At 71.7% G+C, this 57,671-nt stretch carries 42 protein-coding genes and 1 riboswitch (1 of these 43 cut by a window edge); of the genes, 16 read left to right on the forward strand and 26 right to left on the reverse strand.

What is annotated here, in order from left to right; genetic code table 11:
• The first annotated feature begins 188 nt into the window (after positions 1–188).
• On the forward strand, positions 189–701 hold the full coding sequence (locus tag ACZ6W9_RS14195; protein ID WP_389962995.1) for a GNAT family N-acetyltransferase: 513 nt from the start codon (positions 189–191) through the stop codon (positions 699–701).
• 20 nt (positions 702–721) lie between these two features.
• Here ACZ6W9_RS14195 and ACZ6W9_RS14200 read toward each other — a convergent pair whose 3' ends face one another.
• From ACZ6W9_RS14200 to ACZ6W9_RS14210, 3 genes are all read right to left on the reverse strand, one after another.
• Entirely contained in the window at positions 722–1,732 is a 1,011-nt protein-coding gene (locus tag ACZ6W9_RS14200) for a phosphotransferase family protein (protein WP_389962998.1), read from the reverse strand.
• A gap of 9 nt (positions 1,733–1,741) precedes the next feature.
• Complete coding sequence (locus ACZ6W9_RS14205) at positions 1,742–2,638, reverse strand: aldose 1-epimerase family protein (protein WP_470118033.1); 897 nt, start codon at positions 2,636–2,638, stop codon at positions 1,742–1,744.
• A gap of 281 nt (positions 2,639–2,919) precedes the next feature.
• Positions 2,920–3,423, reverse strand: a complete 504-nt coding sequence (locus ACZ6W9_RS14210) for an RNA-guided endonuclease InsQ/TnpB family protein (protein ID WP_389963004.1) — start codon at positions 3,421–3,423, stop codon at positions 2,920–2,922.
• Positions 3,424–3,445: 22 nt separating this feature from the next.
• On the opposite strand from ACZ6W9_RS14210, the gene ACZ6W9_RS14215 reads away from it, so the two are divergent.
• Positions 3,446–4,138, forward strand: coding sequence for a hypothetical protein (locus ACZ6W9_RS14215; protein WP_470118036.1), 693 nt, complete (start codon positions 3,446–3,448; stop codon positions 4,136–4,138).
• Positions 4,139–4,314: 176 nt separating this feature from the next.
• Here ACZ6W9_RS14215 and ACZ6W9_RS14220 read toward each other — a convergent pair whose 3' ends face one another.
• From ACZ6W9_RS14220 to ACZ6W9_RS14245, 6 genes are all read right to left on the reverse strand, one after another.
• Entirely contained in the window at positions 4,315–5,322 is a 1,008-nt protein-coding gene (locus ACZ6W9_RS14220; protein ID WP_389963565.1) for a LacI family DNA-binding transcriptional regulator, read from the reverse strand.
• 33 nt (positions 5,323–5,355) lie between these two features.
• Positions 5,356–6,780: a GH1 family beta-glucosidase gene (locus ACZ6W9_RS14225; protein ID WP_362944278.1), complete on the reverse strand. Its 1,425-nt coding sequence runs from the start codon at positions 6,778–6,780 to the stop codon at positions 5,356–5,358.
• Positions 6,777–7,658 (reverse strand): carbohydrate ABC transporter permease, encoded by an 882-nt coding sequence (locus tag ACZ6W9_RS14230; RefSeq protein ID WP_389963010.1) that lies wholly within the window; start codon positions 7,656–7,658, stop codon positions 6,777–6,779. Before ACZ6W9_RS14230 ends, ACZ6W9_RS14225 begins: the two co-directional genes overlap by 4 nt.
• On the reverse strand, positions 7,655–8,632 hold the full coding sequence (locus tag ACZ6W9_RS14235; RefSeq protein ID WP_389963013.1) for a carbohydrate ABC transporter permease: 978 nt from the start codon (positions 8,630–8,632) through the stop codon (positions 7,655–7,657). Before ACZ6W9_RS14235 ends, ACZ6W9_RS14230 begins: the two co-directional genes overlap by 4 nt.
• An 80-nt stretch (positions 8,633–8,712) precedes the next feature.
• Positions 8,713–10,059 carry an ABC transporter substrate-binding protein gene (locus ACZ6W9_RS14240; RefSeq protein WP_389963016.1) on the reverse strand — a complete coding sequence of 449 codons (1,347 nt, stop codon included), beginning with the start codon at positions 10,057–10,059 and terminating at the stop codon, positions 8,713–8,715.
• 480 nt (positions 10,060–10,539) lie between these two features.
• Positions 10,540–11,226 (reverse strand): CHAP domain-containing protein, encoded by a 687-nt coding sequence (locus ACZ6W9_RS14245; RefSeq protein WP_389963019.1) that lies wholly within the window; start codon positions 11,224–11,226, stop codon positions 10,540–10,542.
• Between the two features lie 18 nt (positions 11,227–11,244).
• A riboswitch (cyclic di-AMP (ydaO/yuaA leader) is annotated at positions 11,245–11,382 on the reverse strand.
• 450 nt (positions 11,383–11,832) lie between these two features.
• Between ACZ6W9_RS14245 and ACZ6W9_RS14250 the strand changes: the two genes are divergently transcribed.
• Together ACZ6W9_RS14250 and ACZ6W9_RS14255 are read left to right on the forward strand one after the other, a co-directional pair.
• The gene (locus ACZ6W9_RS14250) at positions 11,833–12,870 is read left to right on the forward strand and encodes a hypothetical protein (protein ID WP_470118039.1); all 1,038 of its coding nucleotides are present in this window, start codon (positions 11,833–11,835) and stop codon (positions 12,868–12,870) included.
• A gap of 11 nt (positions 12,871–12,881) precedes the next feature.
• On the forward strand, positions 12,882–14,066 hold the full coding sequence (locus ACZ6W9_RS14255) for a DUF6716 putative glycosyltransferase (RefSeq protein ID WP_470118041.1): 1,185 nt from the start codon (positions 12,882–12,884) through the stop codon (positions 14,064–14,066).
• A gap of 207 nt (positions 14,067–14,273) precedes the next feature.
• On the opposite strand, the gene ACZ6W9_RS14260 is transcribed toward ACZ6W9_RS14255, so the two are convergent.
• From ACZ6W9_RS14260 to pulA, 10 genes are all read right to left on the reverse strand, one after another.
• Positions 14,274–15,632 (reverse strand): sensor histidine kinase, encoded by a 1,359-nt coding sequence (locus ACZ6W9_RS14260; RefSeq protein ID WP_470118043.1) that lies wholly within the window; start codon positions 15,630–15,632, stop codon positions 14,274–14,276.
• A 107-nt stretch (positions 15,633–15,739) separates the two neighbouring features.
• Positions 15,740–17,053, reverse strand: coding sequence for a polysialyltransferase family glycosyltransferase (locus ACZ6W9_RS14265; protein WP_389963032.1), 1,314 nt, complete (start codon positions 17,051–17,053; stop codon positions 15,740–15,742).
• Positions 17,050–17,976 carry a glycosyltransferase family 2 protein gene (locus tag ACZ6W9_RS14270; RefSeq protein ID WP_389963571.1) on the reverse strand — a complete coding sequence of 309 codons (927 nt, stop codon included), beginning with the start codon at positions 17,974–17,976 and terminating at the stop codon, positions 17,050–17,052. The genes ACZ6W9_RS14265 and ACZ6W9_RS14270 overlap by 4 nt, the downstream gene beginning before the upstream one ends.
• A gap of 303 nt (positions 17,977–18,279) precedes the next feature.
• Positions 18,280–20,379: an N-acetylneuraminate synthase family protein gene (locus tag ACZ6W9_RS14275; protein ID WP_389963574.1), complete on the reverse strand. Its 2,100-nt coding sequence runs from the start codon at positions 20,377–20,379 to the stop codon at positions 18,280–18,282.
• A 228-nt stretch (positions 20,380–20,607) separates the two neighbouring features.
• On the reverse strand, positions 20,608–20,793 hold the full coding sequence (locus ACZ6W9_RS14280; protein ID WP_389963035.1) for a CsbD family protein: 186 nt from the start codon (positions 20,791–20,793) through the stop codon (positions 20,608–20,610).
• Positions 20,794–20,956: 163 nt separating this feature from the next.
• The gene (locus ACZ6W9_RS14285; RefSeq protein ID WP_389963037.1) at positions 20,957–21,631 is read right to left on the reverse strand and encodes a dienelactone hydrolase family protein; all 675 of its coding nucleotides are present in this window, start codon (positions 21,629–21,631) and stop codon (positions 20,957–20,959) included.
• Positions 21,632–21,707: 76 nt separating this feature from the next.
• Positions 21,708–22,406, reverse strand: coding sequence for a phosphoribosyltransferase (locus ACZ6W9_RS14290; protein WP_389963039.1), 699 nt, complete (start codon positions 22,404–22,406; stop codon positions 21,708–21,710).
• Between the two features lie 372 nt (positions 22,407–22,778).
• Complete coding sequence (locus tag ACZ6W9_RS14295; RefSeq protein WP_470118046.1) at positions 22,779–25,760, reverse strand: carbohydrate binding domain-containing protein; 2,982 nt, start codon at positions 25,758–25,760, stop codon at positions 22,779–22,781.
• A 92-nt stretch (positions 25,761–25,852) separates the two neighbouring features.
• On the reverse strand, positions 25,853–27,586 hold the full coding sequence (locus ACZ6W9_RS14300) for a carbohydrate-binding module family 20 domain-containing protein (RefSeq protein WP_470118048.1): 1,734 nt from the start codon (positions 27,584–27,586) through the stop codon (positions 25,853–25,855).
• Between the two features lie 203 nt (positions 27,587–27,789).
• Positions 27,790–33,660 (reverse strand): pullulanase-type alpha-1,6-glucosidase, encoded by a 5,871-nt coding sequence (gene pulA, locus ACZ6W9_RS14305; protein WP_470118050.1) that lies wholly within the window; start codon positions 33,658–33,660, stop codon positions 27,790–27,792.
• A gap of 361 nt (positions 33,661–34,021) precedes the next feature.
• Here pulA and ACZ6W9_RS14310 point away from each other — a divergent pair, with 361 nt between their 5' ends.
• The 8 genes from ACZ6W9_RS14310 to ACZ6W9_RS14345 all read left to right on the forward strand — a co-directional run bounded on the left by ACZ6W9_RS14310 (position 34,022) and on the right by ACZ6W9_RS14345 (position 42,448).
• On the forward strand, positions 34,022–35,317 hold the full coding sequence (locus ACZ6W9_RS14310; protein ID WP_470118052.1) for an extracellular solute-binding protein: 1,296 nt from the start codon (positions 34,022–34,024) through the stop codon (positions 35,315–35,317).
• A gap of 25 nt (positions 35,318–35,342) precedes the next feature.
• Complete coding sequence (locus ACZ6W9_RS14315) at positions 35,343–36,338, forward strand: carbohydrate ABC transporter permease (RefSeq protein ID WP_389963055.1); 996 nt, start codon at positions 35,343–35,345, stop codon at positions 36,336–36,338.
• Positions 36,335–37,213, forward strand: a complete 879-nt coding sequence (locus ACZ6W9_RS14320; RefSeq protein WP_362944313.1) for a sugar ABC transporter permease — start codon at positions 36,335–36,337, stop codon at positions 37,211–37,213. Before ACZ6W9_RS14315 ends, ACZ6W9_RS14320 begins: the two co-directional genes overlap by 4 nt.
• A 127-nt stretch (positions 37,214–37,340) precedes the next feature.
• Positions 37,341–38,960, forward strand: a complete 1,620-nt coding sequence (locus ACZ6W9_RS14325; RefSeq protein ID WP_389963059.1) for a glycoside hydrolase family 13 protein — start codon at positions 37,341–37,343, stop codon at positions 38,958–38,960.
• Complete coding sequence (locus ACZ6W9_RS14330) at positions 38,950–40,002, forward strand: LacI family DNA-binding transcriptional regulator (RefSeq protein ID WP_389963062.1); 1,053 nt, start codon at positions 38,950–38,952, stop codon at positions 40,000–40,002. The genes ACZ6W9_RS14325 and ACZ6W9_RS14330 overlap by 11 nt, the downstream gene beginning before the upstream one ends.
• Before the next feature lie 79 nt (positions 40,003–40,081).
• Positions 40,082–40,990, forward strand: a complete 909-nt coding sequence (locus tag ACZ6W9_RS14335; RefSeq protein ID WP_389963065.1) for an alpha/beta fold hydrolase — start codon at positions 40,082–40,084, stop codon at positions 40,988–40,990.
• Positions 40,991–40,999: 9 nt separating this feature from the next.
• Entirely contained in the window at positions 41,000–41,623 is a 624-nt protein-coding gene (locus ACZ6W9_RS14340; protein WP_389963068.1) for a TetR/AcrR family transcriptional regulator, read from the forward strand.
• A 174-nt stretch (positions 41,624–41,797) separates the two neighbouring features.
• Positions 41,798–42,448, forward strand: a complete 651-nt coding sequence (locus ACZ6W9_RS14345) for an ACT domain-containing protein (RefSeq protein ID WP_389963071.1) — start codon at positions 41,798–41,800, stop codon at positions 42,446–42,448.
• Positions 42,449–42,544: 96 nt separating this feature from the next.
• Here ACZ6W9_RS14345 and ACZ6W9_RS14350 read toward each other — a convergent pair whose 3' ends face one another.
• Entirely contained in the window at positions 42,545–43,831 is a 1,287-nt protein-coding gene (locus ACZ6W9_RS14350; protein WP_389963074.1) for an ABC transporter ATP-binding protein, read from the reverse strand.
• Positions 43,832–44,107: 276 nt separating this feature from the next.
• Between ACZ6W9_RS14350 and ACZ6W9_RS14355 the strand changes: the two genes are divergently transcribed.
• Both ACZ6W9_RS14355 and ACZ6W9_RS14360 read left to right on the forward strand, forming a co-directional pair.
• Entirely contained in the window at positions 44,108–45,169 is a 1,062-nt protein-coding gene (locus ACZ6W9_RS14355; RefSeq protein WP_389963077.1) for a LacI family DNA-binding transcriptional regulator, read from the forward strand.
• A gap of 106 nt (positions 45,170–45,275) precedes the next feature.
• Positions 45,276–46,166 (forward strand): carbohydrate kinase family protein, encoded by an 891-nt coding sequence (locus tag ACZ6W9_RS14360; RefSeq protein ID WP_389963080.1) that lies wholly within the window; start codon positions 45,276–45,278, stop codon positions 46,164–46,166.
• Between the two features lie 17 nt (positions 46,167–46,183).
• Here ACZ6W9_RS14360 and ACZ6W9_RS14365 read toward each other — a convergent pair whose 3' ends face one another.
• The gene (locus ACZ6W9_RS14365) at positions 46,184–49,726 is read right to left on the reverse strand and encodes an indolepyruvate ferredoxin oxidoreductase family protein (RefSeq protein WP_470118058.1); all 3,543 of its coding nucleotides are present in this window, start codon (positions 49,724–49,726) and stop codon (positions 46,184–46,186) included.
• 110 nt (positions 49,727–49,836) lie between these two features.
• On the opposite strand from ACZ6W9_RS14365, the gene ACZ6W9_RS14370 reads away from it, so the two are divergent.
• Positions 49,837–50,289, forward strand: a complete 453-nt coding sequence (locus ACZ6W9_RS14370; protein WP_362945844.1) for an Lrp/AsnC family transcriptional regulator — start codon at positions 49,837–49,839, stop codon at positions 50,287–50,289.
• On the opposite strand, the gene ACZ6W9_RS14375 is transcribed toward ACZ6W9_RS14370, so the two are convergent.
• The 5 genes from ACZ6W9_RS14375 to ACZ6W9_RS14395 all read right to left on the reverse strand — a co-directional run bounded on the left by ACZ6W9_RS14375 (position 50,261) and on the right by ACZ6W9_RS14395 (position 57,223).
• Entirely contained in the window at positions 50,261–52,333 is a 2,073-nt protein-coding gene (locus ACZ6W9_RS14375) for a SpoIIE family protein phosphatase (RefSeq protein WP_389963086.1), read from the reverse strand. The genes ACZ6W9_RS14370 and ACZ6W9_RS14375 overlap by 29 nt on opposite strands.
• Positions 52,334–52,524: 191 nt before the next feature.
• Entirely contained in the window at positions 52,525–53,361 is an 837-nt protein-coding gene (locus ACZ6W9_RS14380) for a carbohydrate ABC transporter permease (protein ID WP_362945849.1), read from the reverse strand.
• 86 nt (positions 53,362–53,447) lie between these two features.
• Positions 53,448–54,554 carry a carbohydrate ABC transporter permease gene (locus ACZ6W9_RS14385; protein ID WP_362945851.1) on the reverse strand — a complete coding sequence of 369 codons (1,107 nt, stop codon included), beginning with the start codon at positions 54,552–54,554 and terminating at the stop codon, positions 53,448–53,450.
• 88 nt (positions 54,555–54,642) lie between these two features.
• Complete coding sequence (locus ACZ6W9_RS14390; RefSeq protein WP_470118062.1) at positions 54,643–55,896, reverse strand: sugar ABC transporter substrate-binding protein; 1,254 nt, start codon at positions 55,894–55,896, stop codon at positions 54,643–54,645.
• Positions 55,897–56,029: 133 nt separating this feature from the next.
• Entirely contained in the window at positions 56,030–57,223 is a 1,194-nt protein-coding gene (locus tag ACZ6W9_RS14395; protein ID WP_470118064.1) for a LacI family DNA-binding transcriptional regulator, read from the reverse strand.
• A 146-nt stretch (positions 57,224–57,369) separates the two neighbouring features.
• Between ACZ6W9_RS14395 and ACZ6W9_RS14400 the strand changes: the two genes are divergently transcribed.
• Positions 57,370–57,671 carry the start of a glycogen debranching N-terminal domain-containing protein gene (locus tag ACZ6W9_RS14400; protein ID WP_470118066.1) on the forward strand. Its footprint extends 1,861 nt past the window's final position, so the window shows 302 of its 2,163 coding nt (coding positions 1–302); the start codon lies at positions 57,370–57,372; its stop codon lies off the right edge, out of view.

Here is a 57,671-nt window from a genome sequence, read left to right on the forward strand (position 1 = left end):
CCGCCGACCCGCCGACCCGCCGACCCGCCGACCCGCCGACCCGCCGACCCGCCGACCCGCCGACCCGCCGACCCGCCGACCCGCCGACCCGCCGACCCGCCGACCCGCCGACTCCGTGCGGCCGTGCGGCTGTGCGGTCGTCCTCCCGGGGGACGTACCCGGCGTCCCGGCCGCGATAGAAATCCGGAATGACTGTTTACGCGACCGAGCGGCTCATCGTCCGCGAGTGGACTCACGACCCGGCCGACCTCGACCGGATGACCGACATCTACACCCGGCCGGAGGTCCTCCGCTGGCTGCCGCCCTTCACCTTCGAGGCGGCCCCCGCGGTGGACGGCTGGCACGCCTTCCACGAGCGGGACCGCAGGTTCGGCTCCTGGGCGGTCGAGGTCCGTGACACCGGGGTGGCCGCCGGGACCGTGCTGTTCCGGCCGATCCCCGGCGGCGACGGGGAGGTCGAGGTGGGCTGGCACCTCCACCCCGACTCCTGGGGCAACGGCTACGCCACCGAGGCGGCCCGGGGCGCGGTCGAGCGCGGGTTCGCCTCCGGGCTGGAAGAGGTGTACGCGCTGGTCAAGCCGGACAACGACGCCTCCATGGCCGTCTGCCGGCGGCTCGGGATGACCCCGCAGGGCCGTACCACGCGCTTCTTCGGCATGGAGTCGGAGATGTTCCGCCTCGCCCGCGACCGCCGCTCCTAGGCGCTCAGGCGCTCAGGCGGTCAGGCGGTCACGGCGGACGGGGACCGGCCGGAGAGCGCGTCCAGGGCCCCGGTCAGCTCAGCGGCCGCCTGGGCGCGGAGCGGGGCGTACTCCTCCTCGGGATACTGCCGGGGCCCCTCCTCCACGAGCAGGATCAGGGCGAGGTAGAGGCGGTAGAGGGTGATCCGGGTGCGCGCGGCGTCGGTGAACGCGACCGTTCCGCCTGCATCCCGGTAACCCGCCACGATCTCGTCCGACTCCTCCAGCTCCCCGAAGATGGTCGGGGTGACGAACTCGGCCAGCGGATCGCCCCAGAACGCCCGCTCGTGGTCGATGAGCGCCTGGATGCGGGGACGGCCTCCGGCGGTCGTCAGGAAGACGTTGCCCGGCCAGACGTCGAAGTGGACCAGGCGGGGCTCGGTCACCTCGTCCAGCGCGCCGGCGTTCGCCGCGATCACCCCGGAGATCTCCCCGGCGGGCCTGGGCAGCGACGTCGCGTAGCGGTGCGCGTCCGCGAGGACGGCGCCGGTCATCGTCAGGAACGCCTCCCGCCAGGTGGCGCCGGTCAGGCCGGCGTACGGGTAGCCGTAGACGTCACCGGTGACCGCGTTCAGCCGGGCCAGCAGGCCGCCGAGCTCCCGGCGCACCGCCCGCTCGTCCGTCTCCCCGAGGCCGGCATGGTTCCACGGCACCCCGTCGAGGGCCGAGAGGAACAGGTGGTCGCCGCCCAGCACCGGATCGTCCAGGTCGGCCGCCAGCAGCTCGGCGCACGGCACCCCGGCCGGTCCGGCCAGACGGTAGACCATGGCCTCGGTGCGCAGCAGGCGGCGTTCGTAGCCGAGCTGCTCCATCTCGGGGGGAGGCGCCGTCTTCAGGATCACCTCGCGTCCGTCGCGCAGAGTCAGCCGCCACACGGCGTTGGCGTAGCCGTCGGTCAGCTCCGTGGAGGCGGTGACCCCGGAGCCCAGCGTCCGCCGGGCCAGCGCGTCGAGGTCGGCTCCGGTGAGCCGCCGCTTGGTTCTGCTTTCCATGACGCCGCCTCAGCAGGGGGAGATGGTCCAGGAGGTCTCGGCCTTCTCGCCGGGCCGCAGCACGATCAGGTCGGTGCCGGAGTTGAAGGCGTCGGGCGGGCAGGTCATCGGCTCGACCGCCAGCCCGCGGTGGCCGAGGCCGGTGCCGGTGCACACCTGCACCCAGGGCAGCACGGAGGCGTCCCAGCGCACCTCGACCCCGCCCTCGGGGCCGCGCAGCCGTACCGTGGCCTGACCGGAGTCATCGGCGGTGAGGCCGGTGAAGGCGTGGTCCACGGCGGTGTCGCCCACCACGCGCGGGACCGTGAAGTCGTACGGCGTGCCGGAGACGTCCTCCAGCGCGCGCGGCAGCAGCCGGTCGTCCACCAGCAGCACCCTGCCGGCGGGTACGTGCAGCTCGTACCGCTCGACGTCGTCGCCCGCCAGCAGCCACGGGTGCGGGCCGCAGCCGTAGGGGGCGGCGGCGTCGCCGGTGTTCTCGGCGGTCAGCGTGGTGGTCAGCCCGCCGGGGGCCAGCGAGTAACGCACCTCCAGGGCGACGGTGAACGGGTAGCCGGGGGTGGGGGTGATCGTGTGGGCGAGCCGGACGAACCCGTGCTCGTCCTCCACCGACAGCCACTCCACCGCCTTCCAGTCGGCCTCGGCGACCAGCCCGTGCAGGGCGTTGCCGCGGTCCTCCTCGTTCACCGGCAGCCGGTGCTCCTCGCCTTCGAAGGTGTAGCGGGCGCCTCCGACGCGGTTGGGCCAGGGGGCGAGGAGGGTGCCGCTGTAGTAGGGGATCGGCCCGTCCGCGGGCCAGGAGACCACGAGGTCGCGCTCGCCGTCGCGGAGGACGCGCAGGGCGGCGGACCGCTCGGTGATCTCGGCGTGCAGGGTGCCGCTGCGGAGGGTGAACTGCCGGGACAAGGGGAGATCCTTTCGGTCGGGCGGGCGGTGCGGACGCCCTGCCCCATTTTCGCAGCCCGGCCACCGCCGGGACCGTCGCAACATGGATGGGAGCGCTCCCATGACGGTCCAACGTTAGGGACAGCCGCGGCGGCGGTCAACGGCCGGTGATCACCGGACGGATACACGCCCGCGTGTATCCGATCGGTCCTGGCCGCCGGGGCGGCCGGAGTGGCGTATGTCAGCTTCTCGGCCCTGAAGGACCGAGCTTGCAGCTCCTCACCGTCGATGGGTTCGACGGTTCAGGCCGCGTGCGGCCGGCTGACGGCGGCCCAGCCCGCAACGCCGCGCGAGGCGATGTTGCGGGCCGCGTTGACGTCGGCGTGCTCAGCGAAGCCGCACGACGTGCAGGAGAAGGTTTCCTGGTCCGGCCGGTTGCGCCGGTCGGTGTGCCCGCAGACCGAACACCCTTGGGAGGTGTAAACGGGGTCGACGTGCATCACGGCGACCCCGCTCCGGGCGGCTTTGTAGGCGATGAAGCCTCCCAGCTGGTGGAAGCTCCAGGAGTGCAGCGTGACCCGCTGGGGCCTGCGGAGCCGTACCCGGTCGCGGATGCCCTGGAGGTCTTCCAGGGCGATCCCTTGCCCGGTGCGTTGCGCCTCGGTCACGATGGTCTTGGAGATGACGTGGTTGACGTCGCGGGCGAAGCGGGCCTCCTTGCGGCGGCGCCGCTTGAGCAGCCGCTTGGCGGACTTGGTCTGCCTGGCCTGCAGGCGGCGGCGCAGCTCCCGGTTGCGGTGTCGCACGGCGTTCAGGTGCTTTCCCGCAGTGGCGGGTGCCGTCGCTGGTGGTGGCGATGTTGGCGATGCCGAGGTCGACGCCGAGGAAGGCGTCGGGTTCGGTGACGTCGACGTCGGGGACGTCGCAGGTGGCCGTCAGCAGCCACAGGCCGTCGCGGTGGATGAGGTCGGATTCGCCTCTGCGGTAGGCGATCAGCGCGCGGGCCTGTTCGTCGGAGCAGCCGAACGCCACGCCCTTCATCCGGCCGCCGGTGGTCCAGATGCTCACGGTGCGATCTTCGGCCTGCCAGGACAGGCACCGGTCGTCGAACGGCTGCGCCGCGTCGGGGCGGAAGGCGACCGGCGTGGCCAGGGGCTTGCGCAGCTTCGCTTTCACCTGGGCCTTCACCGTCGCATAAGCGTCGGCGACCTTCTTGATGACGTGCTGGGCGGGCTGGGCCGACAGGCCCATGTCCTTGAGGCGGCCGTAGGTGTGCTTGCGCAGGTCGTAGTTGCCGAACACCTCGGTCTGCCATGCGGTGCGGGAGACGAGGTTGGCCGCTTCGTTGCACAGGCGCAGCGTGTCCGCCAGCGCCGCCTCCTGGGCGGGCGTGGGGAACAGCCGGACCTGCACGACGAACTTCACGCTGTGAAGCGTGCCCGCTCGGTCCGGCCCGTGCGGCGACGTATGCGATTCCTCCCGGCCCTGAAGGACCGGAGCTCCTCACAAATGGTTTGCTGAAGCGGGCCCAGCAGGTTGAATCGCAGAGTCATCAGACCTCCACGCGTTGACGCCGGGCCCGGGGGCCCGGCGGACGTGTCCGGTGGAAAACCTTCTGCGCGTGGGACGCCGCCCACGATGACGCGTCGTCGAAAGGAGACGAGAGGAGACGAGAGGAGGAAGGCCCGCCGGGACGCTCAGGCCGAGTCGCGCTCGACCAGGTGGGTGTCCAGTATCACGACGGGCTGTTCCAGGCGTTCGCCGTTGATGCGGGCGACGAGGAGGTGGGCCATCTGCCGGCCCATCGCCTCCGTCGGCTGGTGGACGCTGGTGAGCGTGGGGGAGGAGTGCGCGCCGGCGGCGGAGTCGTCGAATCCGATCACCGCCACGTCCGACGGGACCGCCCTGCCCTCCTCACGCAGCACCCGCATGGCCCCCAGGGCCATCGGGTCGGAGGCGGTGAACACGGCGTCCAGATCGGGGTGGTCGGCCAGCAGGCGGATCGTCGCCTCCATGCCGCTCTCCTCACTGAAGTCGCCGTAGGCCACGATCTCCGGCAGGCCGGTGGCCAGCAGGGCGTCGCGGTAGCCGGCGAGCCGGTCGACGCCCACACCCATGTCCTGCGGACCGGCGATGGTGGCGATCCTGGAACGGCCCTTGCCCAGCAGGTACTTGACCGCCTGCCGGGCTCCGGCCCGGTTGTCGACGTCGACGTAGCTGTACGGGGTCAGGCCGACGGGGCGGCCGCCGATGACGGTCGGCACGCCCATCGCCTCCAGGCGTTCGGGCAGCGGGTCGGCGCCGTGCAGCGAGATCAGCAACACCCCGTCGACGTGCTGGCCGGTGAGGTAGTGCTCCAGCCGCTCGTGCTCCTGCTTCGACTGCGCCATCGCGAGGATAAGTTGCAGACCGGTCTCGGATAGCGCCGAGCCGATGCCGCGGATGGTCCCGGCGAAGTAGGGTTCGTCGAAGACGCGGAACTCCGACTCCGAGACCACCAGCGCGACCGTGTCGGTGCGCCGGGTGACCAGTGCGCGAGCCGCCCGGTTGGGGACGTACCCCAGTTCCTCGATGGCCTGCTGCACCGCCTCACGAGCCTTCTCGCTCACCTTGGGTGAGCCGTTGATGACCCGTGACACGGTGCCGCGGCCGACACCGGCCAGTGCCGCGACCGCCTCAAGCGTCGGACGACGGTCGCCGTTCATGTTGCCTGCCCCCATGAATGATTCGCCGGCCCCTTATTCTGCCGGACCGTTCAGGCCTCCGCGCCTGATGGTCCCGGCATACCAGAGAGCACTCTCCTTGGGAATACGCTCCTGGGTCGCATAGTCGACGCGGACCAGGCCGAATCGCTTGTCGTATCCCCACGCCCACTCGAAGTTGTCCATCAGGGACCAGGCGAAGTAGCCCTTCAACGGCACCCCCGCCTCGATCGCCTCGTGGCAGGTGCGCAGGTGCGACTCGATGTAGTCCACCCGCTCGCGGTCGTGGACCACGCCGTCGTCGCCCACGACGTCCTCGAAGGCGGCGCCGTTCTCGGAGATGACCAGCGGCACGCTCGGGTACTCCCGGGCCAGCCGCAGCAGGATCTCCTGCAGACCGGTGTGGTCGATCTCCCAGCCCATGGCGGTGACCGGCCGGCCCGCCTGGACGAACGACACGGCCTCGCTGCCGACCCAGGGCGAGCCGCTGTCGGTCGGCGCCGCCGCCGCCGACGCCGCGCCGCCGGGGACGCCGGAGACGGTGAAGCGGCTGTAGTAGTTGACCAGCAGCATGTCGATCGGGGTGGAGACGATCTCCATGTCCCCGTCCTCGGTGAAGTCCGCCATCCCGTCGAGGTCGATCAGCACGTCCTCGGGGTAGGCGCCCTTGAGCAGCGCGTCCAGGAAGAAGCGGTTCTGCAGGCCGTCGATGCGGCGGGCGGCGTCCCGGTCGGCCTCGGACTCGGTCTGCGGGGAGATCGCGTAGAGGTTGACGCAGCCGCCGATCCTGCTGTCGGACCGCTGGGCCCGCATGGCCTGGGTGGCCAGGCCGTGCGCGAGCAGCAGGTGGTGGGCGGCCCGCACCGCCTGGGCCGGTTCGCGCCGTCCCGGGGCGTGCTCGCCGGAGGCGTAGCCGAGGAAGGCCGCGCACCAGGGCTCGTTGACCGTGCTCCAGTTGCGCACCCGGTCACCGAGGGCGTCGTGCACGGCCGCCGCGTAGTCGGCGAAGCGCTTCGACGTCTCCCGCGACGGCCAGCCGCCCGCGTCCTCCAGAGCCTGGGGCAGGTCCCAGTGGTAGAGCGTCACCCACGGGTCCACGCCCCGCTCCAGCAGCTCGTCGACCAGGCGGCTGTAGAAGTCGAGGCCCCTGGGGTTGATCGGGCCGGAGCCGTCGGGCTGGATCCGCGGCCAGGAGATGGAGAAGCGGTAGGCGCCGAGGCCGAGGTCGGCCATCAGCCGCACGTCGTCGCGGTAGCGGTGGTAGTGGTCGATCGCCACGTCGGCGTTCTCGCCGTTGACGATCCGGCCGGGCTGGCGGATGAAGGTGTCCCAGATGGACCGGCCGCGCCCGTCCTCTTCGAGGGCCCCCTCGATCTGGTAGGCGGAGGTGGCCGCCCCCCAGACGAAGTCCGTCGGGAACAGCAGTTCCGCGGCCTGTAGCCGTGTCTCTTGCGTGGTCACGCCTTGACCGCACCTTCCATGAGGCCGCCGACGATCTGACGACCGAACGCGACGAAGACGATGAACAGGGGGAGGACCGAGACCGCCGTGCCGGTGAAGAGCATGACGTAGTCGGTGCCGTGGGCCTGGTTGAGCGCGGCGATCGAGGTCTGCACCACCGGGTTGTCGGGGGTCAGCACGATCAGCGGCCACATGAACTCGTTCCAGGTCTGCATGAAGACCAGGAGGGCGAGCACCGCCATGCCGGGCCGCAGCGCGGGCAGGATGACGTTGGCGTAGATCCGCATGGTGGAGGCGCCGTCGACCCGGGCCGCCTCGACGAGCTCGTCGGGCACCGCCTGCTGGGTGTACTGGGTCATCATGAAGACGCCGAAGCCGTTGACGAGGAACGGCAGGATCACCGCCTTGATCTGGCCGGTCCAGCCGAGGTCGACCATGAGCTGGTACAGCGGCACCACACCCATCTGCTGGAGCGGCACCATCATCGTCACCAGGATCAGGCCGAGCAGGATCTTGCCGCCCTTGAAGCGGAGCTTGGCGAAGGCGAAACCGGCCAGGGTGGAGATGAGCACGACCGAGACGGTCACGGTGACCGCGATGATCGCCGAGTTGGTCAGACCGAGGAGGAAGTGGGCGTCCTCGGTGTTCAGCAGCCGCTCGACGTTCTCACCGAGGCGGCCGCTGGGCAGCAGCGGCGGGGGCACCTCGCTGGCGTCGTCGTTCGTCCGCGTCGCCATGATGAACATGTAGTAGATCGGGAAGGCCGACACCACGAGCGCGAGGGCCAGGACGACCTTCGTCAGCGGGGTCGCGTCCCAGATGCTGTTCGGCGCGGACCCGGTTCTCGCCGGGCGGCTCCGGGCGTGGATCGCCGTCATTTGTTACCCCCGATGCGGCGGGTGAAGGAGTAGTTGATGAGGGTGCCGATGAGGATCAGCGCGAACAGCAGCCACGCCGCGGCGGCCGCGTAGCCGAAGTCGAAGTCGCGGAACGCCTCCTTGACGATGAACATCGCCACCGTCTGGTACTGGCCGGTGGCGCCGCCCGCCATGGTGGGGTTGCCGTCGAACAGGACGGGCTCGGTGAAGAGCGTTAGTCCGCCGATGGTGGAGATGAAGACGATGAAGATGATCGTCGGGCGCAGCATCGGGATGGTGATCTGCCAGAACTGCCGGCGGGCCGACGCGCCGTCGAGGGCGGCGGCCTCGTAGAGGTCCTTGGGGATGGTCTGCATCGCGGCGAGCAGGATGATCGCGTTGTAGCCGGTCCAGCGCCAGTCGACCATCGTGGAGATCGCGATCCACGCCGTCCAGCTCTCGTTCTGCCAGTTGATCGCGTCGACCCCGAACAGGCCGAGGAACCAGTTGATCATTCCGTAGTCGCGCCCGTAGAGCTGGGTGAAGACGACGGCGACGGCGACGACGGAGGTGATCATCGGCAGCAGCACGCCGAGGCGGAAGAAGAGCCGGCCCCGGATGCGCTTGTTGAGCGCGTTGGCGAGGATGAGCGCGAGGACGAGCTGGGGAACCGTCGAGATGACGAACATCGCGAGGGTGTTGACCACCGCGTTCCAGAAGGCCGCGTCGGTGATCAGGGAGATGTAGTTCTCGAACCCGACGAACGACTTGTCACCGGCGAGTTCCCAGTCGTAGAGGGAGACCCAGAGGGTGTAGCCGAGCGGGAAGACGCCGAAGACGGCGAAGAGCAGGAAGTACGGGGAGACGAGGAAGTACGGGGTCGCCCGGAGGTCGAACCTGGCGAGCCCTCCGCCGCGTCCCGAGCCGCGGTGTCCGGGGGATCGGCGCGGGGACCGTGGCCGGGCCGGCGCCGGGGTGTCGACGTGCAGGGTCATCGGTAGCCTTTCAGCGGTGGGCAGGCGACCGGCCCGGCGGCGGGATCACCGCCGCCGGGCCGTGCCGATCGGGACGGGGGTCAGCCCGCGGCCTTGACGCCGGCCTCGACGAACTTCTGCCACGCCTGGTCGTAGGGCACCGAGCCCTGGTCCATGCCCTCCAGCACCTTCTCCACCGAGGTCTTCACCTGGGCGTGCTTCTCACCCAGGAAGACCGGCTGCAGGTCCTTGACCGAGTCGCCGAAGATCTGGCCGGTGGGAGCGTTGTTGAAGTAGTCGCTCTTCAGGTCCTTGACCGCCGGGTCCTCCTGGGCGGTGATGGAGCTGGGGAAGGCATTGGCCTCCTGGAAGGCCATGACGTGGCCCTCCTTGCCGGTGAGGTAGTTCACGACCTCGGCGGCCTCCTTGGGGTGCTTGCTCTGCTTGGTGATCGCCAGGTAGGAGCCGCCCCAGTTGCCGGCGCCGCCGGGAACACCGGCCACGTCCCACTTGCCCGAGTTGCCCTCGCCGGAGTTGTCCTTGATCACACCGACCATCCAGGCCGGGCAGCCCATGACGGCGAAGCCGCCCTTCTTCAGCGCGGCGTTCCACGGCGGGGTGAAGGAGGCGAGCTTGGCGGTCATGCCCGCCTGGCTGAAGCTCTTCACCGTCTCGAACGCGGTCTTGATGGCCGGGTTCGACTCCAGGATGAGCTGGTTGTTCTTGTCGAAGTAGGCGACGTTGCCGTTCTTCGGCGCCTCCTGCGACAGGACCACGTTGTAGAGGGTGTTGGGACCGTCGAGGAACTTCGGGTCGCCCTTGGCGGTGTTGGCGGCCTGGAACTTCTTGCCGACCTCCATGAAGGCGTTCCAGTCCGGCCAGAGCTTGCTGACCTCGTCGCGCTCACCGGGGAGGCCGGCCTTCTCGAACAGGTCCTTGCGGTAGCACATCGCCATGCCGCCGATGTCGGTGCCGAGGGCGAAGAGCTTGCCGTCCTTGTTGATGCCGTTCTCCCACTTGGCGGCGGGGAAGTCGCTCTTGCGCTTGTCCAGGCCGTATTCGGCGAGGTCGACGAAGAACTGCGGGCGGGCCTTCATGAGGCCCATCGCGCCCTCGTCGATGCCGACCACGTCGGCCGCGCCGCTGCCGGCCTGCAGACGCTGCAGGAGCTGGGGCAGGAAGACGTCCTCGAACCGGTCGGTCGGGTTCTCGTGCTTGATCTGGATGTTCGGGTGTGACGCGTTCCAGGTCTCGACGGCCTTCTTGTAGCCGAAGTTCGCGCCGCCGCCGAAGGTCTGCACGGTGATGGTCACCGGCTCGGAGGCCGAGCCGCCCGAGGCGGCCGTGTTCTTGGCGGGCTCACTCGAACTACAGGAGGTGACCGCCAGTGCTGCGGCGGTCATCACCACGACGGCGGCGAGCTTGCCGTGCCGCTTGGTGTTCAACATTCCGGACCCCTCTCAGGTGGTCGCCCGAATCGATTGGGAGGTGACATCGCGAACCGGCCCCCGACGAACGCGATCGGCGATGGGTTGCGCGCGGGCAGCTTTTGGGAGCGCTCCCACGAAGACTGGACGATGGGCAACCGGCGCGTCAATATGCCGAAACGTAACCGTTACATCGCGGGTGTTTCAGCTCGGCGAACAGTCGTTAAGGTGACAAACTGTGCGATCGGGCGCTTGGGAGCGCTCCCACCCCAACATGACACGACGCGGCGAACGCTCACCAACCGGGATCATCCAGTGCATCAGGGATCGTCCGGACCTTCCTCGCGGCGATAAGGTCCCGGCCGGAAAGCCGAAACGGCGACCCGGTCGTGCCGGGTCGCCGTCCGTCGGCCGTAGTCCGCCGCCGGTCCTCGCCGCTCCCGGAGGGACGGGAGCGGACGAGGGGAAGGGGAGAGGGGAACGGAAGACCGGAGTCGTCCGTCAGCCGTTGTAGACCGGGTATCCGTAGCCGTCGACCTGGGCGACCGGCCGGACACGCTCCTCGACCTTGCCGTTGCCGGTGTTGCCCTCGATCGTGGTGATCGTGCCGTCGCCGTTGTCCTTCTTGACGAGACCCACGTGGTCGATGGCGTCGATGTCCTTGCTGCCGCCCCAGTCGAAGAAGACCACGGCGCCGGGCTTCGGGGTCTGACCCCAGCGTCCGTTGTCGGCGAACCACTTGGCGTAGCTGACGGTGTAGGCGTCCCAGCCCATGGTGGGCCGGATGCCGGCCTGCTCGCCGACCCAGGAGACGAACATCGCGCACCAGGGGGCGTTGGCGTAGTCCTGGATCCTGCCGCCGTCGCGGGCGACGGTCTCCTTCGCGCGCTCGCTGGCGAGGTACCAGGCATGGAACTTGGTGCCGCCGCCGTAGGCGTTCTCCGAGACGCCGATCTGCTGGGCGGCGATGTCGAGGACCTGCTGGGCGCTGACCTTGGGCAGGTTCTGGGCCTGGGTCTCGGACGAGGCCGCGGCGTTCTCGGTGACCGACCCGGCCTGCGGGCCGGAGGCGTGGTTGTCGGCGAGGGCGGGAACGGTGGTCACGGCACCGCCGGCGAGGACGATGGACGCGCCCACGAGGGCGCGGACCAGGCTGTGCTTCCCGGGGGTGAGGCGGTTCTTGGCCATGGGAGAGTTCGGCTCCTTGCGTCGCTTCCATGCCGCCTACCGGGTTAGCTGACGGGTTCGGGCTGGGAAGTGCCCTACGGCGCGCGAACGCGCTGATTCACCCCATGAAGTGGTTCCCCGGTTCCGCGAGAGCCGCGGATTCGGCGGCCGCGCCCATCGACGGAGTGATCCGTCGTGATGATGCGCGGTCGGGCAATGTGTCGACGAGAGATGGGTCTGTGGACCTCGGTCCTCATCGCGAACGAGTAGAACGTACGTGCTGCTCCAGGCCGATTGCAAGCTCCCGCATTGCCTTGACTTGGGAAAACGCCGAATATCGGTGATCGTCGACTTCCCGGTCCGAAGATCGGCGACTTCGGGCCAAAGGCTTTCGCAAAAGCCGCAAACCCTTGCGGCACAGGGATTTCCGCACCGCGGGACCGGCGACGCCCCGGTGCGACGGACGATTCTTCCCGGCTGAAGCGCCCCCTAACGTAGATCTTTTTAAAGGGGGATCGTTTTACCTGTTCAGTGCCTTTCCGGGCGGCACGTCGCCGGGCGCGCGTGCTCGGATGTTCATCCGCGGTTCCCGGCCGCGTAAGGCGTCACGGTTACGGTGAGGCGATCGTGAACGGGTCATCGCCCGGCGTGGAGGAGGGGCGGGACCACGCGCGGGAACAGCCTTCGGCCATCGCCTGGGCGGAGTCCCCCCTGCAACTGCTCTGCGTGGTCGAGGCCTGCCACGCCGGGCTGCTCGGCGCCCCCGTCCGGGTGGTGCCCCGTGCCGGCTCGCGCCCGCTGACCGCCACCCGCCGGGAACTGTCCCGCCTCGTCCTTCCCCCGGGGCTGGAACAGGCCGGCCCGGCCCCCGGGCCGCCCAGGCCCCGGCGGGGCATGACCTGGGTGATCGGCGACGCCTTCTCCGGCCGGGTCCAGGCCCGCTGGCTCACCGCACTCCCCGGACGGATCGTGGTCGTCGACGACGGGCTGGCCACGATCAGGCTCCTGGAACTGCTCGCCGGGCCCCTTGGCAGGCCGCTGCTACGGGCCCGGGCCACCGCGGGCCCGTCGCGCTCCGTCCTCGGCGTGGCGGCCGGTCTGCGACTGCGCTCGGCCGCCCGGTCGGGCCGGCTGACGGTCTTCACCGCGATGCCCATCCCGGACGACCTGGCGCGCGCCGTACGCGGCAGGGGAGCCGAACTGGTCGTCCACGACTTCACCTGGCTGCGCGCGCAGCCACTGCGCCGGCCCCGGCCGCAGGAGCCCACGGTCGTCCTCGGCACCTCACTGGTGCGCAACGGCCTGATCCACCGCGACCGCTACCTCACCTGGCTCGCCGGGGTGGGCGCGGCCGGGCCGATGGCCTATTTCCCGCACCGCCGGGAGGACCCCGGCGACCTCGAACGGATCGGCGCGCAGCCCGGCGTCACCGTCTACGACGCCGGGGCCCCCGCCGAGATGACCCTGCGGGGACTGGACGCCGGGCAGCGGGTGCTCAGCCTGCCGTCCACCGCCGTCACCTCGCTACGTGTCCTGCTGGCACCCCGGGGCGTCACCGTGGAGGCGGTGGACGTCCCCGACGACTGGTGGACCGCCCTGGCGGCGCCCTCCCTCCGCTCACACCTGTCGATGTCCGCTCCTCACGACACCGGAGTCAAAAAGTGAAGGTCCTGGCCGTGGCCGACTCGGATTCCTATCTGAAGTGGGCCGCCCACCTGCTCGCGGGCCTTCCCGGCGGCTGTACGGCGGAGCTCGCGGTGATCCGTACCCCCATCGCACCCTCGCCGGCGCAGATCCGCGCGGCCGTCACCGGGGTGGCCGCCGACCCTCCCGTGCTGTCGGCGCGGGCGCTGCGCCGGGCGGCCGAACGGCTGCGGCCCGACGCGGTGCTGGCCGCCTGCACCGGCCCGGTGGTCGACGTGCTGGTCGGCGAGGTGCTCGCCGGCCTCTCGCCCAGGCCGGTGTTCGTCTCCGGGCTGCCCGGCATCTCCGTCCCCGCCACCGAGAAGGCATGGCTGTTCCGCAGCGGCTGCGACCTGTTCGTCCTGCACAGCGGCCGGGAGGTGGCGGAGTTCACCGAACTCGGCCGGAGACTGGGCGGCGGCGGCGCGGTCGGCCTGGCCCGGCTGCCGTTCCTGCCCGCGGGGCAGGCCCCGCCCCCCGCCGGGCCGCGCGACCGCGTGGTGTTCGCCGCCCAGGCCAAGGTGCCCAGGCGCAGAGAGGACCGGGAACGGATCCTGCTGTCCCTGGCGGAGCTGGCCGGGCGGCGGCCGGACCTGGACGTCGTGGTCAAGCTCCGCGCCCTCGACGACGAGCGGCAGACCCACGCCGAGCGGCACCCCTACCGGCGGCTGTGGGAGGAACTGGCCGGGCGGGACGCGGTCCCCGCCGGCGCGGTGCGGTTCGAGGCCGGCCCGATGCGCGACCACCTCGCCCGCGCGGCGGGGTTCGTCACGGTCAGCTCGACCGCCGCGCTGGAGGCGATCGCCTGCTCCGTCCCCCTGCTGGTGCTGTCGGACTTCGGGGTCGGCGCCGAGACGATCAACCTCGTCTTCGAGGGAAGCGGACTGCTCGGCACCCTCGAAGACCTGGCCGCGGGGCGCTTCCTCACCCCGGACGGGGAGTGGTGCCACGCCAACTACTTCCACCCCGGCGGGCTGGACGACTGGACCTCCCACCTGGTCACCCTGGTCGGCATGGCCCGCTCGGGACGCCTGGTCCCGGCCCGCTCCCTGCTCGACGGGCCGGCGTACGCCGCCGCCCGCCGCCGCGCCCGGTTGCGCGTCGAGGTCCCGCCCAGGGTGCTGCGCGCCGGGCGCCGTTTTATGGCGACGCTGCGCGTCGCGGCTCGGGGCTCTTGATCCGGTGTCTTGCGGTTCTCATGGCGACGCTGCGCGTCGCGGCTCGGGGGCTGGTAACCGGTGTCTTCCCTCGTCGTTCACTCGCTGCGCTCGCTCTCTCCTCAGTCCAGACACCGGCGCCCCCGAGCGGGTCCGGGCACCGGCGTTCCTAGGCGGGGGACATCAAGGTCTCTGGGCGGGCCCGGACACCGGCGTTCCCGAGCGGGCTTATTGCGACACTTCGTGTTGGGGCTTTGGGGACTCGGAGGAGTTGAGGGCGGGGTCTTCTCCCAGGGCCAGGAGGGGGAGGCGTAGGACGAAGCGGGCGCCGTGGTCGCAGTCGGCGACGCTCAGGGTGCCGCCGTGGCCCTCGGCGATCTCCCGGGCGATCGGCAGGCCCAGCCCGCTGCCGCTCACGTCGCGTTCGCGGCCCTCCTTCAGCCGGACGAACCGCTGGAACACCCGTTCCCGGTCGGCCTCCGGGATGCCGCCGCCGTCGTCGATGACCTCAAGCACCGCGTGTCCCGACCCGGAGTCGGGGCGGACCTTCACCTGCACCTCGTGTTCGGCGTGCCGTAGCGCGTTGTCCACCAGGTTGGTCAGCACCCTGGCCAGTTGCAGCGGATCGCCTTCGACCAGCGCGCCCGCCGTCAGGTCACGACTGATCTCGTCGGGGCGGCGGTCCAGCTCGGCGCGGACCAGCTCGCCCAGGTCGATCCGCTCACGGTTGTGCGGGGCGGCGGCGTCCAGCCGGATCACCGCCAGCAGGTCGTCCACCAGCAGCTGGAGCCGGTCGATCGAATGGTCCAGCCCCTCGAACGTCGCGTCGGTGTCCGGTTCGGGATCGGACAGCGCCAGGTCGAGCTGGGTCCGCAGGGCCGTGACCGGGCTGCGAAGCTCGTGGGAGGCGTCGGCGGCGAACCGCTGTTGCCGGCCGACGGCTTCCTCCAGCCGTGCCAGCGTGTCGTTGATGGCCCGCGCCAGCCTCCGGATCTCCTCCGGGCCCCGCGGTTCCGGCACCCGCCGGCTCAGGTCGGTGGCGGTGATGTCGCACAGCTCCGCGCAGATGCGCTGTACCGGGGTGAGCGCCTGGGACGTGGTCACCCAGGTGGCGAGGGCGACCAGACCCACGCAGGCCAGCCCGGCGACGCCGAGCAGCGCCACCCGCGGAGGGTCGAAGAACAGGCCGGGTTCCGGCTGCGCGACGTAGACCGCCCCGCCGGGGACCGAGGAACCCACGATGATCATCCGGTGCTTGTTCCAGGTGACGGTCCCGTCCCAGCGCGGATCACCCGGGTCCGGACGGGTCGTGGTGAGAGGCCGACCGGCGGCCGACTCCGGTGCGGAGGAGATCACCCGCCCGCCTCTCACCAGCTGGATGACCGTCCCGTCGTCGGCGATCGCCAGGCTGGGCGCCCTACCCTCCCGAATGGCCATCGCGTTCTGTCGGGCCAGCGACGCGGCGTGGCCGCGCACCTCAACGGTCTCCATCTGCCGGAGAACGATGAGCAGGCCGACCAAGCCCAGCACGACGATCACGGTGGTCAACAGCGCCGTGATCGCAGTGCTGCGTGCCCGCAGCGTCATGCTCTTACCTCTCGTCGCCCTTTCCGTCGCAGACCCTGCACCGCATTCAAGACGATTGGAGGGGATAATCCCAGCTCAGAAGGCATATATGTGCAAATTTTGGGGTTTTACAAGGGTGTTCGTGACAGGCGCCGCCGGAGCCGGGCGAGCGTCCCCGGCCCCGTACGATCCGGAGTGGTGAGCAGTTCCAGGGCGGCCAGCCGCTGACGCTTGAAGTAACGATCGGGGCCGTGGGCGTCCAGGTAGGCGGACGCGGCCTCACGCAGACCGGGATGGGCCTCGGCCCGCATGCAGTAGCCGACCGCGCGGACCAGGGCGGGCAGGTCCACCGGCGGCGGCTCGCTCACCGACCCGTCGGCCGCCAGCCGGGGCAGCAGGGCGTCGGTGATCGTCACCGGGATCCGGTTGCTGTTCTCATAGGGCGAGAGCCGTTCCAGGACCCGCTCGCCCCCCATCGCGGCCACCGGCAGCCCATGATGGTTCCTTGCCGTGATCAGCGCGGTGGAGAAGCAGCCGACGACCAGCCCGGGCCGCAGAGCCGCGAAGTACGACTCGGCGGGGACGCTCTCCGCGGCGATCTCCAGCCTGACGCCCAGCTCCGCCGCCGTCTCCCGCAGCCGGAGGGCGTGCCGCCGCCCGGCGGCCGGATGGGGCTTGAACAGGACGGTTTCGAACCCCCGGGCGGCCACGCCGCGCAGCATGTCCGCGTGCAGCTCCGCCTCCTCGGCGGCCGTGAGGATGTCGAGCGCCGACAGGTACTGTCCCAGGATCATCGCCCGGTCCTCGGGGGCCCCGGGTGTCTCCCGCGCCCCCATGGGCGCCGCCGGGTCCACCGCCGAGGTCACCGACTCCGCCACGTCCAGGAACGCCCGGTCCGGGAGGGCGTCGGCGGGCACGCCGTACTCCGACAGCAGCAGCGGGGTCAGGCCCGGCACCAGGTCGAGGTGGAGCAGCCGGGTGATCCGCCCGGAGATCTCCAGCGGCAGGGGGTCGCGGGTGGGGCCGTAGCTCATCAGGCCGTCGGAGTAGACGGTGATCGGGCAGTCCCTGACCAGCGCGGCGACGGTCCGGGCGGGCGGCACCGCGACGGACTCCAGGACCAGCTCGCGCAGGTCGTCGCCGAGGGAGAGCCGCGCGGCCAGCAGACGGCTCAGCATCGGCACCTCGATGACGCGCGCCTTCCAGTCCGACGGGTGCATCGGGGCCACGATCTCGTTCCACGAGTGGATCTCGTCGAAGTACGGGCGCAGCGGGGCGAACCCGGAAGCCTCGTCCAGCGGCGGGATGACCTCCGGGACGGCGGCGTTGCCGGAGACCAGCAGGATCCGCCGGTCCTCGCGCGGCCCGAAACGGCCGTCGTCGATCGCGGCCGCCAGCGTCATCGCCCCGAACAGCGTCGAAGCGTAGAACAGCCGCGTCATCGTTCCTCCAGCAGCTTCCGCAGTACCGCGTCGCGCTCGGGACCCAGGCTTCCCGCCTCGGCCAGCAGACCGGCGGGCAGCCGTCGCAGGGCCTGGACGCCGCGCGCCTCGAAGCGGGCGCGCAGCTCGGGGGAGAAGCGGTCACCCAGCTCCAGGTGGTGGACCAGCAGCGCGCAGAAGGTACGGGCGGCCTTGGCGGCGAACTCCTCCTCCGCGTCCCTCTCCAGATCGGCGAAGACCAGGTCGAAGGCGTCGAAGAAGTGCAGCTGCCGGGCGTCGCCGACCTGGGTCAGCGAGCCCGCCACCATCCGGCGGTAGAAGATCCCGGCCAGCGACACCACCGCGAAGGACGCCGCCCGCCGGTGCAACCGCCAGATCCACGGCCGGTCCTCGGCGGTGTGCAGACGGCCGGGGAAGGTCAGCAGCTCACCCAGGTCACGGCGGTAGATCCCCGCCCAGGCGTAGGGGTAGTCCACCATGGTCCGCGACGCCAGGGGCAGGATGTGCTCGCGCGGCTTCAGCACCACCCCGCGGACGGCCAGCGGGGCCCGGTGGACCACCCTCCTGCGCCCCTCGGCCTGGACGTGGTCCACCCGGACGAAGTCGCAGCCGAGCCCCTCGATCGCCGCCACCAGATCGGCCAGGTAGCCGGGGGCGAGCCAGTCGTCACCGTCCATGAACGTCAGGTAACGGCCGGAGGCCAGCGACACCCCCTGGTTGCGGGCGTCGGCCAGCCCCACGGGCGTCTCGTTGCGCAGCACGACCAGACCGGGCAGGTCATCGCGGAAGTCCTCGATGATCTGCCCGGTCCGGTCCGCCGAACCGTCGTCCACCACGATGAACTCGAAGTCCCGCCGCGCGTTCCGGGCGAGGGAGGCCAGCGCGTCGGCCACGTACGGCTCGACATCCCGCACCGGCACCACAACCGACAACCTGATCAAGGTTCTCTTTCCTGTTCACACACGGTGACGCGCCACAAGGAGCACCGGAATCCGGACCCGCCCAGGGCCCCGCCGTCCGGATCCGCCCACGGACCCCGGTCTCCGGACCCGCTCAGGGGCGCCGGTGTCGGGACCCGCGAGGGGGTGCCGGTGTCGGGACCCGCGAGGGGGCGCCGGTGTCTGGACTGAGGAGAGAGCGAGCGCAGCGAGTGAACGACGAGGGAAGACACCGGTTACCAGCCCCCGAGCCGCGACGCGCAGCGTCGCCATGAGAACTGCCGCCATCTAAACAGTGACACGCCGCAGGCGGGACTTCGGGGCTTCTTCGCCGGGGAAGACGCGCTTCACGCCGTCGCCCAGTGCGCTCTCGATGACGCGGATGTCGCGGACCAGGTGCTCCAGCCCGGCGGGTTCCAGTGAGGCGGCGTGGTCGGAGCCCCACATCGTGCGGTCGAGCGTGATGTGCCGCTCCACGGCCACCGCGCCCAGCGTCACCGCGGCGAGTGAGATCTGCAGGCCGCGCTCGTGGCCGGAGTAGCCGACCGGCACGCCGTACCGCTCCCGGAGGGTCTGGATCGTGCGGAGGTTGGCCTCCTCCGGGGGGAGGGGGTAGGTGGACGTGGCGTGCATCAGCACGAGCCTGGAGGTGCCGAGGACCTCCACCGCCCGGTCGATCTCCTCCAGCGTGGACATCCCCGTGGACAGGATGACCGGCTTGCCGGTGGCGGCGAGGGCGCGCAGCAGCTCCAGGTCGGTCAGGCTCGCCGAGGCGACCTTGTGCGTGACCACGTCCATGGACTCCAGGAACTCCACCGACGGCACGTCCCACGGCGAGGCGAACCAGTGGACGCCCCGCTCGCGGCAGTGCTCGGCGATCGCGGTGTACTCCTTCAGGCCGAACTCGGTCCTGATCTTGTACTCGAGGTAGGTCATCTCGCCCCACGGCGTCTGCCGGATCTGGTCCCGCTGCTCCGGCGGCACACAGATCTCCGGTGTGCGCTTCTGGAACTTGACGGCCTGGCAACCCGCGTCGGCCGCCACGTCGATGAGCCTGCGCGCGATGTCGAGGTCGCCGTTGTGGTTGATCCCGATCTCACCGATCACGTAGACCGGCAGGCCCGCGCCGACCAGCGTGTCGCCGATCCGCACCGGACCGGCGGCCGGCGCCGTCCTCGGCTCGGCGCGGGGGACGGGCACGGACGCGGAGGCCGGTGCGGAGGCGGGCATGGACGCGGGCGCGGGGGCGGGCGCGGGGGCGGGCGCCGTCCCGGTTCCGGGGCGCGCGGCGAGGATCCGGTCGCACAGTTCCCGTACGGCCCCCGCACCGCCGGGCCTGGTGAGCATCACCCGGGCGGCGGCGCGGACCCGGGGGTGGGCGTCGGGCACGGTGACGGGCCAGCCGACCTCGCTCATCGGGCCCAGGTCGTTGACGTCGTTGCCGACGTAGGCGACGCGGGCCGGGTCGAGCCCCTCGATGGCCAGCCAGTCGCGCAGCACGGTCCGCTTGTCGGTCAGCCCCTGGAGGACGGGCACGTCGAGCTTGCGGGCGCGGGCGGCGACCACCGGGTTCCGCTCGGTGGACATGATCAGCAGTTTGACGCCCGATCCGCGCAGCAGCGCCACCCCCATGCCGTCGGAGCGGCTGACCGCGACCATCTCACGGCCGTCCTGGTCGACGTAGGCGCGGTCGTCGGTGTGCACGCCGTCGAAGTCGGTGACCACGGCGTCCACGTCGATGGGCTCGGGCCGGTCCACGAACGGCGCCAGCGCCCGGACGATCTCCAGGTCCTCGGGGGAGTCGACCTCGACGGCGTGCCGCGGCGGTACGGGCTGCACGGCGACCCTGCCGAAGAAGCGGTGCCCGTGCTCGCGCAGGCCGTCGGCGCGCATCGCGTAGAACGCGCCGGTCTCGCGGAAGTGCGGTTCGCGGTCCTGGCGGCGCGGGCGGAAGGACGGGTCGTGGTTGACGCCCGCGCCGGCGGCGTCCCACAGGAACTCGTGCGTCTCCAGGCCGGAGAAGACCACGTCCGCGCCGCCGTCCAGGATCCTGGTGACGGCGGCGTCGAGGTCGGCCGGGTCGACGAACGCGCTGGTGCACTGGACCAGCACGACCACCTCCGGGTCCTCGCCGAGCCGGTCGAGCGCGTGCAGCACCGCCGACTCGCTGGAGGCGGTGGCCCCGCTCAGCTCCTGCGGCCGCTCGACCACCTGAGCTCCGGCCTCGCGGGCCACCCGGGCGATCTCGGCGTGGTCGGTGCTGACCACGACCTCGTCGACCAGCTCGGCCCGCACGCAGGCCCGCACCGCGCGGGCGACCAGCGGGGTGCCGCCCACCGCGGCCAGGTTCTTCAGCGGCACGCCCACGGAACCGCCACGGGCGGGCACAACGGCCAAGACTCGCAAGGTGACTCCTCGTGACACGGACGAACTCCCCCGAACCGGGGTACTCGCCGAACCTAGCCACGAGGGTGACCGTTCAGGGGTGCCCGAGCTGAACGCCCAGGGTCACCCGCCTTAACTTTCCGGGGGCCCGGTGACGTGCGAGCGCCGCGGGCGGCGTCCATCGCCGCCCGCGGCGCCATGACCGGAAAGCCGCGGTCGCCGGAGGGCCGACTACTCGGCGAACCTGCCGCGCGTGTCGTCCGCGGCCTTCTTGGCCTTGTCCTTGGCCTTGCCGGCGGCCTCCTTGCCCTTGCCCTTGGCGCGCTCCATGCGGCCCCGGGCGGCCATCTCGTCGTCGTTCACCGCCTCACCGGCGTTCTCCTTGGCCTTGCCCTTGATCTGGTCGAAGTTCGTCATCGTGGGTCCCCCCGTAGTCAACGACCAATTCGTCACCTCCTCTCATAGCCCGGGAGCGACGAACCAACCGTCATTTCGATCACTTTAAGTGACTAATCACTTACTTAGAGTGATGAATTACGGCAGGCTGTCAGATCTTGGTATCGATGCCGGCCCGGTGCTCTCAGTCGCCGTCCCCGCCCTCCGGGTGCCGCTCGCGCGTCAGGTGGCCCAGGAACCACTCCTGGGCCAGGCGGGCCACCTGCTCCAGCGCGCCGGGCTCCTCGAACAGGTGCGTGGCCCCCGGCACGATCTCCAGGGCCGTCTCTCCCGGCAGCAGCTCCATCGCCTCCTGGTTGAGCCTGATGACGATCGGGTCGCGCTCCCCGACGATGAGCAGGGTGGGCTGGTGGACCGACCGGAGCGCGTCACCGGCAAGATCCGGCCGCCCGCCGCGGGAGACGATCGCCTTCACCGCGGGCCGCGCCGCGGCGGCGACGAGCGCGGCGGCCGCGCCCGTGCTGGCGCCGAAGAGGCCGACGTCGAGTCCGGCGGTCGGCTTGTGCCGGGCCAGCCAGTCGGTCAGCCCGGCCAGCCGTACGGCGAGCCGCCCGATGTCGAAGCGGAACTCACCGGTTACCAGGTCGATCCGCTCCTCCTGCGGTGTGAGGAGGTCGGCGAGGACCGTCGCCAGCCCGGCTCTCTGCAGCTCGCCCGCCACGTGGCGGTTGCGCGGGCTGTGGCGGCTGCTGCCGCTGCCGTGCGCGAACAGCACCATTCCGTACGCCGGATGCGGCACCGCGACGTCGGCCTCCAGGACGACGTCGGCGGCCGGGATCTCCAGGCGTTCAAGGTTCATCCGGACGGCGTTCACATGTACCCCCTCCCGTGAGGCGCCCGCCGGCTTCCACCGGCTGCCGGTCCCGTGGCGGGACCTAGCCGGTCGTCGCCGGCCGGGACCGCGTCGCCGAGCGCAGGAGGCTCCGCACCTCCCCGTCCGTCGTCTGGGTGAAGTCCCGGTACGACTGCCCGACGGCGGTGAAGTAGGGGGGCGTGACGGCGCACACCAGCTCGTCGGCCAGGTGGGCGAAGTCACGGTGGACGGAGTCGGGCGCGGTCGGCACGGCGACGACGGTCCGGGCCGGCCGGTGGCGGCGGAGCGCCTGGAGGGCGGCGCGCATGCTCGCCCCCGTGGCCAGGCCGTCGTCCACGACGATGACGGTTCTGCCGTCGAGGTCCAGCGCGGGCCGCCCCTGCCGGTAGGCGTCCTCCCGCCGGACCAGTTCCTGGCCCTCCCGGGCGGCCGCCGCGCGGATGGCCCACTGCGAGATCCCGAGCCGTCCGACGATGTCCTCGTTGAGCACGATGACGCCGCCGCTGGCGATGGCGCCCATGGCGAGCTCCTCGCGGCCCGGGACGCCCAGCTTGCGCACCAGGAAGACGTCCAGCGGGGCTCCGAGGGCCGTGGCGACCTCGTACGCCACCGGGACGCCGCCGCGCGGCAGTCCCAGCACGACGACGTCGGGTCTGCCGCGGTAGCGCTCCAGGAGGCGCGCGAGGACCCGCCCTGCGTCCCGCCGGTCCTCGAACGTGCCGTCCATGTCGTCCGGCATGGTGAACAGGTCATCCGACACGGCTCCCACCCCCGCTCGCCGTAGGTGCGCCCTGCCCTCCAGTGAATATCCCCAAAACGGGGCAATCGACTTTCCAGGCGCGGTGAATGTGGCACGGGTTTTACCTGTCCGGGTCACGGTCTTTGCGGGACGCCCGCGGCCGGGCCCGCGCATCCCGTGCCCGCCCGGTCCGACTCCCGCTCGCCGCCCGCTCGGCCGTTCCCGTGTACGGAGGGGCCGAGCCGCTCTCCGGGACGACGCCGTCGTCACCCTGCCCGCCGACGGCCCGGCCTTCCACGTCTGGCACCTGACCTGACGCGGGCTCCCGGGGAGACACCGGGAGACGGACACCGCCCGGCGGGCCGTACGGCCCGCCGGGCGGCTGAACCGGCCCTACTTCAGGTACGGCCCGGCGTCACCGACCTTGCCCGGGGCCGGGTTGCCCGGCAGGTCGAGCACGTAGACGCGGGCGTTGCCCTTGCCGGGGGCGGCGACGGTGAGGGTGCCGCCGGTGACGGTCCTGCGGTCGCCGGTGACCGCGTCCACGTACGTGCCGTTCAGGACACCGGTGAAGGTGGCGCCCCCGGTCACGGTGATCAGCGCGTAGCTGTCCACCGCGCCGGAGGTGTAGCGGCGCTTGTAGGCCATCTGACCGCTGACGCCCTCGGTGGAGTACTGGCCCTTCTGCAGCGCCGGGATCGCCCGGCGGATCCGGTTGAGCCGCTGCAGATGCTTGACCAGCGGCTTGTCCAGGGTCTGCGCGACCGCGCCGGTCGCCGAGGAGACGACGCCGAAGTCCGCGGCGGTGACCGACCCGGCCAGGTGGTCGCCGTAGTAGGCGCGGCCGGTGGTGGACAGCGGGCAGGTCGGCCCGCAGTCGATCTTCTTCCCCTTCTGGAACTCGATCTCCGAGCCGTAGTAGAGCGTCGGGATGCCGCGGAAGGTCCACATCAGCGACATGTTCTCCGCCCACGCGTCGGTCCCGCCGGCGTAGCGCTCGTTCGACTTGTTGGGACCGTAGTCGTGGGAGTCGACGTAGACGGTGTTGTAGGTGGCGTCGTTGTAGCTGTCGTCGGAGTCCTTGCCGGCGGTGAAGGCGTTGGACGCCTCGCCGAAGTTCATGTGCATGCGCATGTCGATGACGTTCATGCCGGAGAACTTCGAGTGGTCGGGGGCGTGGTAGTCGTTGCCGCGCAGGAATGCGTTGTCACTGGTGGGCTGGTTGGCGGTGCCCATGAGGTTCTCGTAGTCGTACTGCTCGACGACCGCCTTGGCGTCGTCGGGGTCGAACTCCTTACGTTCCTTCCAGGTGTAGAACTGCGCGGAGTGGTTGACTGAGCCGCGGTTCCACTTGTCGTGGACGAACGCGCCGACCTCGCCGAAGACGTAGAAGTCCTTGCCCTTCTCGCCGTGCACGGCGGTGGCGTGCTGCCGGATGGCGGGCAGGAAGCGCCGGTTCCACGTCAGCCGGGAGACGTGCACGGCGGTGTCGACGCGGAAACCGTCCACGCCCATGTCGATGTAGGAGTTGTAGGCGCCGATCAGGTAGTCCTGGACGGCCTTGTTCTCGGTGTTGAGGTCGGCCAGGTCGTCGTGCAGCCAGCAGCTCTTGGAGTCGGCGCCCTCCCAGTTGCCGAGCCAGCACTGGTGGTAGTACTGCGCGGGGAACATGCCGGAGGTCGGGCTGGGCCACTGGCAGTTGCGGATGGTGAAGCCCTCGGGGCTCCGGTAGGAGGTGGGTGTGCCGTAGTCCCGGCAGGTTTTCCCGGCCGGGGCCGTGGCCGACCACAGATCGCCGTTGTAGGGGCGGCCCTTGGCCATCTCGTTCTGCGCGGTGGTCAGCTCGGGGTCGTCGCCCCGCTGCTCCTCCATCGGGTCGTACTCCCTGCCGGGTTCCTTCCTGCTGTACAGCCACTTCCACTCGCCGTCGCGCGAGCCCCACACCGCGGGCACGTACAGGCCCTTGGCGCCCCAGCGGGAGCTGTGGTTGTAGACGACGTCCTGGAAGATCTTGATGCCCTTGGCGTGCGCCCTGTCGATCAGATCCCGGTAGGTCGCGCCGGGGGTCTCCAGCCGGGTGTCGACCCGGTAGAAGTCCCAGCCGTGGTAGCCGTGGAAGTCGTAGTCGGAGCGGTTCAGCACGACCGGGGTGATCCAGATCGCGGAGAAGCCCAGGCCCTTGATGTAGTCCAGCTTGTCGATCAGGCCCTTGAAGTCGCCGCGGAACATCGGGTCGCCGGCGGCGGCGTTGCCCGACTTCACGTGCTGGCTGCCGCCGCGGTTGTTGGCGGGTTCGCCGTCGTTGAACCGGGCGGTCATCACGAAGTAGATGCTGTCCTCACGCGGGTCGCCGCCCAGCGGGGAGCCCTTGACGGGGGTGGCCGGCTCGTCGCCGGTCTTCGCCGAGGCCGCGGGGCTCGCCTCCGATCTGTTGCCGGCCGCGTCCAGGGCCCTGACCGTGTAGGTGTAGGTGGTCCGCGGGTCCAGGCGGGCGTCGGTGTAGACGGTGTTGGTGGCGGTGGTCAGGGTCACCGGGGCGCCGGAGTCCTTGACGCGGGTGATCTCATAGCCGGTGACGCCCACGTTGTCGGTGGCCTCGTTCCAGCTCAGCTTGATGGTGGTGTCCTGCGCGGTGGCGGTCAGGCCGGTGGGCGCGCCGGGCGGGGTCTCGTCCTCGGGCGCGGGCGTGCACGGATCGGCGGCGTTCGCGGTCACCACGCCGTCTTTGACGGTGGTGCGGCCCGAACCGAGGGCGTAGTCGGCGCCGCCGTTGTTGTCCCAGGCGCCGGAGCCGTTGTTGAAGGCGGCCTTGAGGCTGGTGGCCGAGCCGAGGTCGATGGTCCTCTTCGCCCAGTCGGCGCAGGCGGTCTCGTTCATGGCGACGCCGGGGACGGACGTCCAGGAGCCGCCGGTGGGCTGGTAGTGGACGTTGACCGTCGGCCACCCCTTGGTCTTCTTGTGGTAGAAGACCTCGGCCTTGCCGCCGGGGCCGGTCCCGCCGGAGCACGGGTCGCCGGAGGTGACATCGCCGCCGGAGACCTTCACCGTGCCGGCGCCGATGGTGTAGTCGGCGCCGCCGTTGTTGTCCCAGGCGCCGGAGCCGTTGTTGAAGGCGGCCTTGAGGCCGGTGGCCGAGCCGAGGTCGATGGTCCTCTTCTTCCAGCCGGCGCAGGCGGTCTCGTTCATGGCGACGCCGGGGACGGACGTCCAGGAGCCGCCGTTGGGGGCGTAGTGGATGTTGGCCGCCGGCCAGCCGGTGGCGTAGTAGACGGTGACGCTGTTCGCGGCCGCCGCCGTCGACGGGACGGCGGCGCCGGCCAGGGCGAGGGCCGTGGCGGTGAGCAGCAGGAGGGCGGGTGAGGGGGATGAGCGCATGGTCGTTCGTCCTCCGCGCGGGTCGCTGATGAGGGCCCCGGGCGCGGTGGGCGCCCGGGGCGGTGGATCGTCGAGCTGTTACCCGGGGGTGGTCAGCGCCAGGTGTCGTTGCGCGTCGCGGTGCCGCCGGAGGGCGTGGTGAACGAGCGGTTGGGGTCGCTCTCCCAGGTCACCGAGCCGTCGGGGTTCTTCTTGATGTACTTGTAGGAGATCGTCCGCCCGGCGGGCAGGCCGGCCGTGCCCCGCCAGACGGGGTAGGCCGCCGACGACAGCGCCACCGCGTTCGCCGGGTTCCAGCTGCCGAGCTCGGGCACGTCGCCCACGACGAAGACGTTCTGCCCCCAGTAGGTCGTGGCGTTCACCGCGAAGGTGGTGGCGACCGTGTCCTGGGTGGGGGTGGAGGTGGGTGTGGGAGAGGAGGTGGGCCGGGGGCCGCCGACGTGGACGGCGACCGCGCCCTTCGCCGGGACGGTCACCGACGCGGTGCCGCCCGCGCCGACCGTCACCGTGCCGCTCCCGGCGTCGTTGGCGTAGGTGCCGGCGGGCAGGCCGGTGGTGAAGGTCCGGGTGACGGAGCCGCCCTCGTTGTTGATCGCGACCCAGCCCCGGTCGCCCCGGCTGAAGGCGATCACGTTGTTACCGTTGTCGTACCAGTTGGCGACCGCGGTGCCCGCGACGGCCCGGTTGAAGGCGGCCATGCCGCTCATCTGCCGGTGGAAGCAGGTCCACCGGCCGTTCCCGCAGTCGGTGTCGGTGACGAACCCGCCGTTCGCCGACGGGGGACCGGCCTCCTTGTCGCCCCAGGTGAAGCCGGAGTAGACGGCGGGCGTGCCGTACGGCCAGGCCAGCATGAAGACGTTCGCCAGCCGGTAGGCGTCGCCGTACTTGTAGTTGAGGGTGGAGCCGTTGCGCTCGGTGTCGTGGTTGTCGACGAAGACCACGGCCTTGTCGCTCGGCACCGACAGGCCCCAGCTCTGCCCGAAGGTCGAAAGCCACTTGATCTGGCCGGTGAACTGCTCCTTGAGCTTGCGGCCGTAGACGAACTCGTGCACGTCGCCGACGCCGGTGTACTGGCTCGGCCTGACGGCCTCGTTCGGGCCCTCGATGACCTCCTGGTGCAGGTACGGCGAGCCGCTCAGCCGCCCCTTGATCGCCGACAGGTCGGAGGGGGAGATGTGCTTGGCGGCGTCCACCCGGAAGCCGTCCACGCCGAGGGAGGTGAGCCGGTTGAGGTAGCCGGCGATCTGGCCGCGGACGTAGTCGGAGCCGGTGTTGAGGTCGGCCAGGCCGACCAGCTCGCAGTTCTGCACCCGCCAGGCGTCGTTCGCGTAGTCGGAGTCGTTGATCGTGCAGGCGGGGGAGTGGAAGTCGGCGGAGGAGTACAGCCCGGGATAGCCGTACTTGCCGAAGGAGTAGCCGCCGTAGCTGCCGCTGCCCTGCCCGGTCATGTGGTTGATCACCACGTCGGCGTGCACCTTGACGCCCGCGGAGTGGCAGGCGCCGACCATGTTCCGGAACGCGTTCTCGTCGCCGAACTTGCTGGTGAGGGTGTAGCGGGCGGGCTGGTAGACGTCCCACCAGACCGAGCCGCCCTTGCTCATCGAGTCGTTCGGCGGGGAGACCTGGACGGCGGCGTACCCGGCGGGGCCGAGGACGCCGGTGCACTCCCTGGCGACCGAGTTCCAGTTCCAGTTCCACAGGTTGGCGATCGGGCCGGGGGTGGGCGGCGCGGCGGCGGCGGGGGTGGCGGTCGTGACGGGGAGCGCGACGGCGGCGCTCGCCAGGACGGTCGCCGCCACGGTCAGGACGGCTTTGTAGGATCTCACGGGGGCCTCCAGACGGATGGACGGATTCCCTTCGCCGGGCCGGGTGTTGCAGCACCCGGCCCGGGTCTTCCCTCCCCGGGGCCATGGGGCCCCGGGGCCTTACGGTGGTCCTCCCGCGGACCTCGTCCGCGGGAGGACCGGGTGGGGCGGCGCGGGGTCGTGCGGACGCCCCACGCGGGCTCTGAGCCGCGCGGCCGGACGAATCAGCCGTGCGGCCGGACGAAGACGGCGACCGTGCGGGCCGGCACCGTCAGCGTGCCGGTGGCGGGGTCGAAGGCCGACGTCTTCACGACGGCGTCGGTCCCGTCCGCCTGGACGGGGTGGAGGGTCACCGCCGCGCCCTTGAGGGCGGCCACGGTCTGCGACCGCTTCTCGGGCGTGGCGTTGAACACGACGGTCAGCGAGTCCCACTTCGGGTCGATCCCCGAGGCGTCCAGGTGCATGGTCAGCACGCCCGGCGTCTCGGCGTCGCCGCTCAGCGGGAAGGTCAGCCGCCTGCCCACCTCGGCGGCGGAGCCGAGGGTGAAGGCGGGGGAGGAGGAGCGGATCCTCAGCAGCTCGCCGTACAGGTTCCGCGCCGCGGTGATCGCCGCGCAGTCCGGCTTCAGCGCCGGGTCGGCGAGCAGCGGCCGGGCGTAGGACCACTTGTCCTCGTTGTCCGCCTTAGGCGGCAGGCCCGCGCCGAAGCCGTTGCCCTGCGCGCAGTCCCACAGCAGCCGGTTGAACCAGTCGCCGGAGTCGAAGGAGTTGCGGTCCAGCGACTTCGAGCGCAGCCGCTCGGTCCCGGCGTGGACGAACGAGGTGCCCTGCCCGAGGACGGCGGTGGCCAGCGACAGCGACTGCATGCGCACCCGGTCGGCCATCGGGGTGGCCTGCGGCAGCTTGTAGGCCAGCGCGTCGAACAGCGTCTCGTTGTCGTGGGCGTCGACGTAGGTGACGGCCTCGCCCGGCTCGGCGGTGTAACCGGCGGGTGAGCCGTTGTAGTCCACCTCCGAGCCCTTGACCCGCCTGCCGCGCGAGTCGGTGAAGGCGTAGTCGCGCAGGTTGCCGGTCAGTCCCACCTTGATCAGGTCCTGGTAGCCCAGCAGGCGGGCGCGCTGCTGCTCGGCGGTGCCGTTGGCGGGTGAGCCGTTGGGCGCGCCGGCCAGGCCCGAGCCGAAGCCCTGGATGCGGGGGTCGGCGTCGAACGGCGTGCCGCCGCGCACCGCGTCGCGCAGCCGGTCGTTGAAGGTGCCGATCCCGGTGCCGGCCATGTTGGCCTGGGTGGCCTGCTCGAAGCGGGCGTCGTCGGCGACCTCGCCGAAGTTCCAGCCCTCGCCGTACAGGATGATCGACTTGCCGTCCACCCCGTCCTTCCGCGGGGTGAGCGCGTCGAGGGCCTTGCGGACCGCGACGATGTTCGCCTTCGGGTGGTGGCCCATCAGGTCGAAGCGGAAGCCGTCCACCTTGTACTGCTTCGCCCAGGTGACGATGGAGTCGACGACGAGCTTGCCCATCATCGCGTGCTCGGGGGCGGTGTTGGCGCAGCAGGTGGAGGTGGCCACCGCGCCGTCGTCGAGCAGCCGGTGGTAGTAGCCGGGCACGACGCGGTCGAGCACCGAGGTCGGGTCCTGGCCGGCGGCGTGGGTGTGGTTGTAGACGACGTCCATGACCACCCGCAGCCCGGCCCTGTTCAGGCCCTGCACCATGCCGCGGAACTCCTTGATCCGGGCGGTGCCGTCCGGGTCGGAGGCGTAGGAGCCCTCGGGCACGGTGTAGTGCTGCGGGTCGTATCCCCAGTTGAAGGCGTCCTTGGCGGCGGTCTCGCCGACGCACTCCTGTTGCCGCCCGGAGTCGGCGGGCAGCGCGGCCAGGTCGCAGTCCGGCTCGGCGCGGTCGGCCTTCTTCTCGGGGACGGTCGCGATGTCGAAGACCGGCAGCAGGTGGACGTGGGTCAGGCCGTCCTCCGCCAGCCTGCGCAGCTCCCGCATGCCGGCGTGGTCGCCGGTGAACGCCGCGTAGGTGCCGCGCAGGCCGACGGGGACGGTGGCGTCGGAGGCGGAGAAGTCGCGCACGTGCAGTTCGTGGATCGACGCCCTGGCCTGGGGGACGGCCTCCGGCTTGGCGAGCGACGACCAGCCGTCGGGCCGCAGCGACCGGTCGCCCAGGTCGGCGAGCTGGCTGCGGACGGAGTCGGCGGCCAGCGACACGCTGTAGGGGTCGGTCACCTCGTTGGTGACGACCTTGCCCGCGGCGGGGGAGTAGACCGTGACCAGGAAGGTGTAGTAGCGGCCCTTCCAGGCGGGCGTGCCCCGCACCGACCAGACGCCGGTGGCGTCGTCGCGGCGCATCGGCTGTACGGCGCGCTCGCCGCCGGACGGGCCGCGGTAGAGCGCGAGCTCGACCTTGCGCGCGGTCGGCGCCCAGACCGACAGCCGGGGCGCGCCGTCCCAGACCGGGCCCAGCTCGGCTCCGGCCGCCTTGGCGTAGACGTCGTCGAGCACGCCGGGCAGCTGCACGCCGGTGGCGGTCAGCAGCGCGCCGGAGGCGTCCCGCTCGACGGCCACGACCTGCCCGCGCAGCGCCTCGGCGACCAGGCCGGTGTCGCGCGGGTCCACGGTGAGGGCGGCGTGCCCGGAAAGGTGCGGCCACCTGGCCTTCTGCGCGTCGGTGAGGGCGCCGGGGACCAGCCGGATGATTCGGAGGTCGCCGGTCAGGTCGCCGTCGGCGTAGGCGATGTCGCCCTTGGCGGAGAAGGCCAGCGAGTGGTGGAGGGCGTCGGACGTCCGTACCTTCCAGGCGACCGTGCCGCGGTCGATCCACTGGGCGGCGGCCTTGCTCAGGTCGGCGTCCGCGCCGTGGGCGGCGGGCTGCGGCAGCAGGTTCCCCTCGACGCCGGCGATCCGCCAGACCTCGCCGCCGGTGGCGGCCACGTCGAGCGACTGGTCGCCGGGCAGGTCCTTGTCGTCGCCGTTGTGGACGATGTAGCTCACGGTCTTCGCCCCCTCTTTCAGGGGGATCCGGAAACGGAGCCCGAACGCGTCGCGCCCCTCGGGCCGGAGCGGGGCGGCCCACTCGGTGGGCGCGGCCACGTCACCCCACAGGTGCAGCCCCCAGCCGTCGTATTTCCCGTCCGGCCGGTGGTGATGCACGATCGCGACGTTCTCGGCCGCGGCCCTGGTCGGGTGGACCTCCGCCTTCCCCGAGACGACGTACGCCTCCGGCCGCGCGGCCGGGGTGAACGTCTGGTCGGACCCGGGATCCTTGACGTCGCCCTTGTGAATGATGAAGTTGAGCGGGGCGGCGGCGTTCTTCAGCGGGACCTTCCAGAACGCGCCGTAGGAGTCGGCGCCGTCCGGCGGGCGCGGGGACGCCCAGTCGGTGCCCGCGCCGTCGGCCAGGCCGTCGCCCCACAGGTGCAGCCCCCAGCCGTCGTATCTCCCGTCCGGCCGCGCGTAGTGGACGGTGGCGTAGCCCTGGGCCTCGGCGCGGGAGGCGTAGGTCTCCGCCCTGCCGGAGGCCACCCAGACCTCGCCGGTCCTGGCGGGATCGACGACGCGGTCGCCGCCGTCCTTCTCGTCGCCCCTGTGGACGATGATCCCGACGTTCGCCGCGCCCGGCTTGAGCCTGACCCAGGCGAACCTGCCGTAGGAGTCCTCGCCGGTCAGCGGGAGCGGGGAAGCCCACTCGGTGGGCTGCTCCACGTCCCCCCAGACGTGCAGGCCCCAGCCGTCGTAGTCCCCGGCGTCCTTCGCGTCCGGGCGCTGGTAGTGCACGACCAGCCAGTCCCGGGTGACCGCGCCCGGGTCCTGCGGGGCGGGCTCGGCGCCGACGGTGGCCGACGCGGTGGCCGAGGCGAGACGGCCCGCGGAGTCCTTCACCACCGCCCTGTAAGTGATCTTCGTGCCGGCCGGGATCCCGCGCAGGTCGTGGAAGACCCGGAAGGTACGGCCGGCCGCCGTGGCGTTGGGCGCGTCGTCGGTGCCGAGCACCCTCCATCCGCCGTCGCCGACCCTGGCGGCGAACGTCACCTGGTCGAAGCCGCTTCCGGGCACGGTGGCGGTGACCGGGATCCGGCCGTCCTCGGCGGTGCCCCTGATCTCGGCGCCGGGCAGGGCGATCGAGACGGCCGGGCCGGCGGCCGGGGCGGCGAGCGCCCCGCGGGCCCTGTAGACGACGGCCGACAGCGCCGGCACGGTCAGCGCCAGCTTCGCGTCGGCGCCCGAGGTCAGGTCTGCGGGGCCCTCGCCGTACACCTTGGTGAAGGCCATGCCGGGGGAGAACGTCGGCACGGCGGCGGCCTGGGCCTGCTCGGCGTTGTTGACCGCCACGACGTACTCGACCTTCTCGCGGGCGCCGATCCGGGAGAAGGCGTAGACGCCGCCGGACGCCAGGCGCTCGATCTGGGCGCCGTCGGCGAGGGCGGGGTGGTCCTGGCGCAGCTTCGCCAGGGCGGAGATGCCCTGGTACAGCGGGTGGCCGGGGACGAAGTTGTCGCGGGCGTGGGTGGCCGTGGTGCCGATCAGGTCGTCGTCCAGGTAGTCGCCGACCTTGGAGGCGAACATCGTCTGGCGGGCGTCCTTGTCGCCGCCGCTTCCGGTGAAGCCCTGCTCGTCTCCGTAGTAGACGACCGGCTGGCCCCGGGTGAGGTACATCAGCCGGTGGGCCAGCAGGTCGCGGCGGAGCAGCTCGGCGTCGTCCGCGCCGGGGTTGTCCTGGGCGATGAAGCGGCCGATGCGGCCCATGTCGTGGTTGCCGAGGAAGGTCGGCAGCGAGGAGGCGTCGGCGTCGGCGTCGGTGTGGTGGTCGTCGTCGGCGTACAGCCTCGCCAGCCGGGCGGCGTCCGCGGTGCCGCCGCTGAAGGAGCGGGCGGCCTCCTGGAACGGGAAGTCCAGGGTGGCGTCCAGCCCGCCGCGGGTGGAGTAGCGGCTGGTGAAGGCGGGGTCGCCGGAGTAGACCTCGCCGAACATGAAGAACCGCTTGTTCCCCTGCTTCGTCGCGTAGTCGTGCAGGGCTGGGGAGAACCGCTCCCAGAACTCCATGTTGACGTGCTTGGCGGTGTCGATGCGGAACCCGTCGATGCCGGTCTCGCGGACCCACGTCTTGTAGATGTCGGCCATGCCCCTGACGACCTCGGGCCGTTCGGTCCACAGGTCGTCGAGGCCGGAGAAGTCGCCGTACTCGGAGCTCTCGCCGCTGAAGGTGGAGTCGCCCCGGTTGTGGTACATCGTCGGGTCGTTCAGCCAGGCGGGGGTCTTGGCGTTCTTCGGCGCGACCGGCGTGTAGGGGAACGAGTCGGCGGTCACCTCGGGGAAGGTGTCCTTGCCCGCGTGGGCGCGGTCGTCGAACGGCACGCCGCGGGCGTCGACGTAGGGGTAGGCGCCCTTGGAGCGGTAGGAGTGGGTCTTCTCCGCATAGTCGATGACGTCGGCGGTGTGGTTGGTGATGATGTCGAAGAAGACCTTCATCCCGCGCCGGTGCGCCTCGCGCACGAGCTTCTTCATCTCGGCGTTCGTCCCCAGGTGGGGGTCGATCCGGGTGAAGTCGGTGATCCAGTAGCCGTGGTAGCCGGCCGAGGCGTCCGCGCCGGAGCCCTGGACGGGCCGGTTGCGGAAGGCCGGGGTGATCCAGATCGCGGTGCTGCCGAGGTTCTCGACGTAGTCGAGCCTGTCGATGAGGCCCTTGAGGTCGCCGCCCTGGTAGAACCCCTTGTCGGCGGGGTCGTAGCCGGTGGTGAGCCGGTCGCCGGACAGGCCGCCGCGGTTGTTGCCGGGGTCGCCGTCGGCGAACCGGTCGGTCATCGCGAAGTAGAACCGCTCGCGGGTCAGCGCGGTGCGCGCGGCGTCCCGGGCGAGGTCCCTGTCGGCGGGCTCGGCCGTGCGGCTCAGCGCGGAGACGACGGGCGCAGTGGTCGCCGCGGGGGCTGCGGGGGGCGCTGGGGCCGAGAGGGCCGCGGTCGGGGCGCCGGATGGCGCGGAGGCGGGGGACGACGCGTGGGCGGGGGCGGCGAGGGGCGGCACGAGCAGCGCCGCCGCGGTGAGGGCCGCGGTGAGCGGTCCCGTCCTCGCGCGCCGTGGGGGGAGCGGCCGGACCACCGGTGGCCTCCACGGTTGTTTCGGGGGTGTTGCCCGGAAGTTACTCATTAGGCATGATCTATGCAATCCCTTGCGGAAACTTTCTGCACGAAACCGCCCGGGGTGCCGTCCGGGGTCTCGCGAGCCCGCCGTCGCCGGGCCTCCCGCCTCCTGCCGGCGGGGGGACGGCCCGGCTTCCACCCAGGTCAGGGCGGGGAGAAGGTAACGGATCGGTGGACTCCTCCGGGTTTGTAACAAGTTTGCAGACTCTTGCAGCAAGTTCTTCCAAAGGAGTTCACGGCGGCGTAACGTCCGGCGTACTCCAACCCCGGTCCGGAGTCTCCCCACCCCGGTCCGGTCCCCTGAACCATGAGGAGAAATGATGCGGCGAGCCTTCTCGGCCGCGACGATCGTCGCGGCCCTCGCCCTTGCGGTCTCGGCCTGCGGCGGTGGCGACGGCGGCTCGGCGGCGGCGCCGGCCGACTCGGCCCCGTCGGACCCCACGAAGATCAAGGGTGAGATCACCTGGTGGGACACGGTCCGGCCGGACAGTGAGGGCCCGACGTTCCAGGCGCTCATCAAGGAGTTCGAGGCCAAGTACCCGAACATCAAGGTCAAGTACGAGAACGTCCCCTCGGACCAGGCGCAGAACAAGTTCCAGACCGCCGCGCAGGCCGGTTCCGGCGCGCCGGACGTGATCCGTTCCGAGGTGGCCTGGACCTCCCAGTTCGCCTCGCTCGGCTACCTGCAGCCGCTGGACGGCACCCGCGCCCTGGAGAACGAGTCCGACTTCCTGCCCAGCCCGCTGAGCAGCACCAAGTACAACGGCAAGGCCTACGCCGTGCCGCAGGTCACCGACACCCTGGCGCTGCTGTACAACAAGAGGCTGCTGAAGGAGGCCGGGCACGAGGAGGCCCCGAAGACGGTCGAGGAGCTCAAGCAGGCCGCCCTCGACGTCAAGAAGAAGACCGGCGCCGACGGCATCGCCCTCAACGTGGACGCCTACTTCCTGCTGCCGTTCATGTACGGCGAGGGCGGCGACACCCTCGACGTCAAGAGCAAGAAGATCGTCGTGAACTCCCCGGCCAACGTCAAGGCGATGGCCACGATCGACGACCTGGTCAAGTCGGGCGCCGCGCCCAAGCCGGCCATCCAGGACAGCTACGTCAACGCGATGACCGCCCTCAAGGACGGCAAGGCCGCGATGATCTACAACGGCCCGTGGTCGCTGGCCGAGGTCTACCAGGGCAAGGAGTTCAAGGACAAGGAGAACCTGGGCATCGCCCCGGTCCCCGCGGGCTCGGTCAAGGCCGGCGCCCCCACCGGCGGCTGGAACTACGCCATCTACGCCGGTTCCAAGAACCTGGACGCCTCGTATGAGTTCGTCCGCTTCATGAGCACCCCCGAGGCCCAGGCGAAGATCGCCAAGGAGATCAGCCTCCTGCCGACCCGCGCCTCCGCCTACAACAACCCCGACGTCACGGGCAACAAGGACGTCGCCACCTTCAAGCCGATCCTCGACACCGCGGTCCCGCGGCCGTGGATCCCCGAGGGCGGCCAGCTCTTCCAGCCGCTGCTGGAGGGCTACCAGGCCCTGGTGGGCGGCAAGACCACGCCCGAGGACATGCTCAAGTCCGTCGACCAGAAGTACCGCGGCATCTTCAAGGACTGGAGCTGACACCGTGGCGACCTCCACTGGACGTGTGACCGGCACGACCAGGGACCGGGCCGCGGGCGCCGACGACGGCGCCCGCGGCCGGGGCGGGCCCAGGAGGCCCGGCCCGTTCCGGCGCGCCACGTCGCAGTACTGGTACGCCTGGGCCATGGTGGCCCCGGTCATCGCGGTCACCGCCCTGCTGATCGGCTGGCCGCTGGCCCGGGGCGTCTACCTCTCCCTGACCGACGCCACCGAGGCCACGATGGGCCGGACCATCGGCGTCAACGTGATCCCCTCGACCTACGAGTTCGTCGGCCTCGGCAACTACGTCGAGATCCTCACCGGCGGGGTCTTCTGGGAGAAGCTGACCTGGACGGTCATCTGGACCGTCGCCTGCGTCGCCCTGCACTACGGCATCGGCCTCGGCCTGGCGATGATGCTCAACCGCAGGCTGCGCTTCCGCTCGTTCTACCGGCTGCTGCTGATCCTGCCGTGGGCGATCCCCGGCTTCGTCGCCGCCTTCATCTGGCGCTACCTCTACAACAGCGACTTCGGCGTCATCAACGCGATGCTGCGCGCGGCCGGGCTGGGCGGCGTCGGCTGGCTCGACGACCCCACCACCGCGAAGATCGCGGTCATCGCGGTCAACGTCTGGGTGGGCGTGCCGTTCATGATGGTGGCCCTGCTCGGGGGGCTCCAGTCGATCCCCGCCGAGCTCTACGAGGCGGCCGAGGTGGACGGCGCCACGCCGATGCAGCGCTTCCGGCACATCACGATCCCCGGGCTCCGCACCGTCTCCAGCACCGTCGTGCTGCTCGGCACGATCTGGACGTTCAACATGTTCCCGCTGATCTTCCTGATCACCGGGGGAGGGCCCGGCAGCGCCACGGAGATCCTGGTGACCTACGCCTACCGCGAGGCCTTCACCGGCATCCGCAACTACTCGGGCTCGGCGGCCTGGGGCGTGATCATCCTGCTGCTCCTCGTCGTGATGGCCCTGGTCTACCGCCGCGCGCTGCGCAGGCAGGGGGAGGTCTGGTGAGCACCGCCACCGCAGAGCGGGCACGGCCCCGCCGCGTCCGCGGCCGTGAGGACCGGAGCGTCGGCAGCTCGATCCTGCTGCACGCGACGCTCATCGTCGCCTCGCTCATCTCGATCTTCCCCATCGTCTGGCTCGTGCTGACCTCGCTCAAGCCGCGCGACGGCTGGCTATCCACCGAGCTGAAGATCTTCGACCAGCCGTCGCTGGACAACTACACCCGCGTCCTGACCGAGACGGGCTTCCCGAACTGGCTGCTCAACTCGGTGATCGTCGCCGGCCTGACCACGATCATCGGCGTCTTCCTGGCCTCGACGACCGGCTACGCGATCAGCCGCTTCCGCTTCCCGGGCTACCGCGGCGTGATGTGGATGCTGCTGGTCACCCAGATGTTCCCGGTGGCCATCCTGATCGTGCCGCTGTACAACCTCATGGCCGGTCTCGGGCTGCTCAACCAGATCCCGGGCCTGGTGATCGCGTACATGACGGTCGCGGTGCCGTTCTGCGCCTGGATGATGAAGGGCTACTTCGACTCCATCCCGCGCGAGATCGACCAGGCCGGAATGATCGACGGGCTGACGCCGTTCGGCACCTTCTGGCGGGTCATCCTGCCGCTGGCCCGGCCCAGCATCGCGGTCACCGCCTTCTACTCCTTCATGACCGCCTGGGGCGAGGTCGCCTACGCCTCGGTCTTCATGACGGGGGAGGGCACCCGCACCCTCGCCGTCGGCCTGCAGCAGTTCGTCGGCCAGCACTGGTCGGACTGGGGCCTGCTGACGGCCTCGGCGGTGCTGATCGCGCTGCCCGCGGCGGTCGTCTTCCTGCTGGTCCAGCGCCACCTGGTCGCCGGGCTCACCGCGGGGGCGACCAAGTCGTGAGCCGGCGCCGCCCGTGGGGCGGCGCCGCGGCGCACCGGGCGGTGCCGTCGCGTACCAACCGGTAACCGGGTACCACCGCGTACCAAGCACACCACGTCCTGATATGTCATTTGATCGGGGGACTGATATGACAGAGCTCGTCCAGGTCGGCCACACCGGCGAGACCACCGCCACCCGCTGGTGGCGCGACGCCGTGATCTACCAGGTCTACGTGCGGAGCTTCGCCGACGGCAACGGCGACGGCATCGGCGACCTGCTGGGCGTGCGGAGCCGGCTGCGGTATCTCGCCGACCTCGGAGTGGACGCCCTCTGGCTGACCCCGTTCTACACCTCGCCGATGGCCGACTTCGGCTACGACGTGGCCGACTACCGGGACGTGGATCCCATCTTCGGGTCGCTGGCCGACGCCCGCGCCCTGATCGACGACGCCCACCGGCACGGCCTGCGGGTGATCGTCGACGTGGTGCCCAACCACACCTCCGACCAGCACGTGTGGTTCCAGCAGGCACTGGCCGCCGGGCCCGGCAGCCCCGAACGGGAGCGCTACGTCTTCCGGCCGGGCAGGGGCGAGGACGGGGAGCTGCCCCCCAACGACTGGGAGTCGGTCTTCGGCGGCCCCGCCTGGACGAGGCTCCCCGATGGGGAGTGGTACCTGCGGCTGTTCGCCTCCGAGCAGCCCGACCTCAACTGGGAGCACCCCGAGGTCCACGCCGAGTTCGAGTCGATCCTGCGGTTCTGGCTCGACATGGGGGTGGACGGCTTCCGCATCGACGTCGCCCACGGCATGGTCAAGGCCGAGGGGCTGCCCGACGTCGGCCACCCCGACCAGGTGCGGATGATCGGCGCCGACGTCGTGCCGTTCTTCGACCAGGACGGCGTCCACGAGATCCACCGCGCCTGGCGCCGCCTCCTGGACTCCTACCCGGGCGAGCGGATCGGCGTCGCCGAGGCGTGGGCGCCGAACCCCGAGCGGCTGGCCAACTACGTCCGCCCGGACGAGCTGCACCAGGCGTTCAACTTCCACTTCCTCAACGCGCCGTGGGAGGCCCCGGTCTTCCGCAAGGTGATCACCGAGTCGCTGGCCACGGCCGGCATGGTCGGCGCGCCCACGACCTGGGTGCTGTCCAACCACGACGTCAAACGCCACGCCACCCGCTACGGCGGCGGCGAGACCGGCCTGCGCAGATCCCGTGCCGCGGCCCTGCTGACGCTCTCCCTGCCCGGCTCGACCTACCTCTACCAGGGCGAGGAGCTGGGCCTGCCGGAGGTCCTCGACCTGCCCGAGGAGTTCCTGCGCGACCCGCAGCGGCTGCGCAACCCCGACGACGGCCGCGACGGCTGCCGGGTGCCGATCCCGTGGGCCGACGTCGAGCCGCACTTCGGCTTCAGCCTGCCGGGCATCGAGGAGTCCTGGCTGCCGATGCCGGCCTCCTGGGGCCCGCTCAGCGTCCAGTCCCAGCTGCGCGACCCCGCCTCCATCCTCCGGCTGTACCGGGAGGCGCTGCGCGTCCGCCGGGAGCGGCGGGCCTTCGACGACGCCCCGCTGACCTGGCTCCGCTCCCCGGAGGGCACGCTCGCCTACGCCCGGGGCGACGGGTTCGCCTGCACGGTCAACCTGACCGGCGAGCCGGTGGAGATCCCCGTCCCCGGACGGGTGCTGCTGGCCAGCGCCGAGCCCGCCGTCGCGGACGGCGTGGCCCGCCTGGCGCCCGACTCCGCCGTCTGGTGGGACCGCGATGCCGCCTAACGGCGCCGCCCCCCTGTCGAGCGGTACGGCCAGGCTGACCGACATCGCCGCGCAGGCGGGGGTCAGCGAGGCGACGGTCAGCAGGGTGCTCAACGGCAAGCCGGGTGTCTCCTCCGCCACCCGGCAGGCCGTGCTCGTCGCCCTGGACCTGATGGGCTACGAGCGTCCGCAGCGGTTGCGCCAGCGCAGCAACGGCCTGGTCGGCCTGGTGATCCCGGAGCTGGACAACCCGATCTTCCCGACGTTCGCCCAGGCCTTCGAGAAGGCGCTGTCCCAGCACGGCTACACCCCGGTGCTGTGCACGCAGGTGCCGGGCGGGGTGGTGGAGGACGACTTCACCGAGCTGCTCGTCGAGCGCGGCGTCAGCGGCATCATCTTCGTCTCCGGCCTGCACGCCGACACCACCGCCCGCTCCGACCGCTACACCCAGCTCATCGGGCAGGGCGTGCCGATCGTCCTGCTCAACGGCCACGCCGACGACGTGCCGGCGCCGTTCATCTCGCCGGATGATCGGGCGGCGGCGCGGTTGGCGGTGCAGCATCTGGTGGATCTGGGGCATGAGCGGATCGGGTTGGCGGTGGGGCCGGGGCGGTTCGTGCCAGTGATCCGGAAGATCGAGGGTTTCCGGCAGGCGATGGCGCAGTTGCTGGGGGTGTCGGATGTCGATGAGCTGGTGTCGCATTCGTTGTTCTCGGTGGAGGGGGGTCAGGCGGCGGCGGCGCAGTTGCTGGAGCGGGGGTGTACGGGGATCGTGTGCGCGTCGGATCTGATGGCGTTGGGGGCGATCCGGGCGTGCCGGGATCGGGGGTTGTCGGTGCCGGGGGAGGTGTCGGTGGTGGGGTATGACGACTCGCCGTTGATCGCGTTCACCGATCCGCCGCTGACCACCGTGCGCCAGCCCGTCCACTCGATGGTCACCGCCGCGGTGCACACCCTGCTGGAGGCGGTCGCGGGCGCCCCCATGCACAACTCCGAGCTCGTCTTCCAGCCGGAGTTCATCGTCCGCGGCTCGACCGGCTCCGGCCCGAAGATCATCCGTTAGGCGCGCCGGCCGCCGTTGTGGACGGCTCTACTCCGTTGTTAGGATACATCTGTATCCATTCCGGCGAGATGGGGCCACCATGCGCATGCCCGACCGGCCGTCGGCCTTCACCGGCGACTCCGCCCGTGACAGGTACTACGCCGCCTATGACCGAGTGCTCGGCGAGCTCTGGCCGGTGCCGGTGGACGTCGTCGACGTGGAGACCCGCGCCGGCAGCGTGCGGATCCACCGGGCCGGGCCCGCCGAGGGGGATCCGGTGATCCTCCTGGCCGGTGCCGGCGGGAACGCGCTGGCCTGGCACCGCTACATCGAGCCACTGGCACGTGTCCGCCCGGTCCTCGCCGTCGATCCGCTCGGCGAGCCCGGCCGCTCTGTTCAGACGCGGCCGCTCGCCACCGGCGCCGAGGTCGGCGGCTGGCTCACCGAGGTCCTGGCCGCGGCCGGCGCCGAGCGCGCACATGTGGTGGGTTCCTCCTACGGCGGCTGGACCGCGGTGGAACAGCAGCTCGGCGGGGGCGGCCGGGTCGCGGCGCTGACGTTGCTGGACCCCGCCGGCTTCGCGCCGCTGACCGGACGGTTCTACCGGTGGCTCATCGTCGGAGGCATGGCCGCTCTGCTCCCGCGAGCACTGCGACGCCGTGTCGCGGGAGCCGTCGGCAACGGCACACTGCGTGAGGACGCGCTGATGAGGCTGATGACGGCCGGCCGGTCCTTCCGCCGGCGGCTGCCCGTCCCGCCCGTCTACACCGACGAGCAGGTGCGTGAGCTGTCGGTGCCCGTGCAGGTGCTGCTGGGCGCCCGCAGCACGCTGCACGACGCGCAGGCGGTGGCCGCGCGGCTGGCCGGGATCGCACCGTCGTGGCGGGTGGAGATCGTGCCCGGCACCGGGCACGCGCTGCCCGTCGAGGCTCCGGACCTGGTCACGGAGCGGATCCTCACCTTCCCCGGCCGGGCCCGGGGCGAGGCCGCGACGCCGGACCACCGCTAGGAGACCCGCATGCCCAAACAGGTCGACCACGACGAGCGGCGACGCCGGTTGACCGAGGCGCTGTTGCGCATCGCCGGCACCCGCGGCCTGCAGGCCGTGTCGATGCGTGAGATCGCCGCCGAAGCGGGGGTCTCGCTGCGCGTCGTCCAGTACTACTTCACCGACAAGCAGGCCCTGCTCGACTCCGGCCTCGCCGAGCTGACCGCCCGCCTGGACCGCAGGGTCCGGCAGCGGGCCGCCGTCACCGGCGGACCGTCCACGCGGAGCGTCTTCGAAGCCGTCCTCGGCGCGATCCTGCCCTCCGACGAACAGAGCCGGATGGACTCGCTGGCCTGGACCGCCTACTACACCGCCGCCCTCACCGACCCCGCGCTCGCCGCGGCCGCGCTCACCCGGCCCGACGCGCTGGAGGACTTCCTCACCGCCCGGCTCGCCACCGCCCAGCAGGCTGGGGAGATCGGACCCGATCGTGACCCGCGCACCGAAGTCGCCGCCCTTCTGGCTCTCGCCAACGGCCTGACCTCCAGCGTCCTCAGCCGGCAGCGCGGCCACGAGGCCGCCGCCGAGATCATCGACTACCACCTGGCCCACCTGTTCGGGACGGCGCCCACGCCACGGCGGCCTCCGGCCTGAGTCCTTGGCCCGGCGTCGTCACGGGGCCGTCGACACCCGCTCGGCGTCGATGTGAGGCACAAAGCCGGGCGGGTCGGATATTTCAGTACCTGGGGTTTTATGCTGGACATCTCCCCGGAACACTCGCGAAACCTGTCTAGGACACCCTGATGCCCAGAGAGAGGTGATCGACAAATGATGTTCCGGCTACGGGTGTCCCTTCCCGACCGGCCCGGAGCCCTGGGCCAGGTCGCCCGGGTGCTCGGCACGTTGGGGGCGGACATCCTGCAGGTCACGGTCCTGGAGCGCGGGGGCGGCCGGGCGGTCGACGACTTCACCGTCTCCTGGCCCGGCGTCACCGGGATCGGGGACATCGGGGACCGCCTCTCCGCCGTCCCCGGCCTGAACGTCGAGGCCGCCTGGCCCACCCGCGAGATCCCCGGCTGCACGCCCGACTACGACCTGCTGCGGCACGTGGCCACGGAACCCGGGCGCGCCTTCGCCACGCTCGTGGACGCCGTCCCCGGCCTGGTCGGCGCCGGGTGGGCGGTCACCGTACGCTCCGGCACCGGGGAGGTCGTGCACCGCAGCTGGCAGGCCCCGGAGGCGCTGGAGGAGCACGTGGGCGCCGTGGCGGCGGGAGGGCCCGGGGAGGGCGCCGAGGGGGCGGCCTGGGCCGCTCCGCCGCGTCCCGCGGTCCTCGGCTCCGGCGGCGGCCACCTGATGAGCCTGCCGATCCCCGGAGCGGACCTGCACCTGGTCCTCGCGCGCGACGCCGCCTTCCACCGCGCCGAGCTGGACCGCGTCGTCCGCGTCGTCGAGATCGTCGCCATCATCGGCCGCTGAATCTGCCGCCGAATCTGCCACTGGACCGGCCGCCGACGGGGAGCCGCCGGGCGGGACCGGCGGCCGTCCGCGTACGGCGCGGGGACCCCCCTCCGGTCAGCGCTGCGGCGGGTCGATGCGGGCGCCGTCCACCGTGAAGAACATCAGCCGCGTGGCGTCCACGCCCACCCGGGCGGGGTCACCGCCGCGCCAGACGGGGCGCGCGCCCAGCCGGACGATCAGGTCGGTCCGGCGGTGGCTGCCCCCGCCGGCCTCCTCCTCCACCTCGTCGGGCTCCGGCTCGCCGGCCAGGCCGGGCAGCAGCCGCCGGAAGACCGCGCGGGCCCGTCCGCCCGGCGTGGCCGCCGCGAGGTCGCGGGCCTTGTGCCTGGGGTCCGGGGGCTCGGGGACCACCACGGAGGGGATGCCGCTCTCGACGTAGGCCAGCCACTCGTGACCGTGGTACTCCAAAGCCCGGACCCGGCCGAGGAACGTGGGGCCCTCGAAGCTCTCGGAGACCGGCGCCAGGCAGTCGGGGCGCAGCCCGACGATGATCTGGCGGCCGACATGCTGCGAGATGGCGTAGGACCGGGGATCGTTCCAGGGGATCATGATCTGGTGCACCCCGAAGTCCAGCAGGACGTACTGGTTCTGCGGGGCCCGCACGGTCGCCGAGAGGAGGTTGAGCTGCTGGGAGCTGAGGAAGGCCGCGGTGAAGGCGGTCGCGGGGTCGTTGTAGACCTGGGCGGGGGTGCCGACGTCCTGCAGCACGCCGCGGTTCATGATGGCGATCCGGTCGGCGAGGGTCAGCGCCTCCACCTGGTCGTGCGTCACGTAGATCGTGGTCACGCCCAGCGAGCGGACCAGCGAGGAGATCTCCATCCGCAGCTCGGTCCGCATGCCCGCGTCGAGGTTGGACAGGGGCTCGTCCATGAGGAACAGCGACGGCTGGCGCACGATCGCCCGGCCCATGGCGACGCGCTGGCGCTGGCCGCCGGAGAGCGTCCCCGGACGGCGTTCGAGCGTCTCGGAGATGTGCAGCGCCTTGGACAGCTCGGTCACCCGATCCCTGACCAGCGCCGGGTCGGCCTTGGCGATCTCCAGGGGGAACGCCATGTTGCCGCGCACCGTGCGGTGCGGGTAGAGGGCGCCGTTCTGGAACACCATGGCGACGTCGCGGTCGCGCGGCGCCAGGTCGTTGGCGTGATCCCCGCCCAGCCACAGATCGCCGGAGGTGATCTCCTCCAGGCCCGCGATCATCCGCAGCAGGGTGGACTTCCCGCACCCGGAAGGACCGAGCAGGACGAGGAATTCCCCGTTCTCCGCCCGCAGGTTCATTCGGTCGACCGCGAGATACCCGCCAGGGTAGATCTTGCTCACATTGTCGAGGACGACGGTACTCATGCGCGCTCGTTCCTCCCGGACGACGTCGCCCGGATCCAGCCACTGTGATCGATGAGGTAGTACATCGTGCGGCTCACCCATGTGTCCATAGACATGGTGAGAAGAGGCACATCTGTTAGTTACTTCAAATTTCCCTGACGGGAAGTTGCGTTACGAGTGGGTTACCAGAGAAAGGAGAAACCGTTGGGGCCTCCGGAGTACCCGGTGGACGGCGAGGAGGCGGGCGGCGCGGCGCTCGGGTTGCGCCCGCTCCGGCGGCATGGTGGGGTACCTCCAATGGAGGGTGAACTCAGCCGGACCCGGTCCCGCTCCGACGGCGCGGGCGTCCGGCTGGCCGACGTCGCCGCGCAGGCGGGGGTCAGCGAGGCGACGGTCAGCAGGGTGCTCAACGGCAAACCCGGGGTGTCGCAGACCACCCGGCAGGCCGTGCTGACCGCGCTCGACCTGATGGGCTACGAGCGTCCGCAGCGGTTGCGCCAGCGCAGCAACGGCCTGGTCGGCCTGGTCACCCCGGAGCTGGACAACCCGATCTTCCCCGTGTTCGCCCAGGCGATCGAGAAGGCCCTGACCCAGCACGGCTACACCCCGGTGCTGTGCACCCAGCTCCCCGGCGGCGTGCCCGAGGACGAGTTCACCGAGCTGCTCGTCGACAGGGGCGTGGACGGCATCATCTTCGTCTCCGGGCTGCACGCCGACACCACCGCCCGGATGGACCGCTACAGCCGCCTGCGGGAGCGCGGCCTGCCGATCGTCCTGCTGGACGGCTACAGCGACCGGATCGACGCGCCGTTCATCTCGCCGGATGATCGGGCGGCGGCGCGGTTGGCGGTGCAGCATCTGGTGGATCTGGGGCATGAGCGGATCGGGTTGGCGGTGGGGCCGGGGCGGTTCGTGCCGGTGATCCGGAAGATCGAGGGTTTCCGGCAGGCGATGGCGCAGTTGCTGGGGGTGTCGGATGTCGATGAGCTGGTGTCGCATTCGTTGTTCTCGGTGGAGGGGGGTCAGGCGGCGGCGGCGCAGTTGCTGGAGCGGGGGTGTACGGGGATCGTGTGCGCGTCGGATCTGATGGCGTTGGGGGCGATCCGGGCGTGCCGGGATCGGGGGTTGTCGGTGCCGGGGGAGGTGTCGGTGGTGGGGTATGACGACTCGCCGTTGATCGCGTTCACCGATCCGCCGCTGACCACCGTGCGCAAGCCCATCGGCGCCATGGCCTCGGCCGCCGTGGCGACCCTGCTGGAGGAGATCAACGGCGCCGGCGGCAGGCACACCGAGCTGATGTTCCAGGCCGAGCTGGTCGTGCGCGGCTCGACCGGCTCCGGCCCCCTGGTCAACCGCTGACCACGGCGTACGGCGGGGCCGTACGGTGCGGGCGTCCGCGGGTGAGGGGCCGTACGGCGCGGACACCCCCGACGGGGAGCCGGGCGGCGGGTGGGATCATTGAGCGGTGAACCATGACGTCGTCGTGATCGGCGGTACCGGTGTCGACACCACCGCCTACGTCCCCCAGCTCCCGCTGCCCTACGCCGACACCTACGCCGTCCCCCCGGTGATCGACCGGATCGGCAACACCGGCAGCGGCGTCGCGCTCGGCTGCCACGCCCTCGGCCTGAGGACCAAGCTGTTCGACCTGATCGGCGACGACCCGCAGGGACGGCTCATCCGCGACCACCTGGCCGGCGCGGGGGTGGAGTTCGGCTGGGAGCTCGCCCCCCAGGGCACCCGGCGCAGCGTCCTGCTGGTCGGCCCCGACGGGCGGCGGCTGTCGCTGTTCGACCCGCGCCAGGCGCCGGGCGAGCGGCTGCCCCGCGAGCTGTACCTGCCCGCGGTGCGCGCGGCCCGGCACGTCCACGTGTCGATCGTGGACTTCGCCCGGCACGTCTACCCCGACCTGGAGGGCCTGGAGGGCACGCGGATCTCCACCGACCTGCACGACTGGGACGGCGAGAACGACCACCACCGCGATTTCGCCTACTCCTCGGACCTGGTGTTCCTGTCGGAGGCGGCGCTGGGCTCCCGCCGCGACGAGGTCATGCGCGACATCCTCGACCGGGGCCGCGCCACCACGGTGATCTGCACGGCCGGGGCCGAGGGCTGCCACGTCCTCGACGAGCACGGCCCGCGGCACGTCCCCGCCGCCCCGCTGCCCGGCCCGGTGGCCGACAGCAACGGCGCCGGCGACGCGTTCGTCTCCGGCGTGCTGTACGGCCTGCTGTCCGGCCGCCGGCTGGACGAGGCGGTCCGGCTGGGCACCCTGGCCGGCGCGCACGCCTGCACGGTGACCGGCACCCACGAGAGCCCCATCGACGAGGCGACCCTCCTGGCCCGGGCCGCCTGACCCGCCGGGCCGGCCGCTCAGAGCCCGCCCAGCAGCTCCGCCGCCCGCTTGCGGTAGGTGGCGACGTTGCCCAGCTTGACGTCCTCGTAGCCGCGGACCACGTCCGGCAGCTCGGCCAGCTCGCGGACCGCGTCGAGGTTGTCCGGGCGCAGCCGGGCCAGGGCGCGGTGCACGTCGCGGGTGTACTCGTCCACCAGCTCCCGCTCGACCCTGCGCACCCCGGCCATGCCGAACGGGTCGAACGTGGTGCCGCGCAGCCCGCGCATGCCGTACAGCGCGCGGAAGGCCGGGTCGAACCAGGAGCCGAGCCGGATCTTGCGCTTCATGCCCAGGGCCCGCAGGAACGGCGGGTGCAGGTTGTAGGAGATCTTCGCGCCGGGGCCGAACTCGGCGGCGATCCTGGCCCGCTCCGCCGGGTCGAGGTGGAGCCGGGCCACCTCGTACTCGTCCTTGTAGGACATCAGGCGGTGCAGGTGGCGGGCGTAGGCCTCGGTGACCGGGAAGGACACCATCCCCTCGACGGCCCCTTCGCCGGCCTCCTCGCCCGCCGCCCCGCCCATGGCGGCCCGCTCCCCGTTCAGGACCGCGCGGACCGACTCGGCGTAGCGGGCGGCGTAGCGGGGGTTCTGGTAGGCGGCCAGGTCGGGCACCCGTACCGACAGCAGGCGGTGCAGCTCGGTGCCGGGGGCCGCGATCGAGTCCACGAGCCGGGAGGTCTCCGGGCTCGGCGGCTGCTCGGCCGGGGCGTCCGGGCGGGTGGCCCGCGCCACCGCCTCGGGGTCGGCGACGACGGCGCGGCCCCAGTGGAAGGCGGCGACCGTCCTGTCGGCGCTCTTGCCGCCGCCGAGCCGGATGGCCCGCTCGATCGCCTCCAGGCTCAGCGGGATGAGCCCGCGCTGCCAGGCCGCGCCGACCACGATCGTGTTGGCCGGCATGTGGTCGCCGAACAGCGCCTGCGCGACCTCCTCGGCGTCGAGGTAGACGTTCAGCTCGCGCAGGGTCCGCGCCTCCAGCGCGCCGATCGGCGAGGCGACGTCGGTGACGTGCCGTGAGGGGTCGACGACCATCGAACCGGTGGGCGCGAGGCTCGTGGAGACCACGGCCACGGTCCGGTCGCGGCCGGCGGCCTTGAGGTTCTTCGGGTCGGTGGCGCCGAGCAGGTCGAGCGCGAGGTAGGCGTCCACCCCGGCCGTGCTCGCCTGGCCGGTCCGGTCGTCGTCGCCCTCGTAGATCAGGATGTCGGAGACGACGGTGCCGCCCTTCTGGGCGAGGCCGGTCTGGTCGAGCCCGCGCGAGCGCTTGCCGTCGAACATCGCGGCCCGGCCGATGATCTGCGCCACCGACAGCACGCCGGTGCCGCCGATGCCGACCAGCCGGACGGTGGTCTCCGCGGTGCGGAACGCGGGCGCCGGCATCGCCGGCGGGGCGGGCACGGCCGCCCGCTTCGTGCCGGGTCTGCCCGGCACGACGGTCACGAAGGACGGGCAGTCGCCCTCGACGCAGGAGTAGTCCTTGTTGCAGGACGACTGGTGGATCTCGGTCTTGCGGCCGAACTCGGTGTCCACCGGTAGCACCGACAGGCATTCGGACTTCTTGCCGCAGTCGCCGCAGCCCTCGCACACCCGCTGGTTGATCGCCACCCGCCGGACCGGGTCGGGCAGGTCGCCCTTCTTGCGCAGCCGCCGCTTCTCGGCGGCGCACTGCTGGTCGTGGATCAGCACGGTCACGCCGGGGACCGCGGCCAGCTCCCGCTGGGCGTCCTCCAGCGCCGCGCGGCCGCGCACCTCGGCGATCCGGGCCAGCTTGACACCGCGGTAGCGCTCGGGCTCGTCGGTGGTGACGATCACCCGGCGCACGCCCTCGATCTCCAGCCAGCGGGTCAGGTCGGCCACGGCCAGGGACGGGGTGATCACCTGGCCGCCGGTCATCGCGATCGCGCTGTTGTAGAGGAGCTTGTAGGTGATGTTGACGCCCGCGCCGACGGCCGCCCGGATGGCGAGCGAGCCGGAGTGGTGGAAGGTGCCGTCGCCGAGGTTCTGGAAGATGTGCGGGGTGTCGGTGAACGGCGCCTGGCCGATCCACTGCGTGCCCTCGCCGCCCATCTGGGTCAGGCCGGTGAGCGTGCCCTTGCCCTCGCGGTTGATCACCACCATCGTGTGGCAGCCGATGCCCGCGCCGACCGGCGCGTCGTCCGGGACGGCGGTGGAGCGGTTGTGCGGGCAGCCGGAGCAGAAGAACGGCGTGCGCTGCGGGCCGAGCAGCTTCAGCGGCGCCGGCCGGGAGATCGACGCCAGGCCCCGGTCGATCCGCTCGCGCACGTCGGGGCCGAGCCGCCCGGCCGCCGCGTCCGCCTCGGCGCCGCGGCGCAGCCGGAAGGCGACCGCCTTGGCGGCCAGTTCGGCGTCCACCGCCCCGGCCTGCGGGATGAGCACGGCGCCGTTGTCGTCGAGCTTGCCGAGGACCCGGGGGGCGCCGGCGGTGCCGTACAGGATCTCCTTGATCTGGCCCTCCAGCAGCGGGGCCTTCTCCTCCACGACGAGGATCTCGGTCAGGCCCCGGGCGAAGGTCCGTACGATCTCCGGCTCCAGCGGCCAGATCATGCCGACCTTCAGCAGACGCACGCCGAGCTCGGCCGGGTCCACGCCGAGCCGGCGGAACGCCTGGCGCACGTCGTGGTAGGCGGTGCCGGAGGCGGCGATGCCGAGCCAGGCGCCGCCGGGGTCGGTGGTGATCCGGTTGAGGCGGTTCTCCCTGGCGTAGGCGCGGGCCAGCGCCAGGCGCGGCCCGACCAGGGTCTTCTCCATCTCCAGCGACCACGGGGTGAGTAGCGTCGCGTCGGGGACGTGCCGGTACGGCCTGCCCTCGTGCTCCACGATCGGCATGACCGGGACGACGCGGTCCAGGCCGGTCTCGACCGTGCCGGTGGCGTCCACCACGTTGGAGACGGCCTTGACGGCCACCCACAGGCCGCTGGCGCGGGAGGCGGCGACGGCGTGCCGGCCCAGGTCGAGCAGCTCCTGCACGGTGCCGGGGTGGACGACGGGCATGCCGATCGCGGCGAGCGCGGTCTCGGTGGCCGACGGCAGCGTGGAGGACTTGCAGCCCGGGTCGTCGCCGCAGAGGGCGATCAGGCCGCCGTCGGGATGGGCGCCGACGAAGTTGCCGTGCCGCAGGGAGTCGGCCGCGCGGTCGACGCCGGGGGCCTTGCCGTACCAGACGCCCAGGACGCCCGCCCTCCGCGGCCGGGGGAGGGCGGGCACGAGCTGGCTGCCCCAGGCGGCGGTGGCGCCCAGCTCCTCGTTCTGGCCGGGCCGGTGCACGACGCCGAGCTCCTCGGCGAGCCGGCGGGAGCGGATGAGCTCCTGGTCGAAGCCGCCGAGCGGGGAGCCCGGGTATCCCGACACCATCGCGCCGGTGTCGAGGCCGGCGGCGCGGTCGGCGCGCATCTGGTCGAAGATCAGCCGGACCAGGGCCTGCGTGCCGGTCATGAACTCCCGATCCTCGCCGCGGGGGTGTCCGTCGCCGGGAGTCGCCTCTCGGGGGTCGGCGAAGATCGTCATGCTCTCGTCCCATCTCCAGGTCGCTGAGGGTGCGGCAAGGCTATGCCAGGCTACGGCGCACGCGATGTCAAGATTTATGCCGGATTGCTGGTCGATTAATATTTATTGCCATGGATGTCACCGATCGAGCAATTCTCAGCCTTCTCCAGCGGGAGGGGCGGCTCAGCAACCAGGAACTGGCCGAACGGGTGCGGCTGACCCCCTCCCCGTGCCTGCGCCGGGTCCGCAACCTGGAGGAGTCGGGAGTGATCAGCGGTTACCGCGCCGTTCTCGACCCGGCGGCCGTCGGGCGCGGTTTCCAGGTCCTGGCCTACGTGGAACTGGAGGGCCAGGACGCCGAGACCGTCACGGCGTTCGAGAACGCGGTCATGGAGATCGAGGACGTGGTGGAGTGCCTGCGCATGTTCGGCCGCCCGGACTACGTGCTGCGCGTCGCCGTACCGGACATGGACGCCTACAGCCAGCTCTGCCTGGAACGGCTGGGCCGCCTGCCCGGCCTGGACAAGCTCACCTCTCAGATCGCGATGAAGGCCCTCAAACCGGGTGGGCTTCTCCCGCTATGAGGGGATTCCGCAGCGCGATCATGGCGATGTCGTCGTCCCCGCCGGTCACCAGCCGGGCCAGCAGCTCGTCGCAGAGGGCGTCCAGCGGCTCGCGGACGAGCGACACGGCGTGGTCCCGCAGCCGGTTCAGCCCGGTCCCGAGATCCTCGCCGCGGCGTTCGACCAGGCCGTCGGTGTAGAGCAGGAGCGTGGCGCCCGGGTGCAGCGCCTCGACGGCGCTGTGGCGCGGCAGGTCCTTCGCGACGCCCAGCAGGGGGCAGCGCGCCTCGTCCAGGAAGCGTCCCTGGCCGTCCGGGGTGAGCAGCAGCGGTGGCGGGTGACCCGCCACCGAGTAGTTGAGCCGCCACAGGCCGGCCTCCGCCCGCTCGGCTCGCGCCAGCACGCAGGTGGCCGTCTGGTCCCGGCACAGCAGCTCCATGACCTTGTCCAGCCGCCGCAGCACCTCCTCGGGCGGCTCCTCGCGGTCCACGGCCAGCCCCCTGAGCATGGTGCGGATCTGGCCCATGGTCACGGCCGCGGGCAGGTCGTGGCCGGCGACGTCGCCGATCGTCAGCACGGGCGTGCCGTCGCCCAGCACGAAGCAGTCGTACCAGTCGCCGCCGACCGCCGCGGCCGCCGGGCTAGGCCGGTAGCGGGCCACGATGCGCAGGCCGGGGACGGACGGCGGCTCGGCCAGCAGGCTGCGCTGCAGGGCGAGCGCCACCCGCTGGGTGCGCTGGAACTCCATGGCGCCGCTGAGCGCGTCGTGCGCGTGGTCGAGCATCTGCCCGATCAGGGTCACGTCGGCCTCGCTGATCGCCGGGCGGTCCCCGCAGGTGGCGACGGTCACCAGCGCCGCCACGAACCCGTCGACGACGACCGGGACGAGCGCCGCGCTGGTGGCCCGGACGGTGATCAGCCACCTGATGCCGCCCGGCGGCAGCTGCAGGTCCGGCGGCGGCTTGCCCCGGGGGAACTCCCGGCGCACGACGTGGCGGCGGCGCACCGCCCGCACCAGCGCGCTCTCCGGGCCGAGCGTCACCTCGTACCCGGTCTGCAGTCCGGGCAGGCCCGGCCGTACGGCGCCGGCCACGTGCCGGAAGGCGAGCGGGGGTCCCACCGGCCGGTCCGGCGACTCCGGCAGCAGGTAGATGCCGCACACGTCGGCCAGCTCCGGCACGATCACGTGCGCCAGCGCCGAGAGCATCTCCTCCAGGCGCGTGACGTCCGCGGTGGCCGCCGAGGCGCGGCCCAGCAGCTCGCGGCACCTCTCCTGCTGCCACTGCTGCTCGATGTCGGCGCAGGTGCCGACCCACTCGACCACGCGGTCGTCCTCGTGCACCGGCACGGCCCGCGCGCTGAAGTGCCGGTAGCCGCCGTCGGCCAGCCGGAGCCGGTGGACGTGCTCCCACAGCGGGAACACCTCCCCGACCGCCTTGGCCCACGACTCGGCGGTCTCGGCCCGGTCGTCGGGGTGGACGGCGTCGAGCCATCCGTCGCCCTGGAACTCCTCCCACGTCTGGCCGGTCACCTTCTGCCACCCCGGGCTCGGCTCGATGACACCGCCGTCGGCCCCGGCCACCCAGAGCATCTGGGTGCCGACCCGCCCCAGGTTGCGGTAGCGCCGCAGCAGGCGGCGCCGCTCCTCCGACAGGGCGTCGATCCAGCGCGAGGCGATGACCTGCTCGGTCACCTCCACGGACACCTGCAGCACCCCGCGCTCGCCGCCACCGAGGCAGATCTCCGACATGCTGAAGTTGAAGAAGCGCTCCTGCGGGCCGCCGCCGGCGAAGGACATGGTGGCCCGGCCCTCGACGATGTTCACCGGCTGCCCGTCCCGCATGACCCGGTCCAGCATCGAGATGTAGGAGTCGCGCTCGACCAGGTCGGCGAACGCCTCGCGTGCGGGGACGCCGAACGGTCTGTCGCCGAAGGCCGACCGGTAGGCGGCGTTGGTGTACATCAGGCGGTGGTCCGGGCCCCTGCTGACCGATACCCCGACCGGAGCCGGGTCGAAGATGTCCAGGGCCAGGCCGCTGAAGATGTCGATCCGGGCGTCCTTCATCCCATGCTCTCCCGATGGGGACAGCGGCATGCGCTCGTCGCATGCCCGCAATTCCCCTTTTTGTCGTGTACGCGCATGGGGCAATCATCTATCCACGCAGGTCAGGACGGGGAAAAGGGAGAGTATGGTACGCCTTGCGTACCGGGATCGGCCCCGCCGCAGGAGCCGTCCCCGGCACGACCCGGAAGACGTCAGCCCTTGTCCGCCCCCTCGTTGGCCCCCCGGACGAAGTACCGCTGGAAGATCACGAAGATGACCGCGACCGGGATCGTGGCCAGCACCGCCGCTCCCAGCTTGAGCGGGTACTGCATGCCGCTGCCCAGTGACCCCGACACCAGGTCGGCCAGCCCGCGGGGCAGCGTGAACAGCTCCGGGCTCTGCACCGCCACCAGACTGTGCGGCAGCTCGTTCCACGTGCCCTGGAACGACAGGATGGCCAGCGTGAGCAGCGCCGGCCTGGCCATCGGCAGCACGACGGACCAGAACGCGCGGAACACCCCGGCGCCGTCGATGCGCGCGGCCTCCTCCACGCTGACCGGGATCGACTCGAAGAACTGCTTCATGATGAAGACCCCGGCCGCGTCGGCGACCATCGGAACGATCAGCGCGGCGTAACCGTCGTACATCCCCAGCTGGTTGAGCACCAGGAACTTCGGGATGAACAGCACCACGCCCGGCACCGCCATCACCGCGAGCACCGCCGAGAACAGGGCCCGCCGTCCCCGGAAGCGGAGCCGGGACAGCGCGTAGCCGGCCAGCGAGTCCAGGAACACCCGCCCCACGGTGACGGCGACCGTCACCAGCACCGAGTTGCCCAGCCACAGCGGCATGTCGGTGCCGAGGAACACCTTCTCGTACCCGGCGAGCGACAGAGGTGAGGGCACCGGCGACAGTGGGTCGGCCGTCGCGCCGGCCTCGGTCTTGAGCGAGCCGGCGACCTGGATGACGAACGGGTACAGGAACACCAGCGCGAAGAACACCAGGATCGCGTAGCCCGCGAACAGCGAGGCCGCCGACCGCGCCTCCACGGGTCCGCCTCTCCTCCGGAGCCGCGCCGCCCCGGAGGGCGGCCGGGCGGGCGCCCGCCGGGGCGCCCGAGAATCCGCCGCGGTCGTCATGTCGAGGACCTCCTCGTTCGCGCCGTGCGGCGGTCGCGTGGCCGGGCGTCCCGGTCGCGCATCACCCACCGCTGGATGAGGCTCAGCACCACGATGACGGCGAAGAGCACGAAGGAGATCGCCGCGCCCGGGCCGTAGTCGAAGCTGCGGAAGGCCGTCTGGTAGGACAGGTAGGCCGGGGTCAGCGTGGTCTTGGCCGGGCTGCCCTGGCTCATCACGTAGATCTGGTCGAAGACCTGCCAGGTGGCGATCAGCCCGAGCGTCAGCACCAGGAACAGCGTCGGCTTCAGCAGCGGCAGCGTCACGTACCGCAGGCGCTGCCACCGGCCGGCTCCGTCGAGCATGCTCGCCTCCTCCAGCGACACCGGGACGTCCTGGAGCGCGGCGAGGAACATCAGCATGAACGTGCCGGACGTGGTCCACACGACCAGGATGATGATCGTGCACATCGCCACGCTGGGTCCCGACAGCCACTCCCACCACGACAGCCCGAGCGGGCCGTCGCCGGTCAGCGCCGCCGGTGGCGCGTCCGGATCGGCCAGGCCCACGGCGCCGAGCAGCAGATGCAGCACCCCCCGCGAGTCGGCGAACCACTGCGGGCCGTCCACGCCGAACAGCCCGAGCAGCCGGTTGACCGCGCCGGAGCCGGCGAAGACGAACAGGAACACCACACCGATCGCCACCGAGCTGGTCACCGACGGGAAGAAGAACGCGGTGCGGAAGAACGTCCGGCCCTTCAGCAGCCTGCCGTTGACGACCAGGGCGAGGCCGAGGGCCAGCACGGTCTGCGCCGGCACGACGATCGCCACGTAGTAGAGGTTGTTGCGGACGCTGGTCATGAAGTCCCGGCGGGTCAGGCCGTCCTCGGTGAACAGCCGGGCGTAGTTGTCCAGGCCCACGAACGGCACCCCGTCGCGGAACGGGCTTCCCTGGCCGTTCCAGTCGGTCAGGCTCACCCACATCGCCATCAGGATCGGCACGAGCATGAACAGCCCGAGGATCACCACCACCGGCGCGACGAACAGCCAGCCGGCGATGTTCTCCCTGGCGGCGTCGCTCAGCCGGAACCCGCGGCGGCCCGCGCGGATCGCGGTGTCGGCCACGTCGCCCTCCTTCCATCCTTCCATCCGGACGGCCCCGGCCTCTTCGCACGGGGGCCGGGACCGTCCGTCCTCTCGGGTCCGGTCAGGGTCAGTCGCCGAGCGCGGCCTGGGTGTTCCGCTGCAGCTGCTGCAGGATCGTCCTGGGCGGCGTGGAGTCGATCTTCTGCAGGCCGGTGTCGAAGTCGGCCAGCACGCTCTCCACCTTCGGGGCGTTCACCGGGCCGTGGGCGTGGTCGGCGCCCGCCACGAACGGGGCGTCGGCGGGGAACTCCTTGACATAGGCGTCCCTGGCCGACTGCCGGGAGGGCATGACGCCGAAGGCGCGGGCGAAGGCCATCTGCTGGTCGGCCTTGGTCATCGCCTCGACGAAGTCGATCGCCGCGTCCTTGTGCCTGCTCTTGGCCGCGACGCCCCAGCAGGTGGTGAACGACAGGGTGCCCTTGCCCGCGGGACCGGCGGGCAGCTCGTGCACCGAGTACTTCAGGTCGGGGAAGTCGGCCTTGAGCGCGCCCTTGAGCCAGTTGCCCTCGATGGCCATCGCGGCCTTGCCCTTGCCGAACGCCTCACCGGCCCAGCCGGAGTCCAGGCGCTTGGGGAACACCGCCAGCTTGTCCCTCACCAGCTTCCGCACGTACTCCAGCGCCGCGAGGTTCTGCGGGGTGTCGGCGGTGGCCTGCCTGCCGTCGGGGCTGGTGATCCAGCCGCCGGCCTGCACCATGAAGGCGCCGATCCGGTCGCGGCTGTCGCCGAGGGCCAGCGGGACGATCCCCTTCGCCTTGAGTTTCTCGCTCACCGCGGTCAGCTCGTCCCAGCTGGTCGGCACGTCGTCCTCCGACAGCCCTGCCTTCTTCCACAGCTCCTCGTTGACCGTCAGCGCCAGGGTGGAGAAGTCCTTGGGCACGCAGTAGAGCTTCCCGTCGTAGGTGAAGGCGGTGCGGAGGCTCTCGTAGAAGTCGCCGGGCTCGGAGATCCTGTCCCCGTACGGTTCCAGCGCGCCGACGCTGGCGTAGTCGGCGAACCGGACCGCGTCGACGTAGAAGACGTCCGGCGGGTCGCCGGCCGCGAACGCCTGGCCGAGCTGCTGGGACAGCTCCTGGGCGGGCGTCACCGTCGCCGTGTTGCCGCTGGCCTTGGCCCAGGCGTCCGCCGCCTGGCGCACCGCGTTCGTCTCGGCGTCGCCGGAGGAGCCGATGAGCACCTGCAGAGCGGCGGGTCCGGCGCTCTGCGGCGCCGCCGCGCCGCCGGGCTTGTCGTCGAAACCGCTGCCACAGGCCGCCGAGGTGAGGAGGGCGCCGCAGGCGGCCAGGCCGAGGGCCGCCGCGCGGAGGTTGCTGCGTTTCATCGCGTTCCCTGATCGTCGTTGAGAGGGGTCGGGGGGTGTCGGTGGTTCGGTGGTTCGGTGGTTCGGTGGGGAGGGCGGGCCTCCACGGAGGGGACCCCGCGGGGCCGCGAGGCTCCGCGGGGGGCCGCGGGGGTCAGGTGGACCCGCGCACCACCAGGGCGGGGCGCAGCAGGATCTGACGTGGTGATCCCGTGGAGGCCCCCGCCTCCCCGCGGCCCGCGGCGCCGGTTCCGATGCCGACGCCGGCACCGGCGCCGCCCGCCGTACGGCCCGGCGCGGCGCTCACGGCGTCGGCCGCCGTACGACCCGGTGCGGCGCTCACGGCGTCGCCCGCCGTACGGCCCGCCGGGTCCTCGCCGTCGAGGAGCCCGGTGAGCAGCGCGACGCAGCTCGCCGCGGCCTCGGCCAGCGGCTGGCTGACGCTGGTCAGCCCCACCGCCCTGGCCACCGGCGTGTCGTCGAAGCCGACGACCGCGACCGGCCGGTCCGGCCGGACCGCCCGGTCTGCGCCCTGGCCGTCGCCGGGGGAGCGGGCGGCGTGCAGCGCGCCGAGGGCGAGCGAGTCGCTCACGCAGACCAGCGCGGTCACCGGGTCGCCGCCGCCCAGCAGGTCGCGGGCCAGCGCCTCGCCGGCGGCCACGCCGTCGTCGGTCGCGCGGTCCAGGCCCGCGGGATCGACTCCCGCCGCGGCGAGGGTCCGCGCCCAGCCGGCCCGGCGGTCGTCGCCGACGCCGGAGCCGGCCGGCCAGCCGATGAACCCGATCCGCCGGTGCCCGGCGTCGAGGAGGCGGCGGGTCGCCTCGGCGGTCCCGGCGGCGCCGTCCACGTCCACCCAGGCGTGGCCGGACCCCTCCGGCACGCCCCACGGGCGGCCGAAGGTCACGAAGGGCAGCCGCCGCTCGGCCAGCCAGGAGGTGCGGGCGTCGCCGTGGTGGGTGCTGGTGAGCACGAAGGCGTCGGGCTCGTAGGCGCCCAGCAGGTCGTCGATGGTGGCGATCTCCGAGGAGTCGTCCTCGGCGGTGTAGAGCAGCACCCGGTAACCCGCCGCGGCGGCCGACTCGGTGAGCCCGTGCAGGAAGCGGTCGTAGACGGTGCCGTTGATGCCGTCGTGGGACGGTTCGATGCGCGTGGCGATCAGCCGGGACCTGCCGGTGCGCATCTGCCGCGCGGCCTGGCTGGCGCGGTACCCCAGCGTCTCGACGGCCTCCAGCACCCGCCGCCGTGTCTCCTCGCGGACGACCTCCGGGGTGTTGAGCACGTTCGACACCGTCTGGCGGGACACCTTCGCGTGCCGCGCCACGTCGGTGATCGTCACTTTTTGCGTCATTTGCACCTTGCTGGGGTTTGAACGTTCAAAGGGGGATACGGCATGATTGGATCGTTCAAGTAAAGGAATTGCATCGCAATGTGCACCCCCGGCGCCGTTCTGTCAAGACCGTGCCGGCCCCCACCCCGACCCCCGAGGGATCACCAGTGCTTGCCGAAGCCACATCCGACCCGGCGGACGGCGCCCCCGCGACGACCGGACGGGACCCCCACCTGCAGCCGCTGCTCCACGACCTCGTCAGCGTCGTGCTGGCGCCGACGACCGCGCTGGGCGGCGCCGACGGGCAGATCCGCCCCGCCGGGGTGCAGGGACTCTTCCACGCCGACTCCCGGGCGCTGTCACAGGTCGTGCTGAAGGTGGACGGCCGGGAACCGGAGGCCGTCGGCCACGCCCCGGGCGGCCCCGGCGGCGCGCGGTTCGTCTCCCTGGCGCGGTGGCTGGGCGACCC

It is taken from the genome of Streptosporangium sp. NPDC053982, from assembly GCF_055585205.1.

What these genes read in the sequence shown, in the direction of transcription:
- ACZ6W9_RS14195 (WP_389962995.1), top strand. Translation starts at nt 189, where the DNA reads ATGACTGTTTACGCGACCGAGCGGCTCATCGTCCGCGAGTGGACTCAC.
- ACZ6W9_RS14200 (WP_389962998.1), bottom strand. Translation starts at nt 1,732, where the DNA reads ATGGAAAGCAGAACCAAGCGGCGGCTCACCGGAGCCGACCTCGACGCG.
- ACZ6W9_RS14220 (WP_389963565.1), bottom strand. Translation starts at nt 5,322, where the DNA reads ATGAACGGCGACCGTCGTCCGACGCTTGAGGCGGTCGCGGCACTGGCC.
- ACZ6W9_RS14230 (WP_389963010.1), bottom strand. Translation starts at nt 7,658, where the DNA reads ATGACGGCGATCCACGCCCGGAGCCGCCCGGCGAGAACCGGGTCCGCG.
- ACZ6W9_RS14235 (WP_389963013.1), bottom strand. Translation starts at nt 8,632, where the DNA reads ATGACCCTGCACGTCGACACCCCGGCGCCGGCCCGGCCACGGTCCCCG.
- ACZ6W9_RS14240 (WP_389963016.1), bottom strand. Translation starts at nt 10,059, where the DNA reads ATGTTGAACACCAAGCGGCACGGCAAGCTCGCCGCCGTCGTGGTGATG.
- ACZ6W9_RS14245 (WP_389963019.1), bottom strand. Translation starts at nt 11,226, where the DNA reads ATGGCCAAGAACCGCCTCACCCCCGGGAAGCACAGCCTGGTCCGCGCC.
- ACZ6W9_RS14260 (WP_470118043.1), bottom strand. Translation starts at nt 15,632, where the DNA reads ATGACGCTGCGGGCACGCAGCACTGCGATCACGGCGCTGTTGACCACC.
- ACZ6W9_RS14265 (WP_389963032.1), bottom strand. Translation starts at nt 17,053, where the DNA reads ATGACGCGGCTGTTCTACGCTTCGACGCTGTTCGGGGCGATGACGCTG.
- ACZ6W9_RS14280 (WP_389963035.1), bottom strand. Translation starts at nt 20,793, where the DNA reads ATGACGAACTTCGACCAGATCAAGGGCAAGGCCAAGGAGAACGCCGGT.
- ACZ6W9_RS14285 (WP_389963037.1), bottom strand. Translation starts at nt 21,631, where the DNA reads ATGAACCTTGAACGCCTGGAGATCCCGGCCGCCGACGTCGTCCTGGAG.
- ACZ6W9_RS14295 (WP_470118046.1), bottom strand. Translation starts at nt 25,760, where the DNA reads ATGCGCTCATCCCCCTCACCCGCCCTCCTGCTGCTCACCGCCACGGCC.
- ACZ6W9_RS14310 (WP_470118052.1), top strand. Translation starts at nt 34,022, where the DNA reads ATGCGGCGAGCCTTCTCGGCCGCGACGATCGTCGCGGCCCTCGCCCTT.
- ACZ6W9_RS14325 (WP_389963059.1), top strand. Translation starts at nt 37,341, where the DNA reads ATGACAGAGCTCGTCCAGGTCGGCCACACCGGCGAGACCACCGCCACC.
- ACZ6W9_RS14330 (WP_389963062.1), top strand. Translation starts at nt 38,950, where the DNA reads ATGCCGCCTAACGGCGCCGCCCCCCTGTCGAGCGGTACGGCCAGGCTG.
- ACZ6W9_RS14335 (WP_389963065.1), top strand. Translation starts at nt 40,082, where the DNA reads ATGCGCATGCCCGACCGGCCGTCGGCCTTCACCGGCGACTCCGCCCGT.
- ACZ6W9_RS14340 (WP_389963068.1), top strand. Translation starts at nt 41,000, where the DNA reads ATGCCCAAACAGGTCGACCACGACGAGCGGCGACGCCGGTTGACCGAG.
- ACZ6W9_RS14345 (WP_389963071.1), top strand. Translation starts at nt 41,798, where the DNA reads ATGATGTTCCGGCTACGGGTGTCCCTTCCCGACCGGCCCGGAGCCCTG.
- ACZ6W9_RS14350 (WP_389963074.1), bottom strand. Translation starts at nt 43,831, where the DNA reads ATGAGTACCGTCGTCCTCGACAATGTGAGCAAGATCTACCCTGGCGGG.
- ACZ6W9_RS14355 (WP_389963077.1), top strand. Translation starts at nt 44,108, where the DNA reads ATGGAGGGTGAACTCAGCCGGACCCGGTCCCGCTCCGACGGCGCGGGC.
- ACZ6W9_RS14365 (WP_470118058.1), bottom strand. Translation starts at nt 49,726, where the DNA reads ATGACGATCTTCGCCGACCCCCGAGAGGCGACTCCCGGCGACGGACAC.
- ACZ6W9_RS14370 (WP_362945844.1), top strand. Translation starts at nt 49,837, where the DNA reads ATGGATGTCACCGATCGAGCAATTCTCAGCCTTCTCCAGCGGGAGGGG.
- ACZ6W9_RS14375 (WP_389963086.1), bottom strand. Translation starts at nt 52,333, where the DNA reads ATGAAGGACGCCCGGATCGACATCTTCAGCGGCCTGGCCCTGGACATC.
- ACZ6W9_RS14390 (WP_470118062.1), bottom strand. Translation starts at nt 55,896, where the DNA reads ATGAAACGCAGCAACCTCCGCGCGGCGGCCCTCGGCCTGGCCGCCTGC.
- ACZ6W9_RS14395 (WP_470118064.1), bottom strand. Translation starts at nt 57,223, where the DNA reads ATGACGCAAAAAGTGACGATCACCGACGTGGCGCGGCACGCGAAGGTG.